We start from the raw sequence: 55,593 nt of genomic DNA, 5'->3' as shown, positions 1-55,593 counted from the left end.
GCGGGCGGTACGGGCGTGCACCCGGGCCTCCTGGACGGCATGGACGACGCCACCTGGGCCGCCGGCGTCGACCTCAACCTCGCCGGACCGGCGCGCTGCGTCCGGGCCGCGGCGCCCCACCTGCCGCGCGGAGGATCGGTCGTGCTGGTCGGTTCCGTCAACGGCCTGCAGGCCTTCGGGGACGAGGACTACTCGGCCGCGAAGGCGGGGCTCGTGTCCCTCGCGCAGAACCTCGCCGTGCGGCTCGGGAGCAGGGGAGTGCGGATCAACGTCGTCGCGCCCGGGACCGTCCGCACCCGGTCGTGGGACCAGCGGTCCGACCCCGACCGGCTCGCGACGCTGTACCCCCTGGGCCGGATCGGCGAGCCCGAGGACGTCGCGGCCGCCATCGCGTTCCTCGGCTCCGACGACGCCGCCTGGATCACCGGCGTCACGCTGCCCGTCGACGGCGGCGTCCTCGCCGGCCCGCTCGCACGCTTCGAGTCCCTCGGGGGCGGGGGAGAGCGCTGAGTCGAGCGGGCTGAGACGCGCCCGCCGGTCCCCTCTGCAGGAGGCGACCGGCGGGCGCTCCTCACCTCAGCGTCCCGGCTTGCCCGACCCCGGTAGGTGCGGCCACCCCGGGTACCGGTGTCCGAACCGGAGCGGCAGCAGCACCTCGTCCCCGTCCGCCGTCGGCACCGCCACCGGGAGCTTGCCCAGCGTGTTGATGTCGCCCGCGATCGCGCGCACGACCGCGGCGTAATTGACCACCCCGTACCCGTAGCTGTTCAGCACCGCGTCGGCCGTCGGGAAGACGTTGACGTCGTACGGGTTGCGCGCCGCGACCACGACCACCGGCGTGCCCGTCGCCGCCAGCGCGTCCACCATCGCCTGCTGCGCCGCGTTGCCGCTCGCGTTGTACGACGTGAACACGACCGCGTCGGCGCCCGCTGCGGCCGCCACGGCCCGCGCCCGATAGGCGGCGGACGGCGAGGTGCCGTTCTCGAGCTCCGTCGTGACGTCGAACCCGCGGTCGGCGAGCAACGGCGCGAGCCGCTCCGGCCATGCCGCACCGGCGCCCACCACCAGCAGCGAGTCCTCGCCCGGCCGGAGCGGCAGCGGGCGGTCCTCGTTACGCACCATGGTGATGGACCGGTCCGCGATGGTCGCGGCCGTCGCCAGGTGGTCCGCGGACCCCACGACCGTCCCGACCTCGGCCGGGTCGGCGTACGCGTCGGCGAGGATGCCGCGCTCCGCCTTCCACTCGAGGATGCGGGTGACGGACTCGTCGAGCCGCGCCTCCGTGATGGTGCCGTCCGCGACGGCCTGCCTCACCCCGGCGATCGACGCGTCGACGTCGGGGGAGTTGAGGAGGATGTCGGAGCCGGCCTGGATCGCCATGACCGACATCTCCTCCTGGGACCAGTTGTCGGTCATCGCCTCCATGTCGAGCGCGTCGGTCGTGATGATGCCGTCGAAGCCCATCTCCTCCCGCAGCAGGCCGGTGAGGACCTTGGGGGAGAGGGTGCCGGGCAGGTCGGGGTCGATCGCGTCGACGACGATGTGCGCCGTCATGATCATGTCGACCCCCGCGTCGATCGCGGCCTGGAACGGCTGCAGGTGCTTCTCCAGGGTGGCGCGGTCGTAGGTGACCTCGGGCAGGCCGTAGTGCGAGTCCGTCTCGGTGTCGCCGTGGCCGGGGAAATGCTTCGCGGTGGCCGCGATGTGTTGCTGGATCCCCTCGATCTGCGCGACGCCGAGCTCGCTCACGGCGTCGGGGCGCGCGCCCATCGAGCGGATCCCGATGACCGGGTTGTCCGGGTTGGTGTTGAGGTCGAGCACCGGCGCGAAGTCGACGTTGACGCCCATGGCCTTCAGCTCGGACCCGAGGACGTCGCCCTGCGCCCGGGCGAGCCCGGCGTCGAAGGTTGCCCCGAGGGCCATGTTGCCGGGCAGCGCCGTGGCCGGCGGCCCGACACGGGCCACGAGGCCGCCCTCCTGGTCGATCGTGACGGCGAGCGGTATGCCGGGTCCGCCGTCGTCCAGCGCGGCCTCCTGGAGCCCGTTCGACAGGCCGTTGACCTGCTGGGGGTTGGCCGTGTTGCCCGACCAGGCGAAGTAGAGCACGCCGCCGAGGTCGTACTTCTGGACGACCTGCGCCGGGGTGTCCACGCCGTAGCGGGCCCGGTTGCTCGCCGCCATCGAGGTGTCCTCGGCGGACGAGCCGTAGACGTGGGTCCACGTCATCTGGCCGATCTTCTGGTCGAGCGTCATCGCGTCGACCATCGCGCCGACGTCGACGCTCGACGTGCCTGCCGGTGTGTCGGTCGTGTCCGCCTGGGCGGGGGCCATGACGGCGAGCAGCAGGCCCGCGCCCGCGACCGCCGCCGTGGCGCGCACCAGGCGCCGTTCTTCTGGATCCTTCACGAGGTCCTCCTCGGTTCGGACGGCGCGACGGTGCGGGACCGCTGGACGTCGTTGTCCAGGTGCGCCTGTGCTGGACGCTAGGACCGGCCCCGGGCTGCGTCAAGAGTTGCCCCGTCCTGCTCTGCGCGGTGAAGGAACTTTCATCCGACACGACTGGTCTGCGGACGGAGCCGACGACCGCCCGGCAGGGGAGAGGCGCTGCGACGACGGCTCGTGGGGAGTGCGTTCTGGGGGACCGACGCAGCCGTCGCACGCAGGGGGCGATGAGAGCCGCGCACCAGGCGCTGACGAGGGTCGTGGCCGCCCTGGCGATCGGCGGCCTGTCTGCGTGCGCCCCGGGGACGGCGGACGAGACGTTCTCCGCCGGATCCTGTGCAGGCCACAGGTGATCCCCACGTCGGACCCGGTGGTGCCTGGCGACGAGCTCGAGATCGCCGGCCAGGACGTCGGGACCTCAGGTGCCGAAGAAACACAAGGCCGGGTGCGCGGGCGACGGCCGGCCCCACGTCGTGCAGCGCACGGCACGGGGCCCGCCGTCAGCGCCGACGAGCCACGCGTCGTCGTGACGCCGGCGACGTGCGTCCGACGCGACGGCGACACCCGACGACGACATCGCGGCCGGGGCCCCAGTCCGGGCCGGTTTCTGGGAATCGAGCGGGGTCCGCAAGGCGTGGAGCGATCAACCGATAATGCACATTATGTCATTACGCGAAGAGAAGCCGCCCTGGAGCCCCTCCCTCGCGACGGCGGGACGAGGCTCGCTCGGCACTACTGGTCATCGCAGGTCCGCGAGCGCTCCACCGCCGCGGCACCAACCGCCGCGGCACCAACCGCCGCGGCACCAGGAGCTCAGGTCACCAGGAGCTCAGGTCACCAGGCGCACCCAGGGTGCTCGGCGACGACCGCGATGACCGACATCGCCGCGATGCGCGACGCAGGTCCGGCGCCTCGCCGGCATGGACGACGTCGGCGGCTCGTGCAGTTCGCCCTGACGCATTCGTCCGGATCGTTCGTCCAGAATCGTTCGTCGGCCGGTGCGGCGCGTCCCGGTGCGCACCGGACGTCGCCGCACGAGATCCCTCGTCCTCGAAGCGCTCTCCGATCCCCCGGACGGGCGACGCGGCGCACCGCCTCGACGCCGCGGTGCGCCGAACCCGTGCGCCCGTCGCGGTGGCCGGACGGCGGAGCTCTCGCCATCCACCGTGGTGCGCGGTAGGATGATTCGGACATACACCTCAAACCATTGTGTATGACACAACACAGTGGTCTCGCGCAGATCGCGACATCCGCTGCCCTCGGCCCCACGCGGTCGCCTCCCGCTCCCGCCGGCCTCGTGTCGGACGGCGTGACTACGGTGAGCATCATGGCCACTCCCCCCGACGGGCTCGCCTTCTGCGTCTTCCCCACCGCGATCGGGCACTGCGCCCTCGTGTGGCGCGCATCGGGCACCGTCGTGGGCACCGCACTCCCCCACGGCTCGGCGCAGAGCACCCGCGCCGCCGTCGCGCAGTGGTACCCGGCCGCCCGCGAGACCGACCCGGACCCCGCGATCGCCGGCGTCGTGGCCGAGGTTGCCGACCTGCTCGGGACGGGGACCGGCGACCTGTCCGGGATCGACCTCGACCTCGCCGCCGTCCCGGACTTCGACCGCCGCGTGTACGAGGTGGTGCGCACCATCCCGGCAGGCGACACCCTCACCTACGGCGAGGTGGCAGCGCGGCTCGGCGCCCCCGGCGCGGCGCAGGCGGTGGGCCAAGCCCTCGGGCGCAACCCGTTCCCGCCGATCGTGCCGTGCCACCGCGTGCTCGCCGCGGGCCGCCAGGTCGGCGGGTTCTCCGCGCGCGGCGGCCGGCGCACCAAGCTGCGCATGCTCGAGGCCGAGGGCGTGCACCTCGAGCACCCCACGCTCTTCGACGTCTGAGCCCGCCGCTCCCCCACGACGCTCAGGAGAGCCGTCCCATGCGGCTGGTGGGGACGACACCGGGCGCCAGGTCGTCCCCGAACGCCTCCTGGCAGAACGAGGCCAGCTCGCGGAGCCTGGCGGTGGGCCGGCCGCCCTTGGGCACCGCGAGCACCAGGGCGTTGGCGGGCAGGTCGTCCGCGATCGGCCGGTACACCACCGGCATCCCCTCGTACGTCAGGTCGCCGTACGGCCGGCCCATGATGATCGTGTAGCCGAGCCCCCGTGCGACCAGCGACCGGATCGTCTCGACGTTGGTGCTGCGCCAGCGGACCCGCGGCGTCATGCCCGCGACGCGCAGGATCTCCTCGACGTGGTCGCTCGCGGGGCGCATCGCCAGGAGCACCGCGTCCTCGTCGCGCAGGGCCGCGAGCGGGACGGCGTCGTACGCCGCGAGCGGGTGGGAGGCCGCGAGCGCCAGCTGCAGACGGACGGCGGCGAGGCGGTGGGTCTCCAGGGGCGTGCTGACGTGGTTCTCGTAGAGCAGGGCCGCGTCGAGGCGCCCCTCGGCGAGCTGGTCCTGCAGGTCTGCCGAGCCGCCCTCGACGAGCTGGAGGTCGACGTCGGGGAACGAGCGGTCGAAGTGCTCGGCGAGGGGCGGGAAGAGCCACGGGGAGAGCGTGGTGAACAGGCCGAGGCGCAGCGCGCCGGCGAGGCCGCCCCGGGTGGCGGCCGCGACCCGCCGGATCTCCTGCAGGCTCTCGGCGATCTCTCGTGCGTGCTCGTACACCTCTCGTCCGGCGGAGGTGACCTGGACGCCCCGGCCCCGGGTGCGGATCGCGACCTGGACGCCGAGCTCGGCCTCGAGCTGCGTGATCGCGAGCGAGATCGCGCCGGGCGACACGATGAGCTGTCGGGCGGCCTCGGTGATCGAGCCGTGCTCGACGACGGCGCTGAACATCTCGAGCTGACGGACGGACACGTCGACGGCCATGTGAGTGATCTTAAACAATCTCGTCAATTACTTGTCATTGCATGGAGAGCCGCCGGACGGGCAGGCTCGTCCGCGTCCGCCACCGCCGGCGGGCACGGATCGCGACGCCCGCGGTCCGCGAGTCCGCCCAGGGAGTTCAAGGATGAGCGCCACCACCTCTCGACAGCCCACGGGGCCCGTCGTCCCGAGCGAGTCGCTCCGCACCCCGCAGATGCGACGCATCCTCGCGTCGAGCTTCCTCGGGAGCGCGATCGAGTTCTACGACTTCATGCTCTACGCGAGCGCGTCGGCGATCGTCTTCAGCAAGGTGTTCTTCGCCGGCCTGGACCCGGCCCTGGCGACCGTCGCGTCGTTCGGGACGCTGGCCGCGGGCTACGTCGCGCGGCCGCTCGGGGGGATCGTCTTCGGCCACTTCGGCGACCGTATCGGCCGCAAGGGAGTCCTGGTCACGACGATGCTCATGATGGGCACCGCGACCGCTCTCATCGGGGTGCTCCCCGGGTACGCGCAGGTCGGCGTCGCGGCGCCACTCCTGCTCGTGGCGCTGCGCCTGGTACAGGGCTTCGCGGTGGGTGGCGAGTGGGGCGGGGCGATGCTCATCGCCCTCGAGCACGCGCCGGGCGGCAAGCGGGGGTTCGCGGCCTCGTTCGCGAACCTCGGCGCGCCCGCGGGGTCGATCCTCTCGGCGGGGATGCTCGGCCTGTTCACCCTCCTGCCCGAGGACCAGTTCCTCGCGTGGGGGTGGCGCGTGCCCTTCCTGCTGAGCATCGTCCTCGTGCTCGTCGGCCTGTTCGTGCGCCTCAAGGTGGTGGAGAGCCCGCTGTTCCTCCGCTTCGACCAGGAGGCGGAGGACCGTCGGGTGCCGCTGGTGCAGGTGCTGACGCGGTCGCCGTGGGTGCTGGTCCTGGGCACGCTCGTCGCGATGTCGCAGCTGACGATCTCGGGGATGGCCAGCGTCTGGGGGCTGAGCTACGCCACGGCGCACGGGGCCGACCAGACCTTCGCCCTCAACGCCAAGGTGCTGTCCGCGGTGGCGCTCTTCGTCTGCACGATCCTCTCGGCGCGCCTCAGCGACCGGTTCGGGAGGCGACCCGTGATCGCGGTCGGCATCGTCGCCGCGGCGCTGTTCGCGTACCCGCTCGTGATGCTGGTCGCGACGGGTGACAACGTCAGCTTTGCGGTCGCCGTCGTGGGCGGCCAGGCGATCCAGGGCGTCATCCTCGGCCCGCTCGCGGCGTTCCTGGCCGAGCTGTTCCCGACGTCGGTGCGCTTCACCGGGTCGTCCCTGGCGTTCCAGGGCGCGTCCGCGATCGGCGCCGGCTTCACCCCGATCGTCGCCGGGGCGCTCGCGTCGTCCGCCGGTGGGCTCCCGCTGCTGGCGGGCGTCTGGATCGCGGTGCTGGCCGTCTGCGCCGCCGCCCTGCTGCTCGCCCCTGAAGGAAGCAAGCGCGACCTGTCGGCGATCGACGCGACCACAGACCCGACGACCGGCCCCGTCGCCGGAAAGTGAGGACGAGGATGACCCGCTCCCCCGAGCTGCACGTGCCGTACGACGCCGACGTGGTCGTGGTCGGCGGCGGGCCCGTCGGCCTGCTGGTCGCCGCCGACCTCGACGCCCGCGGCGTCACCACGGTCGTCGTCGAGGACCGCCCCTTCCTGGAGCCGCCGAACGTGAAGTGCAACCACGTCTCGGCCCGCACGATGGAGGCGTTCCGCCGTCTCGGGCTCGCCGACGCCGTCCGGGACGCGGGCCTTCCCGCCGACCACCCCCAGGACGTGGCGTTCCGCACCAGCGCGACGGGGATCGAGTTCGGCCGGATCCCGATCCCGTCGGCGGCCGCACGCCGCCGCGGCGACGGGACGGGCCCCGACACGACGTGGGAGACGCCGGAGCCCCCGCACCGCGTGAACCAGCGCTACCTGGAGCCGATCCTGGAGCGTCACGTGGCGGCGCTGCCCCACGTGGACCTGCGCAACGACACCCGGTGCACCGCGGTCGTCCAGGACGACGAGGGCGTGACGGCCACGCTCCGGGGCGCCGGGGACGACGCCGAGGTCACCGTGCGCGCGCGCTACCTCGTCGGTGCCGACGGCGGCCGGTCGCTCGTGCGCAAGAGCATCGGTGCCCGCCTGCACGGGGACCCCGTGCTCCAGCACGTCCAGTCGACCTGCGTCCGTGTCCCCGGGCTGGCGGACCGGGTCGACGCAGACCCCGCGTGGGGGGTGTACGTCTTCAACCCCCGGCGGCAGGGGCACGTCTACGCGATCGACGGACGGGACGTCGTCCTCGTGCACACCTACCTGACCCCCGAGGAGGCCGCGGACGGCTCCGTCGATCGCGACCGCGCCGTCCGCGACATCCTCGGGGTGGCCGACGACGTCGAGTACGAGGTGCTCTCCGAGGAGGACTGGGTCGCCCGCCGCCTCGTCGCGGACACCTTCCGCGACCGTCGCGTGTTCCTCGCCGGGGACGCCGCGCACCTGTGGGTCCCCTACGGCGGGTACGGCATGAACGCCGGGATCGCCGACGGGCTCAACCTGGCGTGGCTCCTCGGCGCCGTCGTGACCGGGTGGGCCGACGAGTCCGTCCTCGACGCCTACGCGGCGGAACGACAGCCGATCACCGACCAGGTGTCACACCTCGCCATGGGGCACCTGCGCAAGATCGACGCCACCGACCTCCCGGACCACCTCGAGTCGGCCGACGCCGCGGGCGAGGCCGCGCGCCGGGAGCTCGGCGACCTGGCCTACCACCTCAACGTGCAGCAGTTCGCCGCCGCCGGCCTGAACTTCGGGTACTCCTACACCGGGTCGCCGATCATCGCGCACGACGGGGACGCACCCGACTACACGATGGGCACGTACACCCCGTCGACCGTCCCCGGCGCCCGGCTGCCGCACGTCTGGCTGGGCGACGGGGTCTCCCTCTACGACCGGCTGGGCCCGTGGTACACCCTCGTCGTGGCCGGGCGCTCCGGTCAGCCCGACGCCAGGTGGGAGGACTGGGTGACCGCCGCCCGGTCCGCCGGGCTGCCGATCGAGCCGGTGGTCGTCCCCGACGACCTCGTGCCCGCCTCCTACGCCACCCGGTACGTCATCGCGCGCCAGGACCAGCACGTCGCCTGGCGCGGCGACGTGCTGCCCGACGACCCCTCGGCGCTCGCGGCCCTGCTCGGCGCCGTGCGGGCGCGCGCGGCGGCCGCCGCCTGACGGTCGTGTCGGTGCGCCCGCCTAGCCTGGTCCCGTGGTCGCCCCTCCCCGTCTGAACCGCCTCACGGTGGCCGCGGCCGCCGACCGTTATCTCGCGTCGGTGCAGGTGGAGAGCGTGCGCGGGGTCCTCTCCCCCGCCACGGCGCGCAGCTACGAGCGGGACGTGCGCGAGTTCGCCACCCTGGTCGGCGACGACCGCGTGCTCGACGACGTGACCGGCGAGGACGTCGACGACGCGCTCGTGCGCTACCAGGCCAGCCCGGACGGCCGGTACAGCGACCCAGGGCGCAAGGGCGCCCCCGGGCGTTCGGTCGCCACGGTCAACCGGTTCCGGCAGTCGGTGAGCCGCTTCTTCACGCACGCGGCCCGGCAGTGCTGGGTCCAGGCGGACCCGATGCAGTGGGCGGCGCCGCCCGCCCGCTCCCGCGACCGCCTGCGGGTGGAACGGACGGCGCTGTCGGCGTCGGCGGCGGGCGCCCTGCTGCAGGCGTCGGCGGTGCCCGACCGGCTCGCGACCGCGGCAGGGGCCCGGACGCGCGCCGCGCGGTCGGACCAGGCGCTGGCGCTGCGCGACCGCCTGGTCGTCGCGCTGCTCCTGGTGCTCGGCCCGCGGGTGTCGGAGCTGGCCCGCGCGGACGTCGCGGACTTCACGCGCGAGCCCGAGGAGACGCGGTGGCGGATCGTCGGCAAGGGCGGGTCGATCCGGACGGTCGCGCTCTCCGCGCCCCTGGCCGCGGCGCTCGAGGAGTACCTGCACGAGCTGCGGCCCCGGCTCGCGACCCGGCGGGCCGACGACCCGGACGCGCAGCGCGCCCTGCTGCTGACCTGGCGCGGCCGTCGCGTGGACACGCAGACGGTGCGGGCCCTGCTCGCGCGCGCCGTCGAGCGGATGCCCGCCCCCTACCGCCGTCCGGCGACGCCGCACGCGCTGCGGCACACCACCGCCACGCTCCTGGTGGCCGAGGGCTGGGACGTCAAGGTCGTCGCGGAGCTGCTCGGGCACCGGTCCATCGCCACCACCGGCGTGTACCTCGACCGGATCGAGGGCGAGCTCGCCGCGGCCATCCGGTCGCACCCGCTCTCCGCCGGCCTCTCCGCACCCGCGTCGACCGCGGCGGAGGCCCCGACAGACCCGGCGGCGGGTGACATCACCGACGTACCCGACAGTTCGGCGCGCGGTGCCGACGCCCCGTGACTACGGTGAGCCTCGTGCCGCCTCGCTTCCCCCGCCTCCGTAGGCCCGTCCGCGTCCAGATCGACTGGCCCGCCCTGCGCCGGTACGCGACCCGCGGCGCGGTGCTCGCCGCGGCGGTCCCGGTGGCGGCCGCGGCCACGGTGATGGGGCTCGAGCGGTTCCGCCGCCACCAGTACCCGCTCGACGAGCCGTTCCCCACGGCCCCGCCGTCGTCGACCGAGATCGAGGGCACCAGCGCGACGCTCTACACGTACGGGGCGGACCTCTACGACGCGATGCTCGAGGCGATCCGGGGCGCGCAGCGGGAGATCTTCCTGGAGACGTACATCTGGAAGGACGACGAGGTCGGCCGCCGGTTCAAGCAGGCGCTCGTGGAGGCGGGCGCCCGCGGCGTCGCGGTCTACGTCGTCTACGACGGCTTCGCGAACCTCGTGATCTCCCGGCGCTTCTACGACCTGCCCGGCGTGCACGTGCTCCGCTTCCCCGCGATGCGGCCCGGGCTGCTGATGCTCGACGTGCGGCGCTCGGGCCGCGACCACCGCAAGATCCTCGTCGTCGACGACGAGACCGCGTTCGTCGGCGGGTACAACATCGGCTCCCTCTACGCGACGCAGTGGCGCGACACGCACCTGCGCCTCACGGGCCCGTCGGCGTGGGAGCTGCGGAACGCGTTCGTCGACTTCTGGAACCGGTGGCGCGGGCCGCGCCTGCCGGTCCTGCAGGACGTCGGATCCTCGCTGTGGCTGCCCGAGCTGCGGGCGGCGCGCAACGCGCCCTCGGAGCTGGTCTTCCCCATCCGGGGCATCTACCTCGACGCGATCGACCGCGCCTGCTCGCACGTGTACATCACCCAGGCGTACTTCATCCCCGACGAGGACATCCAGGCGGGGCTGCTCGCGGCCGCGGCGCGCGGCGTCGACGTGCGCGTGCTCGTGCCGGAACGGTCGAACCACGTGGTGGCCGACTGGCTCGCCCGGGGCCACTACTCGACGCTGCTGCGCGGCGGCGTGCGGATCCTCCTCTACCAGGGGGCGATGATCCACGCGAAGACCGCGACCATCGACGGGCGCTGGACCACGGTCGGCACCGCGAACATCGACCGGCTGAGCCTCACGGGAAACTACGAGATCAACCTCGAGGTCGTGGACGACGGTCTCGCCGGGCAGCTCGAGGACGCGTTCCGCATGGACCAGTCGAACTCGCGCGAGCTGACCCTCGCCGAGTGGCAGCGCCGGCACCCGCTCTCGAAGGTCGCCGAGCGGCTCATGTCACCGCTGCGCCCCCTCCTCTGATTCCTCTGAGGGGCGCTACCGCACGCTGTCAGCCCGCGGTGCGGGCGCGGCGCCGGGCGGCGAGCTCGTCGCCCTCGTGCGCGGCGGGCTCCTCGTCCTCGAGGGACTCGGTCGGCATCTCGGACAGGGTGCCCTCGATGTCGCGCCACACGCGGCCGACGGCGATGCCGAACACGCCCTGGCCGCCCTGGACGAGGTCCACGACCTCGTCGGGCGACGTGCACTCGTAGACGGACGCGCCGTCGCTCATGAGCGTGATCTGCGCCAGGTCCTCCACGCCGCGCTCGCGCAGGTGCGTGACGGCGCTGCGGATCTGGTGCAGCGAGACCCCGGTGTCGAGGAGCCGCTTGACCACCTTGAGCACGAGGATGTCGCGGAAGCTGTACAGGCGGTGGGTCCCGGAGCCGGTCGCGGGCCGGATGGACGGCTCCACGAGCCCGGTGCGGGCCCAGTAGTCGAGCTGGCGGTAGGTGATCCCCGCGACCCGGCACGCCGTGGTGCCGCGGTACCCGGTGGCGGCGTCCTGCTCCGTGAGGTCCTCGCCGAAGAGAAGCCCCTGGGCGCCCTGCGGCACCGAAGCACCCGTGGGGACGCTTGCCTCACCGCTGCTGTTCACTGTGCCTCCTGGTGTTCGACTCCACGCTAGGACGCCCCTGGGGGGTCGTCAACGACGTCGGCGCCGAGCGGGACCGCGTGTCGCGCTGCCGTGCCCCCACGTCAGGGCCTGCGCCCGTCCCTCAACTGTCGATCACGACTTGAGGGTTCGGCTCCTACGGTAACCGAGTCTGACCGTCAACCGGAGGTCGAGGGTCCGCCCGGGCGTGGCGACGTCAGGGGGGCGCGTCGTCAGGCCGTTCCCCACCGCTCGGCGGCGTGCCCGGCTCGTGCGGTCCCCCGGGGGCCGTGAAGTCCGCCGCGGTCGCGTGGTCCAGGAAGTCGCGGAACTTCTCCACCTCGCGCTGCTGCTCGACGTCGACCACCTCGACGCCGGCGACGGCGACCACCTCGGCGGAGCACAGCACCGGGCTCCCCGTCCGCACCGCCAGGGCGATCGCGTCCGACGCACGCGAGTCGAGCCGGGTGCCGTTCGACAGGACGAGCTCGGCGAAGAACACCCCGCCGTCGAGCGCGACGATCTCGACCCGCTCGAGCTCCACGCCCACCGCGCCGAGGAGGTCCCGCAGCAGGTCGTGCGTCATCGGGCGCGGGGTCACGAGCCCGGCCTGCGCCATCGCGATGGCCGACGCCTCGCGCGCACCGATGACGATGGGGACGGCGAGGTTCGCGGCGGCGTCCAGGAGCAGCACGACGATCTCCTGGTCGTGCTGCTGCTGCCGCACCCCGAGGACCTCCACCGGGACCATCGGGGCGTCGCTCGCGTCGTCGGGTTCCACCGATCCACGGTACGTCCGCACGGTGCCGCACGTCGCCCGGGGGCGAGCCGGATCGCGACGGCGCAGCCCGCGACCGCGACGGGCAGGTCAGACGAGGTCGCTCGACCCCTGACGCACCCACGTCGAGTGCAGGCGGGCGAGCAGCTCGCCCACCTCGGCCGCCAGCTCCGCACCCTGGGCGCGTGCGGACGGGGTCTGCTGGCTCCGGTAGGGCGCCACCAGCTGGTCGACCAGACCCACGTGCCGGTCGGCCGACGCCCGCAACGACCGCAGGTGCCGCGGCTCGATGCCGTGCTCCGCGAGCCGGACCGCGATCCGCACCACGTCGGGGGCGCCGTCGTCCAGCCGGCTGCCGGCCCGGACCTGCAGCACGCCCGCGGACACCAGCTCCTGCACGAAACGGGGCGTCGTGCCGGTCGCCTCGGCGACGGTCTCCACCGTCCACCGCCGCCGGGTCACCTCGGTCGCGGCACCCGCGTCGGCGAGCCGCGGGGCGGGGCCGGGCGCGGGCTCCCCCGCGTCCATCTCGGCGAGGCGCTCCTTGATGACCTTCAGCGGGAGGTACGAGTCCCGCTGCTCCGTCAGCACGAACCGCAGGCGCTCGACGTCGGCGGGGCTGTACTGCCGGTATCCCGACGGGGTGCGCACCGGGTCGATCAGGCCCTGGTCCTCGAGGAAACGCAGCTTGGAGTGCGAGACGGACGGGAACTCCGGGCCCAGCTGGGCGAGCACGTCGGAGATCCGCATCGTCGCCTGGCGCGAGATCCCCCGCGGCCAGGGTTCCGGCGCGCCGGCGGGCTGCTCGCCCTGCGCGGCCTGCGCCGCCGTCACGACGCGGGCGCCTGCGGGTCCCGCGGCGCCTGCGGGCTGGCGTGGAACGACATGCGGAACTTGCCGATCTGCACCTCGTCGCCCGTCGTCAGCGGCGCCGCGTCGATGCGCTCCCGGTTGACGTACGTGCCGTTGAGCGAGCCGATGTCCCGGACGACGAAGCGGTCGCCCTCGCGGGCGAACTCCGCGTGCTTGCGCGACACCGTCACGTCGTCGAGGAAGATGTCGGCCTGCTCGCTGCGGCCGGCGACCGCGCGGTCGGAGTCCAGCAGGAAACGCTCCCCGACCGCTCCGGAGCCGTACTGCACCACCAGGAGCGCCGAGTGCCGCGGCAGCGCCGCGACGGCGGCGGCCTCCTCGGCGGTGAGCGGGATCCGGAACGCCTGCTCCTCCGTGGGCGCGCCCACGCGGCCCAGGTGCGCGGTGGTGTCCGCGGCCGCCTGGTGCGGCGGAAGAGAGCGGGGGTCCGTCATCAGTCCTCCTGTGAGGTCGGGCCGGTGGGTCGGGCGACGCTGCCGGCCGGGCCCGGAGACCGGTGCCCCCGGAAGGCCGACTGTGCGTCCGACGTGCGCCGTCGTCCGACAAACCTACCCCGACCAGGGCACGGGCGGGAAGCCCGCCCACCGCCGGAGGACACGGCCGACCGCACGTCGGACCGGTCCGGACGCACCCGCAGGGCTCGTCAGCCGCGCTCGCGCTCCGGCTGGGCGTACTCGGGCTCCTGCGGCGGCGCGACCGCCGTGATCTTCACCGCGTCCTCACGGGCGGTCGACGCCTCGGCGCCCGCCGTGCGCACCGTCGCGAGCGCGCCGCCGGGGATCTCCAGCGCCCGGTCCATCGTCTCGGGGTCTCCGATGACGGTCCACTCGTACGGGGAGGACAGGGACGTCCCGTCGACGACGATCGCGTTCCCCTCGTCCTCGAACCAGGTGGACGTGACGAGGCGCACCCCGTTGAGCTCGACGACCTCCGCGCCCGCGTTGCGCAGCTCCTCCAGCACGTTGAACATCTGCGACGCCTTCAGCGCGCCGCCGGGGTCCTGGATCGTGACCCGCACGCCCGGGCCCTGCGCCGGCAGCCGCCCCGACAGGATGCCCTCGGACTCCGCCCGCTGCTCCGCCAGCTCGAGGGCCGACCGCGCCTGCCCGGAGCCGGACTCCAGCTCGTCGCGCGTCGCCTCCAGCCCCGAGACCTCGTCACCGAGCTGCTGCGCCCGGTCCGTGACCTCGTCGAGCAGGCGCACCAGATCCTCCTGCCGGGCCGACGACAGCTGGTCCGACGCCGACTGCTGCACCTGCACGACCAGCGCGAACCCCAGCGCGGCGCACAGCACGCCCGCCAGCACCTGAGACCGGCTCGCCCGGGGGCGCAGCGCCGCCCCGAGCCGGCGCCAGCCGCTCGCTGCGGGGCCTGCGGTCCCGTCGGTCCTGGGCCCCGTCGCCGGCTCGCTCGTCGGAGTCCCGGTCAGGGGCGCCGCGTCGGCCGGCCCCTCGGTGCCCCCGGCCGGGCTCTCGTCGGCAGGGTTCGCGCTCTCCGGCTCATGGTGCCCCGGGGTGACGTCCGAGGGCGCGGCCTGTGTCTCGACCGGAGTCTCGATCGGGTGCGGCGCCGCCGGGTCGGTCTCGTCGTCCGTGCCGTCGCCCGCAGGCGCCGCAAACGTGTCGACGTGCGGCGCGGCGCGCGTCACCGGTTCCTCGTCGTCCGCAGGCTCGTCACCGAGGGCAGCGCCCTCCGCAGAGGTGTCGGCCTGCGTGGAGGGGGCGTCGACCGGCGCCTCGTGGGAAGGAACGACCGAAGGCGCGTCCTCCTCCGGGAGATCCGGTCCCCCCGCGACGTCGGGCTGCTCGTCCGCCGCGTCGGGGGCCTCGCGGCCCTCGGAGGACCCGGCGGTCACGTCGTCGTCCGTGCCGGTGACGTCGGGGGTGCCAGGGGTGTCGGGGCGGTCGCCCTTCGGGTCGCTCATCCGCCGCTCACGCCTTGAACAGGTGGCGGCGGATCGCCGCCGCGTTCGAGAAGATCCGGATGCCCAGCACCACCACGACCGCGGTCGACAGCTGCGCGCCCACGCCCAGCTGGTCGCCCAGGAACACGATGAACGCCGCGACGACCACGTTCGACAGGAACGACACCAGGAACACCTTGTCGTCGAACAGCCCGTCGAGCTTGGCGCGGAGGCCCCCGAACAAGGCGTCGAGCGCAGCCACGACCGCGATCGGAAGATAGGGCTGCAAGGCCACCGGCACCGTCGGCTGCAGCACCAGACCGGCGATGACGCCGATCACGAGCCCGATCGCGGCGATCATGAGCGTTCCTCCTCGGTGTCCGACGACGACGTCCTCTGCGACGTCCCCGGCGATGTGCTCTCAGGTGTGCTCTGCGGTGCTCCCTGGGCGTCGCCGCCCGGCTGCGAGGACTCCCCCGCACCCGACGGCGACGCGTACCGCAGGGTCTGGTTCCCCACGCCCGGCAGCGACAGGTCGCTCTGCGGGGTCACGCTCGACTGGATCCCGTAGCGCGACCCCAGCAGCTGCAGGTAGGCCGGGGCGCCGGAGCGAGCGTACGCGGTCTGCATGTCGTCAGGGTCACCGATCGCCCGGATCGTGTAGGTCGGCCCCGGGAGCGGCACGAGGTCCACCAGGATGGCGTCGCCCGCGTTGCGGATCGCGGACAGCGACGTCAGCCGTTGGTCGTCCACCGAGATCGCCTCCGCGCCCGCAGCCCACAGGGCGTTCACCACGGTCTGCACGTCCGCGTCGCGCACCCGGGCGCTCGCGTCGGGGTCGGACTCGGACTGCGCGGCGTCACCGTCGGACAGGGAGACCACCAGGCCCGGACCGCTGACCGCCGCCGACCCGCTCACCACGCCGTCGCGCTGCAGCGTCTGCAGGAGGCCCGGGTCCTCGCTGGCGAGAGCGGTGTGCTGCAACGCCTCGATCTCGTCGCTCAGCGCCACCGACCGGGCCTGCAGCACGTCCACCTCGTCGCGCCGGTCCACGATCTGCGTCTCCAGCACCTCGCGCGCCGCCGCCACCTCGGCCTGGGGCGCTCGCAGCTGGCGCGCCGCGGACACGGTCAGCAGGCCCAGCAGCGCGGCCAGCAGCAGCAGGAGCACGACGGAGAGCCCCCGGCGTCCCGTCGGGCGCCCGGCCCGCGCCGCCTCCGCGCGCCGCTCGGCCTCCTCCGCGTACCCCGGGTCGAGAGGCTTCTCCATCACCTCGACCAGCAGGGTCATCGACTCGTCCGGGCGACGGCGCCCCGGCGCGCGCACCGGCGCCGTCACGCCTCGCCTCCCGAGCCCTCGACGTCGGGCCCGGCGCTCGCGGCCACCAGCAGCTCGCGCGCCTGCCGCAGGTACTGCACGCCCGCCACCCAGTACAGGCCGACGCCCCACCACGTGAACGCCCAGCCCACGACGTGCGCCGCCGCACCGACCCCACCCGGCATCGTCGCCAGGAGGAGCAGCGGGAACGCGTACAGGAGCGCGAACGTCCCGGCCTTGCCCACGAAGCTCACCGGCAGCGGCCCGTACCCGTGCCGCGCCAGCGGCGGCAGCAGGCACGCGAGCATCACGTCCCGGGCCACGATCACCACGAGGATCCACAGCGGGATCACGTCGCGCCAGGTCAGGCCGATCAGGGTGACGAAGATGAAGAGGCGGTCCGCCGCCGGGTCGAGCATCTGCCCCAGCCGCGTCACCTGGTGCAGCCGCCGCGCCAGCACGCCGTCCAGCCAGTCCGTGAAGCCTGAGAAGGCCAGGACGGCGAGGGCCCACACGTCCTCGCCCACCACGATCAGCACCGCGAACACGGGCACCAGGGCCAGACGCAGCAAGCTCACCAGGTTTGGGATCGTGAAGACCCGGCTGCTGATCTCCTGGCCCTCCTGCACGGGGCACATCCTACGCACGCCCCCTGCGCCCAGTGGCCGAACTCACCGGCACCCGCCGGACCACTTCCGGCCCTGGCCGGTAGACTGTGACCACCTTCGGAGTTCGTCGTGCCTCCCGCGTGTTCGTTGTGCCCCGCTCAGAGCGGGGCTTGGTGTGTGTCCGGGACCGAGCGACCGTGCCGCCTCCTCGGCGGTGCAGGACTCCTCCCCCACCACCCACAGAACGGTGACCCCCTCTTGAGCACCCCTGACTCCACCCTGCCCAGCGAGCCCACCTCCGGGCAGACCACCGGGCCGGAGCCCACGTTCGCCGACCTCGGCCTCCCCGCGCCGCTGCAGGCCGCCGTCGACGACCTCGGGTTCACGACGCCGTCGCCCATCCAGGCGCGCGCCATCCCCGAGCTCCTCGCCGGCCGCGACATCACCGGCGTCGCCCAGACCGGCACCGGCAAGACCGCCGCCTTCGGCATCCCGCTGCTCGCGGCCCTCGACCCGCAGGCCTCCGTCGCCGGCGGGCACGTGCAGGCCCTCGTCCTCGCCCCCACCCGCGAGCTCGCGCTCCAGGTCGCCGAGGCCGTCGAGTCGTTCGCCACCCACCTGCCCGGGGTGCGCGTCACCTCCGTGTACGGCGGCTCCCCCTACCAGCCGCAGCAGCGCGCCCTGCGCGACGGCGTGCACGTCGTCGTCGGCACCCCCGGCCGCGTGATGGACCACCTCGAGCGGGGCACCCTCTCCCTCGACGGCGTCAAGTTCCTGGTCCTCGACGAGGCCGACGAGATGCTCCGCATGGGCTTCGCCGAGGACGTCGAGACGATCTTCGGCCAGGCGCCCGCGAAGCGACAGGTCGCCCTGTTCTCCGCGACCATGCCGCCCGCCATCCGCGCCGTCGCCGAGACCCACCTCACCGACCCCGTCGCGATCGCCGTCTCCCGTCAGTCCTCCACCGTGTCGACCGTCGAGCAGACCTACGCCGTCGTGCCCTTCCGGCACAAGATCGGCTCTCTCGTCCGGGTGCTCGCCACCTCCGACGCCGACGCCACCATCGTCTTCACCCGCACCCGGAAGGACGCCGAGGAGGTCGGCGCCGCCCTCGTGGAGCGCGGCACCTCCGCCGCCACCATCTCCGGCGACGTCGCCCAGAAGGAGCGCGAGAAGATCGTCGAGCGCCTCAAGTCCGGCGCCCTCGACGTGCTCGTCGCCACGGACGTCGCCGCCCGCGGTCTCGACGTCGACCGCATCGGCCTCGTCGTCAACTTCGACATCCCCCGCGAGCCGGAGGCCTACGTGCACCGCATCGGGCGCACCGGCCGCGCCGGGCGTACCGGCCGTGCCCTGTCGTTCGTCACGCCCCACGAGCGCGGCAAGCTCAAGCACATCGAGCGGACCATCCGCACGACGCTCGCCGAGGTCGAGATCCCCTCGCCCCGCGACGTCTCGGAGCACCGCGCCCGTCGCCTCCTCGACGCCGTCGGCACGCGCATCGAGGCCGGCCGCCTCGACCTGTACACCCGGATGCTCCAGGAGCGCGCGGCCTCCGCGTCGGACGCCGCGGAGGCCGACGGCACGCCGGCCCCCGCCGAGGGTGGCGACGACGCCCTCCAGATCGCGGCCGCCCTCCTGGCGCTCGCCGTCGGGGACGACGGCCCCCAGCAGCGCGCGGCCCAGGAGGAGCACGAGCGCGAGCGGGCCGAGGCCAAGGGCGGGCGCACCCGTGAGACGCACCGCGCCGAGCGGACCGAGCGCGATGGCGACCGCACCGGCCGCCACCCCCGCTCGGACCGCGACGACCGCGGCCGCGGCATCCGCCGTCCCGCCGCCGGCACGCGCTACCGCATCTCCGTCGGGCACACGCACGGCGCGCAGCCGCGCGGCATCGTCGGGGCGCTCACGCACGAGGGCGGCCTGTCGGGCAGCGACATCGGCAAGATCGACATCTTCGGCAACTTCTCGCTGGTCGACATCACGCGGCCGCTCGACGACGCCGACATGAACCGGATCGGCCGCGCCCACGTGGCCGGCAAGGCGCTCCGCATCTCCGTCGACAAGGGCGCGCCGGAGCGACGCGCCCCGCGCACGGAGCGGCCCCGCACCGACCGTCGTCCGGCCCGCACGGCCTGACGCACCGGGCCGCCTGCCCGAGACACCACGAAGCCCCGCGAGCCGCACGGCTCGCGGGGCTTCGTCGTCGCGGCGGTGGCGCAGGCGGTCAGGTGCGGTCCGGCGCCTCGCCGAGGCTCACGACGAGGGACCTCAGCCGCCGCGCCTCCGCCATCCCCCGCTCGCCGTCTGCGCGCTGGATGCCCATGACGGCGATCGTGCCGCCGTCGGCGAGGTCGAGCCGCACCCACGGGTCGTCGGGGCCGAGCCGCACCTCGACGATCTCCGCCCAGGCGAGCGTCCGGGAGCGGATGAGGTTGCGGACCCGCAGGCCCTCGTCCGACGGGACGGCGTGCACGCCGCCGAGCCGCCACAGCAGCCAGCTGACGCCGAGCGCGAAGACGATGAAGGAGACCTTGTTCACCGCGGCCGCGCCCATCGGCCCGTTCGAGCCGAGGCCGACCACGACGCTCCCGACCGCGGCGACCACCCACACGAACCAGGCCGAGACCTGGCCCCACAGCGGGCGGAACGTGCGGAAGCGTGACGGGCTCATGCCGACCACGCTGCCACCCCGCGCGCGTGCTCGACAGGCCGGCGGGCGCCGACCTGCGGGGTCACAGGCGGCTGGCGTGGATGGAGGTCACGATGATGCCGCGCGCCCCCACCTCGTACAGCGCGTCCATCACGCGGTTCGTCTCCGAGCGCTTCACCATCGACCGCACCGCCGCCGACTCGCCGTTGTGCAAGGGCGACACGGTGGGCGACTCGAAGCCGGGGGTCACCGCCACGGCGGCGTCCACGAGCTCCATCGGCACGTCGTAGTCCATGAGCACGTACTCGTGCGCGGTGATGACGCCCTGCAGGCGCCGGGTGAGGACGTCCAGCCCGGCCGGCTCCGCCACGTCGCTGCGGCGGATGAGCAGCGCCTCGGAGCGCAGGATCGGCTCGCCGAACACCTCCAGGCCCGCCGCGCGCAACGTGGTGCCCGTCTCGACGACGTCGGCGATGACGTCCGCGACGCCCAGGCGCACGGAGCTCTCCACCGCGCCGTCGAGGTGCACCACCGCCGACGGCTCGATCCCCCGCTCGCGCAGGTAGGACCGGACCAGGGTGTCGTACGACGACGCCACCCGGCGCCCCGCGATCTGGTCGACGTCGGTGATGGTGCCCGCCGGTGCGGCGAAACGGAACGTCGACGCGGCGAAGCCCAGCGGCAGGTGCTCGACGGCGTCCGCGCCCGAGTCGAGCAGCAGGTCGCGGCCGGTGATACCGACGTCGACGGTGCCGGACCCCACGTACACCGCGACGTCGCGCGGGCGCAGGAAGAAGAACTCGGCGCCGTTGTCCGGGTCGGCGAGCACGAGCTCGCGGGTGTCGCGGCGTTGGCGGTAGCCCGCCTCGCGCAGCATGTCGGAGGCCGGGACGGAGAGGGACCCCTTGTTGGGGACGGCGATACGGAGCACTGCGTTACCTCGATCTGATCAGGGCGGGACGTGTCGGGCGGCTGGGCGCGCGCGACGGACGTCGGGGTCGCACCGTGACGGTGCGACCCCGGTCCGGGCGCTCACAGATGCGCGTACACGTCCTCGAGCGTCAGTCCCTTGGCCAGCATGAGCACCTGCAGGTGGTACAGCAGCTGCGAGATCTCCTCCGCGGCGGCCTCGTCGGTCTCGTGCTCGGCGGCCATCCAGACCTCGGCCGCCTCCTCCACGATCTTCTTCCCGATCGCATGCACGCCGGCGTCCAGCTCGGCCACGGTCCCCGACCCGGCGGGGCGGGTCGTGGCCTTCTCGGTCAGCTCGGCGAACAAGGAGTCGAACGTCTTCACCCGCTCAGCCTAGACGCCGGGACCCCGGGCTCCGGGCCGGGTTCCGGCCCTCGGGACGGTGAGGTGCGTTCGTTTAGGGTGCTTGGCACACTATTTTTATGAGCGAAGGGCGGATCCGGGACCCGTCACCCCGAGGATCAGTGGGCGTGCGCCGACGCCAGCCCCCGCAGGGCCTCGATCTCCGCCGGTACGTCGTCCGCCCCGTAGACGGCGGAGCCCGCGACGAAGACGTTCGCCCCCGCGTCCGCCGCGCGCTCGATCGTGTCGCGCGACACTCCCCCGTCGACCTGGATCCACACGTCCAGCCCCGACTCCCCCACCGCCTGCCGGGCGCGCCGGATCTTCGGCAGCGTGCCGTCGATGAACGACTGACCGCCGAAGCCGGGCTCCACGGTCATCACGAGGATCATGTCGATCTCCGGCAGGAGATCGAGGAACGGCTCCACCGGCGTGGCCGGCCGGAGCGCGACGCCCGCCCTCGCCCCCAGGCGCCGCAGCTCCCGCGCGAGGCGGACCGGGGCCGTGGCGGCCTCCGCGTGGAACGTCACCGAGGCGGCCCCCGCCTCCGCGTACGCGGGCGCCCAGCGGTCCGGGTCCTCGATCATCAGGTGCGCGTCGAGCGGCACCGGCGAGACCTGCGCGAGCCGCTCGAAGACCGGCAGGCCCAGCGTGAGGTTCGGCACGAAGTGGTTGTCCATGACGTCCACGTGGGCGTAGTCGGCGGTGGCGATGGCACCCAGGTCGCGCTCGAGGTTCGCGAAGTCGGCCGACAGGATGCTCGGGTTGATCAGCGCAGGCATGCGCCCAGCGTAGGCGGCGCAGCCACTACGCTCGCCCCGTGCCACCGCTCCCCTCCCCCACCGAGCCGTCGCCGACGACGGCCGTCGCGCCCCCGGTCGTGCGTGCCGCCGTCGCCGACGACCTGCCCACCGTCGCCGCCATCCTCGAGCCGTACGTCACCGGCACGGCCGTGACGTTCGACGAGCAGGCCCCCGACGTCGCCGCGTGGCGCCAGCGCCTCGTGGACCTGGACGCCCGCGGCCTGCCGTTCCTCGTGGCCGAGATCGACGGGGCCGTCGTCGGCTACGCGTACGCGTCCCCCTGGCGTCCCAAGGCCGCCTACCGGTACACGGTGGAGGACACGATCTACCTCGCCCCCACGGCCCAGGGACGCGGCGTCGGCTCGCTGCTCATGACGGCGTTGCTCGAGGCATGCTCGCGCGCCGGCGTGCGGCAGGTCGTGGCCGTCGTGGCCGACGACCCCGCGGCGGCCGGCTCGCTCCCCCTGCACCGCCGGTTCGGCTTCGAGGTCGCCGGCGTGCTGCGCGACGTCGGGGTCAAGCACGGCCGCACCGTGAGCACCACGCTGCTGCAGCTCACCCTCGTCTGACGCGCCCTGCGCGCCTCAGGAGGGCAGGCCGGCACGCAGCGCGTCGGTGCGGTCCTCCACGGTCCGCCACGCCTCGGGCCCCACGCCCGGGTGGGCGTCGCGGTCGATCTCCTCGAGCCCGGTGCGCAGGCCGTCGAGCGTGGCCGCCACGGCGCGCAGGGCACGGCGGCGAGGCAGGCCCCACGACTCCCCCTCCGCGAGGAGGTGCGCGGCCGTGATGCGGTCCATGTCGCGCTCCCCGGACACGTCCATCGCGAAGACCCGCGACGCGTGCGCGTGGTGCAGGTGCATGGACACGTCGTAGGCGGGCGCGAGCGCGACGGTGCCGTCCGCGCGCCGGAGCACCGAGACGTTCTTCGCGTGCGCGTCGGTGTTCCCGACCGCCAGGTTCAGGGTCGTGAGGGCGAGCAGGCCGTCGGGCCGGGCGCCGTCGTCGCGCAGCGTGCGGGCGATCCGGGCCAGGGAGGGCAGCGTGCGCCCGTGCTGGAACTTGCGCTCGGGGTCGCGGGTGTTGATGCCGAGCGCCTGCGCCGCGTCCTCCTGGTGCACCCGCCGCACCCCGGGCTCGCCGGGTGCCACGGCCCGGTCGTACCGGGAGACGACGATCGCACGCTCGCCGTCGAAGGTCTGCACGTGCGCGTCGATCGTCGTGAGCCCCACGCGGCGCGCCAGGTCGAGGGCCGCGGCCTCCGTGTCGACGAGGTCGGCGGTCGGCGAGCCCGCCTCGCGGGCGACCTTGAGGATGTGCGTGGTCGGCTGGTCCGCGCCGGCCCGCCGCCATCCCGCCCCGTCGCGCACGAGGCCGATCTTCGGCTCCATGCCCGGCAGGGAGCTGGTGAGCCGCTGCGCGCGGCCCTGACCGCCCGCGCGGGCCACGCTCGCACGCAGCATGGCGCCGACGCCGGCGTCGTCGAGCGGCGTGCCTGGCCGGCGGTCGGGCTCCGGCTCCGCGCCGGGCGCCACGAAGACGAGCGCGCCCACGGTGTCGCCCCCGTAGGCGCGGAAGAACGCCACCGGGTTCTCCGGGTCCACCCCCGCGTCGATCGCCATGTGCTCGCGGATCCGCCCCTCCGGCATGAGCCCGTCCAGCCACGCCGACACCCGGGCGGGCGGCGGCGGCGCGTCGGGGTCGACCGGGAGCAGGTGCGAGAGCACGCGGGAGCCGTGGCCCCACCGCCGCGCCGCTCCGGCGTCCCACTCCAGCTCGACCCGCGGCGTGGCGCGCCCCAGGTCGCGGGCACGGAACCTCGCCACCCGCGACCCGTAGAGCCAGGCGTCGAGCTCGGTCATGCGTCACCCCGCTCCGCGAGCCGGACCTCGACACCGAGCTCGTCGAAGATCTCGAAGAGCCTGGTGATGTAGAGGTTCTCGACGCCCGACTCCACCTCCGAGACGTACTGCCGCGTCACGCCGAGCTCGTCCGCGAGGGCGGCCTGGCTGAGCCCGCGACGCCGGCGCACCTGGCGGGCGAACGCGCCGAGGTCGCGGGCGCTGTGCGCCGTCGTCCATCGTCCCGTGCCGGTCATCTCGCCTCCCTGCCTGTCAGGATTTCCTGACCGTTCCGACCGTCAGGTTATTCCGACACGCACGGGAGTGCAAGAGAAATCTGGCAATGCAGCCACTACCCCCGGCGCCGCAGCAGCGTGAGGTGCATCGCGTCGGTGCCGTGCACGTGCGGCCACAGCTGCACGTCCAGCCCGTGCGCGCCGCCGTCCGAGGCACCGAGATCGATGTCCGCACCGGGCACCAGCGCGTCGCGCACCGCCGACCGCGCGTCGATGCGCTCCGCGTCGTCCCGGCGGCGCAGCACGTCGTCGACCACGAGCCGCGTCTCCGCCAGGTGCGGGGAGCAGGTGACGTACGCGACGACGCCGCCGGGACGCACCGCGTCGAGGGCGGAGGCGAGCAGCTCGCGCTGCAGCACCGTCAGCGTGCCCAGGTCGGCCGGGGTGCGGCGCCAGCGCGACTCGGGGCGACGACGCAGGGCGCCGAGCCCGGTGCAGGGGGCGTCGACCAGGACGCGGTCGTAGGCGGCGGGCTCCTCGGTGCCGACCTCCCGACCGTCGCCGGTGCGCACGCGCTCGACGACGCCGTCCGGCACGGCGCGCAGGGCCCGCTCGACGAGGCGGGCGCGGTGCGGCTGCACCTCGTTGGCGACGAGGGTGGCGCCCCGCTCCCCCCCGAGCGCCGCGAGGAGCGCGGCCTTCCCGCCCGGACCGGCACAGAGGTCGAGCCAGCGCGCGTCGGTGCCGTCGAGCGGGGCGCCTGCGAGTGCGAGGGTGACGAGCTGCGAGCCCTCGTCCTGGACGCCGGCGCGGGCGTCCGCGACGGCCGGCAGCGCGGCGGGGTCGCTGCCGCCGGCGAGGACGAGCGCGGTGGGCGCCCAGCGGCCCGGCTCGAGCCGCACGTCGGCGCCGTGGGCCTGCTCCTGGAGCACGTCGGGCGCCGCGAGGCCGGGGCGCGCGACGAGGGTCACGCGGGGCGCGGCGTTGTCCGCCTCGAGCAGGTCGGCGATCTCGTCGGGGCCGCGTCCGTGGCCCGCGAGCGCCTCCCGCAGGGCCCTGGCGATCCAGACGGGGTGCGAACCGACCGTGGCGAGCCCGGTGACGGTGTCGGGCGCCTCCTCGGTGAGGCGGGCGAGCCAGTCCTCGAGGGGCGTGCGTCCGACGGCGCGCAGGACGGCGTTGACCATCTGGGCAGGTCCGGCGCCCACGCGGTCGCGGGCGAGCGCGACGGTCTCGGAGACGGCCGCGTGGGACGGGACGCGCATCCCCAGGAGCTGGTGCGTGCCGAGGCGGAGGACGTCGAGCACCTCGGGGTCGAGCTGGTCGAGGGGGCGGGTCACGCAGCGGGCGAGGATCGCGTCGTAGCGTCCGCGCAGGCGCAGGGTGCCGTACGCGAGCTCGGTGGCGAACGCGGCGTCGCGGCCGGCGATCCTGCGTTCGCGGAGCAGGGGCGGGAGCACGAGGTTGGCGTACGCGTCGGAGCCGTCCACCTGGCGCAGGACGTCGTACGCCGCGGTGCGGGCGGGGTCGGTGCGGCGGCGCCGCTCGCCGGGCGCCTGGGCGCTGCGGTGCGTCTCGCCGCGGGTGCGGGCGGCGCTGCGCTGACGGCCCTTGCTGTCGCGCTGTCCCTGGCGCTGGTCGTCCCGCCCGTTCCCCCTGGTGCCCCCGTGGCCCGTGCCCCGGCGGTCGGCGCTCATCGGGCGTCCTGCCCGAGGCGCAGGGCGGCGTCGCCGGCGTGGCCGGTGAAGAGGCCGCGCGCGCCGCGCGCCCAGTCCGCGGCGGGCATCGGCTTCTTGCCGACGGGCTGCACGTGCCCGAGCGCGACGGCGTGCGTGGCGGTCCCGACGAGGACCTCCTTCTTGCCGGGGCGCACCTCGCCCGGGGCGAGGTCGGTGACGTCGGGTCGCGGCGTGACCGGGCCGAGGCCGAGGCGGGCGCCCGGGGCGGCGTCGAGCCCGCCGGTGGGCGGCAGGGTGGTCCACGCCCCGGGGGCGGGCGTGACGGCGCGGATCCGGCGGTCGACGGCGAGGGCGGGGTCGTCCCAGCGGACGCGGGCGTCGTCGGTCGTCACCTTGGGCGCGAGGGAGGCGCCGTCGGCCGGCTGCGGCTGGGGGGCGAGGCTGCCGTCCTCGAGGGCGTCGAGGGTCGCGACGAGCAGGTCGGCGCCGCTCGTGGCGAGCCGGCCGAGCAGGTCGCCGGAGGTGTCGCGGGGGCGGATCGTCTCCGTGGCGGTGCCGAGCACCGGGCCGGTGTCCATGCCCTCGTCGAGGAGGAACGTCGTGGCGCCGGTGACCTCGTCCCCGGCGAGCACGGCGTGCTGCACGGGGGCGGCCCCGCGCCACGCGGGCAGGACGGAGAAGTGCAGGTTGACCCAGCCGAGGCGCGGGACGGCGAGCACGTCGGCGCGCAGGAGGTGCCCGTACGCGACGACGGGCGCGGCGTCGACGTCGAGCTCGCGCAGCGTCGCGAGGAACTCCTCCCCGCGGGGGCGCTCGGTGAGGACCGGGATCCCGGCCTCCTCGGCCGCGAGGCGCACCGGGCTGGGCACGAGCCGGCGGCCGCGTCCGGCGGGCGCGTCCGCCCGGGTCAGGACGGCGACGACCTCGTGACGCGACGCCAGCAGGGCGCGCAGGGACGGGACGGCAGGGTCGGGGGTTCCGGCGAAGAGCAGGCGCACCACCCGATCGTAGTCGGGCGAGCAGGTCCCGGTCCGCGAGCGCCGGGGCGTCGTCGAGCGGCACGGCAGCGGGGTGGCCCGGCCGAGGGCGCGAGGGGGCGCGGGCCCTCGGCCGGCGCCGTGGCCGTCCGGTCGACGTCCTCCCTCGTGCTCGTGCCGCCTACCTGCCGACAGGGAGGCCCCGGTCGCGCAGGGCGGCGCGCAGCGCCGTGGTGTCGGTGAAACGGACGGCGTGGAAGCCCAGCTCGCGGGCGACCGCGACGTTGGCGGGGCTGTCGTCGACGAAGACGGCGCGCGCGGGGTCGACGTCGTGCGTGTCCGTCAGGTGCCGGAAGATCGCCGGGTCGGGCTTCGCGAGCCCCACCTGCCCGGACACCACCACGTGCTCCATGCGCGTCGTCGCCGGGGCCGCCCCGGCGGCGTGCCCGAACAGCTCGGCCGACCAGTTGGTGAGCCCGAGGAGGCGCACTCCGGCGGCCGACAGCTCGTCGACGAGCTCCTCCGAGCCCGGGACGGGTCCGGTCAGGGTGCCGGGGAAGCCCGCCACGTACTCGTCGAGCAGGGGCTGCAGGTGGGGCCGGTCGGCCAGGCCCGCGCGGGCCTCGGACCAGCTGCGCCCGGCGTCCTGGGCGAGGTTGAGGGCCGGGAAGTCGACGTCCGCCATCCAGGCGTCCACCTCGGCACGCGTGCGCCCCGGGAACGCCCCGTAGGGGTCCCAGCCGACGAGCACGTTGCCGAAGTCGAGCACCACCGTGTCGACGAGGGCCTCGGCGGGGGCAGGAGCCATCAGAGCATCTCCTTCGGGTCGACCTGGACGCGGACGGCGCCGCCCTCCCGGCGGGCGGACCGGACGGCGAGGGAGGCGCGCAGCTGGGCGGCGAGCTCGCCGCCCTGGGCGAGGGGGACGCGCAGCACGGTGCGCACCTGGGGCTCGAGCGTGGCGCCGCGCCGCGGGTCGGCGTCGGGCTGCTCGACGGGCCCCAGGACCGTGTCGGGGCCCGCGAGCGCCACCCGGCCGACGACGGCGTCCACGGCGCCCCGGTCCCCGGTGACGGACGCGACACGGACCGCGGGCGGCAGCGCGAGCTCGCGACGCTCGGCGAGCTCCCGGTCGGCCAGGCCACCGGGGTCGTAGCGCACGAGCGCCCCGGTCGGGGCGGGGGCCGCGTCGCCGACGAGGAGCACCTGTCCACCGGCGCGGGACGGGTGCACGAGGGCCGCGGCAGCGAGCCACCGGTGCAGCGCCTCCGTCGCCGTGGCGAGGCCCGTGCCCGCGGTGGCCACGGCGGCGTCGAGCAGGAGCGCGACGGCGTACCCCCCGTCGGCGACGGGCTCGGCGCCCGGGGTCGCGACGACCAGGGCCGGTTCGGGCCCGACCCGGTCGAGCACCCCGGCGGGCGCCGAGGACGCGGACACGCGCACGGGAGTGCCCGCGAACGCCCGGCCGAGCTCCTCGGCGGTGCGGTCCGACCCGACGCGGACGGCGCGCAGGTGGGTGTCGCCGCACTCCTCGCAGCGCCAGCCGCCGGCGAGCCGGCCGCACCAGGAGCACTGGGGCGCGCTGCCGGTGCGGGTCATGCCGAGCGGGCCGTGGCAGGCGGCGCAGCGGGCGGCGGTGCGGCACCGCGCGCACGCGACGACGGGCAGGTAGCCGGTGCGCGGCACCTGGACGAGGACGGGCCCGCGGGTCAGCCCGTCGCGGGCGGCCCGCCAGGCGGCGGTCGGCAGCCGGGCGGCGGCTCCCGGGCCCTCGGCGGCGAGCTCGACCGACGTGAGGGCGCGTACGCGGGGGGCGCGGGCGCGCAGCACGTCCCGGGGCGCGACGATCTCGCGCGCCCACCCGGACGCCAGGAGGGCCTGCGCCTGCACGGTCCGCCCCGGCGACGCCAGCAGGTAGGCGGCGTCCTCCAGGTCGCTGCGCAGGGCGAGCACGTCGCGGGCGTGCGGGTAGGGGGCGTGCGGCTCCGCGAGCGTGTCCTCGCCGTCCCCCCACAGCACCACGAGCCCGAGGTCCGGCACCGAGGCGAACATGGCGGCCCGCGTCCCGACGACGACGTCGGCCAGCCCGTGCCGGGCGCGGAGGAAGGCGCGGTAGCGCGGGGCGGGTCCGTCGTCGGCGAGGAGCCGCACGACGTCGTCGAGCCCGGCCCCGCCGAGGGCGGCCACGACGCGCTCGACGTCGCGGGCGTCCGGCGCGACGACGAGGACGCGCCGGCCCCCGGCGACCGTGGCGCGGGCCGCCTGCGCGACGGCCGCCGCCCAGTGCGGCACGCGCGCCGGACCGTCGTCGGTCGGCGGCGCCAGGCCGGGCAGGGGCGTCCACACGGCGCGCGGCGCCTGCCCGGCCAGCAGGTGGCGGCAGAACGCCTCGCCGCCCAGGTACGACGACCAGGCCGACGTGGATCCCGCCGCCACGCGACGGACGGCCCGCGGCGCCCCCCGATCCCCCGCCGGCGTCCCCGAGGCGCTCTGAGCGCCCTCAGAGGCGTCCTGGGAGCGGTCCTGGGCATCGTCGGCGCCGGCGCTCTCGTCGCCCCGTGCCGGTTCCTCGTCGGGCTCCACCAGAGAGGCGAGCACCTCCTTCTCGACACGCGCGTGCCGCGGCGGCACCGCGAGGCGCAGCACGTCGGCGAGCGTGCCCGCGTACCGGTCCGCGACGGCGCGAGCCAGCCGCAGCACCGGGTCCGACAGGACCGGGTCGGGCGAGACGACGCGCTTGAGCGGCACGAGCCGCCCGTCGTGGTCGGACGTCTCGCGACGCTCCACGACGTACCCCGCCACCTCCTGCGGCCCGAACCGGGCGCGCACCCGCACCCCCGGCCGGGCGTCGTCGGCCATGGGGGCGGGCACCAGGTAGTCGTACGGGCGGTCCAGGTGCGCGGGCTGCAGGTCGAGCGCGACCCGCGCGACGGGCAGGTCGTCGGCCACCGGCGTCGCCCCCAGGGCCACCTTGCCGGCCTTGCGGCGCCCCTTCGCCCCGGCTCCGCGCGGGGCCGGGACGTCGTCGAGCCCGAGCAGCGCAGGCTGCTCGGGCTCGGAGGTCTCAGTCACGGGGCCATCCCATCACGCCTCGCCGACGCCGTGGTCTCGACGGGTCGATCGACGAATCCGTCGGACGAAGGGAGAGCGTGGTGGCGAGGTTCCTGCGCGCGGACGTATCCCTCCCGAAGTGGAGGGCGCCCAGGCGCCCGTGAACGCGTCCGCGCGCAGGAACCTTGCCACCACGCGGCCGCCGCCGAAGTGACGGCACCCACGAGCGATCAGACCGCAGCCCGCAGCGCGTCGACGCGGTCCGTGCGCTCCCAGGTGAACCCGGGCAGGTCGCGGCCGAAGTGTCCGTAGGCGGCCGTCTGGGCGTACACGGGGCGCAGCAGGTCCAGGTCGCGGATGATCGCCGCCGGGCGCAGGTCGAAGACGCTCTCGATGGCCGCGGCGATCCGCTCGGTGGCCACCGTCTCCGTCCCGAACGTCTCGACGTACAGCCCCACCGGGTGCGCCTTGCCGATCGCGTACGCGACCTGCACCTCGCACCGGCGCGCCAGCCCGGCCGCGACGACGTTCTTCGCGACCCAGCGCATCGCGTACGCGGCGGACCGGTCGACCTTCGACGGGTCCTTGCCGGAGAAGGCGCCGCCCCCGTGCCGCGCCATGCCGCCGTATGTGTCGACGATGATCTTGCGCCCGGTGAGGCCGGCGTCGCCCTGCGGCCCGCCCACGACGAACTTGCCGGTGGGGTTGACGATGAGGCGCGCGTCCGTCGTCCCGACGCCGGTCTCCTGGGCCACCTGGGCCAGCACCGGCGCGATGACGACGTCCGCGACCTCGCGCTGCAGCTTCTCCTGCACGATGTCGGCGTCGTGCTGCGTGGACAGCACGACGGTGTCGACGCGCACCGGTCGGTCGCCGTCGTACGCGACCGTCACCTGGGTCTTGCCGTCGGGGCGCAGCCCGGGCAGCTCGCCCGAGCGCCGCACGGCCGAGAGCCGCTCCGCGAGCCGGTGCGACGTCCAGATGGGCAGCGGCATCAGGGACGGCGTCTCGTCGGTGGCGTACCCGAACATCAGGCCCTGGTCGCCCGCGCCCTGCGCGTCGAGCGGGTCGCGGTCGAGGCCCGGGCCGGAGGCGTCGTCGCGCTCCTCGAGGCTCTTGTCGACGCCCTGCGCGATGTCGGGCGACTGCTGCCCGATCGACACGGAGACGCCGCAGGAGTCGCCGTCGAACCCGATCGCGGAGGACGTGTACCCGATGCGGCGGACCACCTCGCGGACGATCTGCGGGATCTCGACGTACGCGTCGGTCGTGACCTCGCCCGCCACGTGCACGAGGCCCGTGGTCACCATCGTCTCCACCGCCACGCGCGAGCGCGGGTCCTGCGCGAGCAGCGCGTCGAGGATCGCGTCGGAGATCTGGTCGCAGACCTTGTCCGGGTGGCCCTCGGTCACGGACTCTGACGTGAAGAGGCGCAGCGCATCGGTCATGGCGGACAGCCTACGGGGAACAGTCCGCCCCGTCGGGCCCTCGAGACGGGAAATGTCTCACATGCTGGGGTGAATCTCAGATGCCGGGCAGCGTCTTCGTCACGGCGTCCCAGATGGCGTCCGCGACCTCGCGCTTCGACCCTGCGGCCTCGGTCACGACCTCGCCGCGGCCGTCGAGCACCGTGACGGCGTTGGTGGGGGCGCCGAAGCCGCGCCCGCCGCCCACGGCGTTCACCGCGAGGAGGTCCGCGCCCTTGCGCAGCGCCTTGCGGCGCCCGTGCTCGAGCACGGAGCCCGCCGCGTCGCCGGTCTCGGCCGCGAAGCCCACGACGAGCTGGCCGGGGCGCAGCCGGTCGTGCGCGAGCTCGGCGAGCACGTCCGGGTTCTCGACGAGCGTGATGGGTGCCGGGCCCTCGCCCGGCACCTTCTTGATCTTGGCGTCCGGCACGTCGGCCGGGCGGAAGTCGGCCACCGCCGCCGCCATCACGACGACGTCGGCGCCCGACGCGCCCGCACGCACGGCGTCGCGCAGCTCGGCCGTGGTCTCCACGGGCACGACGACGACGCCGGCCCCGCGCGCGGCCTCGCACACGGCGTCGTCCAGGTTGGCGGCCACGAGCGTGACCGCGGCGCCTCGGGCGCGGGCCGCCTCGGCCAGCGCGGCACCCTGGCGCCCGCTGGACCTGTTGCCGATGAAGCGCACCGGGTCGATCGGCTCGCGGGTGCCCCCCGCGGAGACGACCACGGTGCGACCGGACAGGTCGCCGGGAGGCCCGTCCCCGGTCGTCGAGGAGGCGGCGGACGCCGCGGCCGCGAGGGCTGCACGCGCGATCTCCTCCGGCTCGGGCAGGCGCCCCGGGCCGGTGTCCGCGCCGGTGAGACGGCCGCTCTCCGGCTCGATCACCGTGACGCCCCGCTCGCGCAGCGTCGCCACGTTGGCGCGGGTGGCGGGGTGCTCCCACATCTCGGTGTGCATGGCGGGGGCCATCACGACCGGGCAGCGTGCGGTGAGGAGGGTCGAGGTGAGGAGGTCGTCGGCCCGGCCGGTCGCCGCCCGGGCGAGCAGGTCCGCCGTCGCGGGCGCCACGACGACGAGGTCGGCGCCCTGTCCGAGCGCCACGTGGGGGACGTGCGCGACGTCCTCGAAGACCTCGTCCGTGACCGGCTCGCCGGACAGCGCCTCGAACGTCGGCGCGCCCACGAAACGCAGGGCGGACGCGGTCGGGATCACCCGGACCGCGTGGCCGTCCTCGCGCAGGAGCCGCAGCAGCAGCACGGCCTTGTACGCGGCGATGCCGCCGCTGACGCCGAGCAGGATCCTCATCGCGCGCTACCTCGTCGCCGCAGGGTGGCGCCGGTCGCCGACCGGCGCCGTGCCGTCAGAAGGTGATCTCGTCGCCGGGCTCGGCGACCGGCTCCGCGGCGGCCTCGGGCTTCTCCTCGACCGGGGTCGAGGTGAGCAGGCCCTCGTTGATCTCGCGCATGGCGATGGAGAGCGGCTTCTCCTGGTTGCGGGTCTCGACCAGCGGGCCCACGTTCTCGAGCAGGCCCTCGTTGAGCTGCGAGTAGTAGGCGTTGATCTGGCGGGCGCGCTGGGATGCGTACAGCACGAGGCCGTACTTCGAGTCGGTGCGCTCGAGCAGCTCGTCGATGGGCGGGTCGGTGATGCCGATGGGCTGGGCCACGGTTCCGGCCATGGGTCACACTCCAGACAAAGTTCGGTGACGGGTTCGCTGACGGCCGCGGTGACGCGATGTCAGGGGGTCAGCGGTCCATCCTACCTGCGGTCGGGCGCGGACCCCCAGCCGGTGCCCTACAGGGCGACCCGGGGTGCGGCGGACGTCACACCCATCACCCTCGCGAGCCGGTCCGTGGCGTGGGTGACGTCGTCGTTGACGATCGTCACGTCGAACTCGGCCTCGGCGGCGAGCTCGGTCCGCGCCGTGGTCAGGCGTCGCTCACGTTCCTCCGCGTCCTCCGTGCCGCGCCCGACCAGGCGCCGCACGAGCTCGTCGAAGCTCGGCGGGGCGAGGAAGACGAACTGCGCGGCGAGCCCTCTCGCCGTGACCGCCTCGCGCACCTGGCGCGCCCCCTGCAGGTCGATCTCCAGCAGGGTGGGCACGCCGGCAGCGAGATGCTCCTCGACCGGCCCCCGGGGGGTGCCGTACCGGTGCCGGCCGTGCACCACCGCCCACTCGAGCATCTCCCCCTCGGCGACCATCCGGTCAAACTCCTCGGGCGAGACGAACAGGTAGTGCACGCCGTGCACCTCGCCGGGGCGCGGCGGCCGGGTCGTCGCCGACACCGACAGCCACACCTGCGGGTAGCGGGCGCGCACGTCGGCCGAGACCGTGCCCTTGCCGACGGCCGTCGGCCCGGCCAGCACGGTCAGGCGCGCCGACGGCGCTCCCGCGTCCGCCGTGACAGGGGCCTGCTGCGGTGCCGGACTGCCGGCGGGTGGTGCGGAAATGTCAGCCAAACCTCTCGATGAGCGCCGAAGCCTGGTGCGGCCCGAGGCCGCGGACCCGGCGGGTCTCGGCGATCCCGATCTCCTCCATGATCGCCCGGGCCTTCACCTTACCGACCCCGGGGAGCGACTCGAGCAGCGAGACGACCTTGAGCTTGCCCACGACGTCGTCCTTCTGCCCCTTCTCGATCACGTCCTTGAGGGAGCCCTGGGAGTACTTCAACCGGTTCTTGATCTCCGCGCGGACGCGCCGAGCCTCGGCCGCCTTCTCGAGGGCCGCAGCACGCTGTTCCGGGGTGAGAGGGGGGAGAGCCACGCAAGTCACCTACTCTGTCGGTCCGCCTGTGAGGGAACTGCTCCCTCGAAAGTAGCCACGACCTGCGGAGGCGGCAATCCGTAGCGCCGCACCGATCGCCGTCCGACCGGGAGGAAAGCGGCATTCGGGTCACGACATCGTCGCAGGTCGCACGCCTGCACGGAAAAGACTCCTGCGGCTCGTGCGCCGCGGCCTACGGTCGGTGCATGCCGACTGACCCTAGGACGACCCCGGACGCCATCCCGGACGCCATCCCGGACGCCATCGAGGACGGGTGGTTCCCCGAGAGCGTCGCCTCCTCCTACGACTCCTCGACCGACGACGAGTTCGACCCGGCGGTCGTCGGACGCACGGTCGACCTGCTCGCCGGCCTCGCGGGCGACGGCGCCGCCCTCGAGCTCGCCGTCGGCACCGGCCGCGTCGCCGCACCTCTCGCGCGCCGCGGCGTGCCCGTGCACGGCATCGAGCTGTCCCGGGCCATGGCGGCGCGCGTCGCGGACAAGCCCGGCGGCGAGCGCGTCGAGGTGACGATCGGCGACATGACGAGCACCCGCGTGCCGGGCGAGTTCGCCGTCGCGTACCTCGTCTTCAACACCATCGGCAACGTCACGACGCAGGACGGCCAGGTGGACTGCTTCCGGACCGCGGCGGCGCACCTGCGCCCCGGCGGGCACTTCGTGGTCGAGGTCGGGGTGCCGCCCCTGCGGCGCATGCCGCCCGGGCAGGACACCGTGCCGTTCACGGTCGCGCCCGACGACGCCGGCGGCGGGTACGTGGGCTTCGACCGGATCGACGTGGTCACCCAGCGGTTCACGTCGAACCACGTGACCGTCGGCCGGGACGGCTCGGGCCGGTTCCGGTGGCTGCCGTTCCGGTACGTCTGGCCGGCCGAGCTGGACCTCATGGCGCGGATCGCCGGGATGCGCCTGGTGCACCGCTGGGAGGACTGGGACCGCACGCCCTTCACCGCCGACAGCGAGCGGCACGTGTCCGTCTGGCAGGTCACCGGGACCTGACGCCGGCGCCTGACGTCAGCACCCGGAGCCAGCACCGCGGAGACGACGACGGGCCCGACCCCGTGAGGGGCGGGCCCGTCGTCCGGACGACCGGCGTCAGGGACGCAGCGCGGCCCGCGCGTCCGCCACCGCGGACGCGGCGGCCGCCCGCAGCCCCTCGGCGTCGGGCCCCGCCGCGAGGACGCCGCGGGACGACGAGGCGAGCACCTGTCGCCGCGCGTCCCCGAAGGCCGAGGCGAGCTCCCGCTCCCCCGCGCCCTGGGCACCCACGCCGGGCGCGAGCAGCGGCCCGTGCACGGCCACGAGGTCCGTGCCGGTCTCGCGGGCGGCGTCGCCGACCGTGGCGCCGACGACGAGCCCGACCGAGCCCATCGGCAGCCCCTCGGCGACGGCCCCCGCGTTCAGCACGGCCGCCTGGGCGGCGACCGACGCCGCGACGCTCACGCCGTCGGGCCCGACGGCGTGCTGCACCTCGTGCCCCTCCTTGTTGGAGGTGAGGCACAGCACGAAGATGCCGCGCCCGGTGCGGGCGGCCAGCTCGGCGGCCGGGGCCAGCGAGCCGAAGCCCAGGTACGGCGACACCGTCACGGCGTCGCCGGCGAGGGGCGAGCCGTCCGCGAGGAACGCGTCGGCGTAGGCGCCCATCGTCGAGCCGATGTCGCCGCGCTTGGCGTCGACGATCGTCAGCGTGCCGACGGCCCGGGACGCGGCGATCACGTCCTCCAGCGCGGCGACCCCGGCCGAGCCGTGCCGCTCGAAGAACGCGGCCTGCGGCTTGAAGGCCGCGACCCGCCCGCCGAGCGCGTCCACGACCCGCAGGCCGAACTCGCGGACCCCGGCGGCGTCGTCGCCCAGCCCCCAGGCCGCGAGCAGCGACGCGTGCGGGTCGATGCCCACGCACAGCGGCCCGTGGGCGTCCATCGCCGCGGCGAGCCGCGCGCCGAAGGGCGCCGAGGAGGCACGGGGCATGGGCGCGGCGCTCATGCCGACGCCCCCGCCGTCACCGCGGCGCCGAGCCGCTCCCGCGTCGCCGTCGTGTGCTCCTGGAGGCTCGCGACGTCGAACGGGCCGCCGCGGACCGCCTCGATGCCCTGCACCGCCGCGGCGAGCTGGTCCACCGTGGTGATCATCGGCTTGTCCGCCGCCGTCGTCGCGGCGCGGATCTCGTAGCCGTCGGCGCGCGCGCCCTGGCCGGACGGCGAGTTGACCACGAGGTCGACGCTGCCGTCGCTGATGAGGTCGACGATCGTCGGCTCGCCGTCGGCACCGCGGCCCTCGGAGAACTTGCGCACCACCGTGCTGCCGATGCCGTTGCGCCGCAGCACCTGCGCCGTGCCGGAGGTGGCGAGCACCTCGAAGCCCAGCTCCGCGAGCCGCTTCACCGGGAAGATGATCGAGCGCTTGTCGCGGTCGGCGACCGACACGAACACGCGGCCCGTGGTGGGCAGCCCGCCGAACGCGGCGGCCTGCGACTTCGCGAAGGCGTGCGGGAAGTCCTTGTCGAAGCCCATGACCTCGCCGGTGGAGCGCATCTCCGGACCGAGCACCGTGTCGACGACCTGGCCCTCGGCGGTCCGGAACCGCTTGAACGGCAGCACGGCCTCCTTGACCGCCAGCGGCGCCCCGAGGTCGAGCGTGCCGCCGTCGCCCTCGGCGGGCAGGACGCCGGCCGCGCGCAGCTCGGCGATCGACTCGCCGACCATCACCCGGGCCGCCGCCTTGGACATCGAGGTGCCCGTCGCCTTGGACACGAAGGGGACGGTGCGCGACGCGCGCGGGTTCGCCTCGAGCACGTACAGGACGTCCGAGACGAGCGCGTACTGCACGTTGAGCAGGCCGCGCACGCCGACCCCCTTGGCGATCGCCTCGGTGGAGCGGCGGATCCGCTCGATCTCGGCCGTCGACAGCGAGACCGGCGGCAGCACGCACGCGGAGTCGCCGGAGTGGATGCCGGCCTCCTCGATGTGCTCCATGACGCCGCCGAGGAACATCTCCTCGCCGTCGTACAGGGCGTCGACGTCGATCTCCATCGCGTCGTCGAGGAAGCGGTCGATGAGCAGCGGCGCGGGCAGCAGGCCGCCGGCCGTGCGCTCGTCCGCGGCGGCGGCCGTGAGCGCCCGCTCGACGTACTCCGTGAGCTGCTCGGCGGAGTACACGATCTCCATGCCGCGGCCGCCGAGCACGTACGACGGGCGCACCAGCACCGGGTAGCCGATCGTCTCGGCCACGTCGCGGGCCTGGCCCAGCGAGCGGGCCGTGCCGAACGCGGGCGCGGGCAGGCCGGCGTCGAGCAGCACCTGGCCGAAGATGCCGCGGTCCTCGGCGGCGTCGATGGCCTCGGGCGAGGTGCCGAGGATCGGGACGCCGGCGTCCGCCAGGCGCTGCGCGAGCGCGAGCGGCGTCTGCCCGCCGAGCTGCACGATCACGCCCTTGACCGGCCCGGCGGCGAGCTCGGCCTCGTAGACCTCGAGGACGTCCTCGAACGTGAGCGGCTCGAAGTACAGGCGGTCGGAGGTGTCGTAGTCCGTCGAGACGGTCTCCGGGTTGCAGTTGACCATGACGGTCTCGTACCGCTCGGACAGGGTCAGGGCGGCGTGCACGCACGAGTAGTCGAACTCGATGCCCTGGCCGATCCGGTTCGGGCCGGAGCCCAGGATGATGACGGCCTCGCGCTCGCGGGGCGCCACCTCGGTCTCCTCGTCGTAGGACGAGTAGTGGTACGGCGTGCGGGCCGCGAACTCGGCGGCGCAGGTGTCGACCGTCTTGTAGACCGGCCGGACGCCGAGCGCGCGCCGCACCTCGCGGACGGTGGCCTCGCCCGCCGGGCCCATGCCGCGCAGCCGTGCGACCTGCACGTCGGACAGGCCGTGCCGCTTGGCGCGGCGCAGCACGTCCTCGGTGAGGGTCGGGCCCGCGGCCACCTCGGCGGCGACCTCGTTCATCAGCAGGATCTGGTCGAGGAACCAGGGGTCGATCTTCGTCGCGTCGAAGACGGCCTCGAGCGTCGTGTGCCCGGCGACGACCGCCCGCAGGGCCTGCTGCACGCCGACCATGCGGTGCTCGGTGGGTCGCACGATCTCGGCGAGCAGCTGGTCGAGCTCCGCCCCGGACGGCGCGTCGCCGTCCCAGTGGAACGAGACCCCGCCCTTGTCGATCGAGCGCAGGGCCTTGCCGAGCGCCTCGGTGAAGTTGCGGCCCAGCGCCATGGCCTCGCCCACCGACTTCATGGTCGTGGTGAGCGTCGGGTCGGCGGCCGGGAACTTCTCGAACGCGAAGCGGGGCACCTTGACGACGACGTAGTCGAGCGTGGGCTCGAAGCTCGCCGGCGTGACGCGCGTGATGTCGTTCGGGATCTCGTCGAGCGTGTAGCCGACGGCGAGCTTGGCCGCGATCTTCGCGATCGGGAAGCCGGTCGCCTTCGAGGCGAGGGCCGAGGAGCGCGACACGCGCGGGTTCATCTCGATGACGATGACGCGCCCGGTGTCGGGGTCGACGGCGAACTGGATGTTGCAGCCGCCGGTGTCGACGCCGACCTCGCGGATGACGGCGATGCCGATGTCGCGCAGCTTCTGGTACTCGCGGTCGGTGAGCGTCATCGCGGGGGCGACAGTGACGGAGTCGCCGGTGTGCACGCCGACGGGGTCGACGTTCTCGATCGAGCAGACGACCACGACGTTGTCGTCCTTGTCACGCATGAGCTCGAGCTCGTACTCCTTCCAGCCGAGGATCGACTCCTCCAGGAGCACCTCGGTGGTCGGCGAGTAGTGCAGGCCCTGGCCGACGATGCGGCGCAGCTCGCGCTCGTCGTACGCGAAGCCGGAGCCGAGGCCGCCCATCGTGAAGGACGGGCGCACGACCATCGGGTAGCCGAGGTCGGCGGCCGCCGCGACGGCCTCCTCCACGGTGTGCACGATGACGGAGCGGGCGGACTCGCCGCCGCACTTGGCGACGACGTCCTTGAACTGCTGGCGGTCCTCGCCCTTCTGGATGGCGGGGATGTTCGCGCCGATGAGCTCGACGTCGTACTGCTCGAGGACGCCGGCCTCGTCGAGGGCGATGGCGGCGTTGAGCGCCGTCTGTCCGCCCAGGGTGGGCAGGAGTGCGTCGGGGCGCTCCTTGGCGATGATCGAGGTGAGCACCTCGGTGGTGATCGGCTCGACGTAGGTGGCGTCGGCGAACTCCGGGTCGGTCATGATCGTGGCCGGGTTCGAGTTCACGAGGACGACCCGCAGGCCCTCCTCCTTGAGCACGCGGCAGGCCTGCGTGCCGGAGTAGTCGAACTCGCAGGCCTGGCCGATGACGATCGGGCCGGAGCCGATGACCAGGACGGAGGAGAGGTCGGAACGGCGGGGCATCAGTTCTCCTTCAGCGCGGCCAGCGTGGCGGCGGGGACGGTCACGGGCTCGCGGCTCGTCATGAGCTCGACGAAGCGGTCGAAGAGGTAGGCGCTGTCGTGCGGTCCGGCGGCGGCCTCGGGGTGGTACTGCACGGAGAAGGCCGGCACGTCGAGCGCGGTCAGCCCCTCGACCACCTGGTCGTTGAGGCCGACGTGGGACACGATGACGCGGCCGTAGGCGCGGCCGTCGCCGCGCTCGGCGTCGTGCGGTGCGGTGGACACGGCGTCGAGCGGCGCGTCGACGGCGAAGCCGTGGTTGTGCGCCGTGACCTCCACCTTGCCGGTGGTGCGGTCCATGACCGGCTGGTTGATGCCGCGGTGGCCGTACCCGAGCTTGTACGTGCCGTACCCCAGGGCGCGGCCCAGCAGCTGGTTGCCGAAGCAGATGCCGAAGAACGGGATGCCGCGGTCCAGCACGCCGCGCAGCAGCTCGATCTCGTGGGTGGCCGACGAGGGGTCGCCGGGGCCGTTCGAGAAGAACACGCCGGTGGGCGAGCCGTCGGTCGGCAGCAGGGCCTCGATGTCGGCGATCGTGGCCGACTGGGGCACGACGTGCACGCGCACGCCCCGCTGCGCGAGCCGCGCCGGGGTCATGGCCTTGATGCCCAGGTCGACGGCGACGACGGTCGCCAGCGGCTCCCGCCCGGCGAAGTCGCCCGAGGGCTCGACGACGTACGCCTGGTCGGTCGTGACCTCCGGGGAGAGGTTGGCGCCCGCCATCTGCGGGGACGCCTGCACCTCGGCGACCAGCTCGGGCACCGACCGCTCGACGAGCGTGCCGCCGGCGACCTCGCGCACCAGGGCGTCGCCGGAGAAGATCCCGGCGCGCATGACGCCCAGCTCGCGCAGGTGGCGCGTGAGCTTGCGGGTGTCGACGTCGCTGATGCCCACGACGCCCTGGGCCGCGAGCTCCTCCTCGAGGGAGCGGTCCGCACGCCAGGAGGACATGCGGCGGGCGGGGTCGCGCAGCACGTAGCCGGCGACCCAGATCTTGCCGGACTCCGGGTCCTCGTCGTTGATGCCGGTGTTCCCGACGTGCGGGGCCGTCATCACGACGATCTGCCGGTGGTAGGAGGGGTCGGTGAGGGTCTCCTGGTAGCCGGTCATGCCGGTGGAGAAGACGATCTCGCCGAAGGTGGCGCCGCGGGCGCCGTACGCGCGGCCGCGGGCCACGGTGCCGTCCTCGAGCACGAGGAGGGCCGCGTGCGGCACGGGCGCGCGGCTCGGCACGGGGCCGCTCGACGCGGAGCTGGTCAGGGAGCTGGAGGTCACTGCTCGTCCTTCGGTGCGGGGGCGGAGGTCATGAGGTGGCGCACGGCGTCGACCAGGCGGGAGCGGTCGGGCGCGAGGCGGGTGCGCAGGCCGGTGTCGAGGGCGACCGCCGGCACGCCGTCGCGCTCCGGGTCCTCCCAGGTCACGACGACCAGGCCGTCGGCGCCGACGTACTTGCCGGCCATGCCGGGGGCCAGCCCGACGCCGCGCAGGGCGGCCACGGGCGCGAACACGTCGGGGGCACCGTCGCGCTCGACCAGGACGCCGGCGTCGTGCACGGACACGTGGGCGGTGGAGCGGTCACCGAGGTGGTGGGCGCCGACCCGCGCCAGCCAGTCCCCCGCCAGGGTCGAGGAGACGTACGTGGCGTCGAGCGGGCCGAGGCGCAGCGCGCCGAGGTCCTCGGGGACGGCGGGAGGCACGGGGACGGTGTCCCGGGTGCGGGCGGCGAGCCGGCGCCGGCCGGTGAGGATCACGAGCAGGAGCAGGACGCCGATGACGACCCAGATCCCGACCGCGACGGGCATGGGGAGGTTCATCGCGCCCCTCCCCGCTGGACCGCCGGCGCAGCGGCGGGCTCGACGGGCGCGCCGTCGAGCACGGTGGCGCGGCCGCGCAGGAACGTCGCCACCACGCGGCCGGGCAGCTCGCGGCCGGCGAAGGGCGTGTTGCCGCTCGCGGTGGCCTGGGCGGCTCCGTCGACCGTCCGCGAGGCGGCCGGGTCGACCAGCGTGAGGTTGGCGGGCTCGCCGGCCTCGACCGGCCGGCCGTGGTCCGCGACCCGGCCGATCCGGGCGGGGTTGGTCGACAGGACGCGCGCGACGTCGGCCCAGCCGAGCCGGCCGGTGTCGACCATGGTCTGCTGCACGACCGACAGGGCCGTCTCCAGCCCGGTCATGCCGAACGCGGCGGCGCCCCACTCGCAGTCCTTGTCCTCGCGGGTGTGCGGGGCGTGGTCCGTGGCGACGATGTCGATCGTGCCGTCGGCCAGGCCCTGGCGCACGGCCTCGACGTCCTCGGCGGTGCGCAGCGGCGGGTTCACCTTGTACGTGGGGTCGTAGGTGCGGGCGAGCTCGTCCGTGAGGATCAGGTGGTGCGGCGTCACCTCGGCGGTGACGTCGATGCCGCGGCCCTTGGCCCAGCGGACGATCTCGACCGAGCCGGCGGTCGACAGGTGGCAGACGTGGAGGCGCGAGCCGACGTGCTCGGCGAGCAGCACGTCGCGGGCGATGATCGCCTCCTCGGCGACCGCCGGCCAGCCGGCCAGGCCGATCTCGGCCGAGACGACGCCCTCGTTCATCTGGGCGCCCTCGGTGAGGCGCGGCTCCTGCGCGTGCTGCGCGACGACGCCGTCGAACGCCTTGACGTACTCCAGCGCGCGGCGCATGAGGATCGGGTCGTGCACGCACTTGCCGTCGTCGGAGAAGACCCGGACGCGGGCCGCGGAGTCGGCCATCGCACCGAGCTCGGCGAGGCGCTCGCCCCCCAGGCCCACGGTGACGGCCCCGACCGGGTGCACGTCGACCCAGCCGGCCTCCTGGCCCAGGCGCCACACCTGCTCGACCACGCCGGCGGTGTCGGCGACGGGCGACGTGTTGGCCATGGCGTGCACGGCGGTGAAGCCGCCCGCCGCGGCCGCGCGGGTGCCGGACGCGACCGTCTCGGCGTCCTCGCGGCCCGGCTCGCGCAGGTGGGTGTGCAGGTCGACCAGCCCCGGCAGGAGCACGTGCCCGTCGGCCGCGATCTCGACGACGTCGTCGCCGGCGGGCACGTCCGCGGCACCCGGGGCGGCGACCTGGGTGATCACGCCGTCCGCGAGGACGACGTCGGCGGGCTCGCCGCCGAGGGGACGGGCCCCGCGCAGCACATAGGTCGTGGTCACAGGGCGGTCCCTTCGGTGGTGCTCGAGACAGGGGCGGGCGGAGCGGCGGGCACCGAGGCGGGCGCGGGGGCCGACGATTCGGTGCCGGACAGCAGCAGGTAGAGCGAGGCCATGCGCACGGCGACGCCGTTGGCTACCTGCTCCACGATGACGGCGCGGTCCGAGTCGGCCGCCTCGGCGGAGATCTCCAGCCCGCGGTTCATCGGGCCGGGGTGCATGACGATCGAGTGCGCGGGCAGCAGCGCCAGGCGGCGGCCGTCGAGGCCGAAGTAGCGGGTGTACTCCAGCGGGCTCGGGAAGAACGCCCCCGCTCCCCCGGACATCCGCTCGCGCTGCACGCGGAGCATCATCACGGCGTCGGGCTGCCAGTCGGCGAGCGTGGCGTCCAGGTCGTAGGACGTGCGGCACGGCCAGGTCTCGACGCCGACCGGGAGGAGCGTCGGCGGCGACACGAGCGTCACCTCGGCGCCCAGCGTGCGCAGCAGCCACACGTTGGCCCGGGCGACGCGCGAGTGCAGGACGTCGCCCACGATCGCGACCTTCACGCCCGCGAGGTCGGCGCCGACGCCGTCGTCCCCGCCGCGGCGCAGGCCGCCGCCGTGGCCGCCGAGGTGCCGGCGGATCGTGTAGGCGTCGAGCAGCGCCTGCGTGGGGTGCATGTGCGTGCCGTCGCCGGCGTTGAGCACGGCCGCGTCGAGCCAGCCCGCGTGCGCGAGCTGGTACGGGGCGCCCGAGGCCCAGTGGCGGACCACCACGGCGTCGGCGCCCATCGCGTGCAGGGTGAGCGCGGTGTCCTTGAGCGACTCGCCCTTGGACACGCTCGACCCCTTGGCCGAGAAGTTGATGACGTCCGCGGACAGCCGCTTGGCGGCCGTCTCGAACGAGATCCGGGTGCGGGTGGAGTCCTCGAAGAAGAGGTTCACCACGGTGCGGCCGCGCAGCGTCGGCAGCTTCTTGATCTCGCGGGACTGCGTCGCGGCCATCTGCGCGGCGGTGTCGAGGAGCTCGATCGCCTCGTCCTTGGCCAGGTCGGCGGTGGAGAGCAGGTGCCTCATCGCTGGTCCCCCTCGCCCGGGGCGCCGGCGCCGGGCTCGCGCCCGCTGATCACCACGGCGTCGGAGCCGTCCACCTCCGCGAGCAGCACGCGCACCCGCTCCGTCTGGGCGGTCGGGAGGTTCTTGCCCACGAAGTCGGGACGGATCGGCAGCTCGCGGTGCCCGCGGTCCACCAGGCAGGCGAGGCGCACGGCCTGCGGACGGCCGAGGTCGCCGATGGCGTCGAGCGCGGCGCGGATCGTGCGGCCGGAGAAGAGGACGTCGTCGACGAGGACGACGGTCTTGCCCTCGATCCCCGCGGCGGGCAGCCGCGTGACGCCGACCGCGCGGGTGGGCTGGCGGCGCAGGTCGTCGCGGTACATCGTGACGTCCAGCTCGCCGAGGTCGCGCTCCGGGTCGAAGCCGGGGTCGATGCTCGCGAGCCGCTGCGCGAGGCGGGCGGCGAGGGTGACCCCGCGGGTCGGGATGCCGAGCAGGACGACGTCCTGGGCTCCCTTGGCGCGCTCGACGATCTCGTGCGCGATGCGGGTGAGGGCGCGGGCGACGTCGCTCGCGCCGAGCACGACGGTCCCTTCGGGGACGTCGCGCGGATCGGGTGTTCCGGGCATGCCGGTGCCAGCAGTCACTGGCGACCTCCTTCTCCGCCTCACGGGACGGGCTTAAAGGGTGTCGTTCTGACGGCCTCCACCCTATCCCGTCGCCCCGCCGCCACCCGTGAGCGTGCCCACCATGCGGGCGCGGCGTGCGTCACACGACCACCCTCGCCCCCGCCCCGGAACGCCGAACAGGCGGTTGCTCCCGCCGTCACGGCCGCAAGGGCCGTGGGTCCGGGAGCAACCGCCTGTTCGGCACGGAACGGCGTCGCGAGCGACGTCAGATCAGCAGCGTCGGCTTGATGTCGACGAGCCGGCCCAGCAGGCCGTTGACGAACGACGGCGAGTCGTCCGTCGAGAGCTGCCCGGCGAGGTCGACCGCCTCGTCCACCGCGACGGCGTCGGGGACGTCGTCGTTGTACAGCAGCTCCCAGGTGCCGATCCGCAGCAGCGCGCGGTCGACCGCGGGCATCCGCTCCACCGTCCACCCCTGGGAGTAGGTGGCCAGCAGCTCGTCGATGCGCTCGCGGTGAGCGACGACGCCCTCGACGAGGTCGACGGTGTACTGCGGCACGGCGGCCTCGGTGTGCGGCTCGATCACCCGGTCCGCGACGAGCACCTGCGGGTCGATCCCGCGCTGCTCCGCCTCGAAGAGGATGTCGACGGCGCGCTTGCGCGCCTTGGTGCGTGCACCCATGTCAGCAGGCGCCCGTCAGTCGTTCACGCGGCCCAGGTACGACCCGTCACGCGTGTCGACCTTGACCTTGGTGCCCTGCTCGAGGAACAGCGGGACCTGGATCTCCGCGCCCGTCTCGAGCGTGGCCGGCTTGGTGCCGCCGGTGGAGCGGTCGCCCTGCAGACCCGGCTCCGTGTAGGTGATCTCCAGGACCACGGACGACGGGAGCTCGACGTACAGCGGCGTGCCGTCGTTGGACGCGACCATGATGTTCATGCCCTCGAGCATGTAGTTGCTCGCGTCGCCGACGGTGGCGCCGGGCACGGTGATCTGGTCGTACGTGTCGGTGTCCATGAACACGTAGTCGGCGCCGTCCATGTACAGGTACTGGAAGTCGCGGCGGTCCACGTTCGCGGTCTCGATCTTGGTGCCCGCGTTGAAGGTCTTGTCGACCGTCTTGCCCGACACGACGTTCTTCATCTTGGTGCGGACGAACGCGCCACCCTTGCCCGGCTTGACGTGCTGGAACTCGATGATCGTCCAGAGCTGACCGTCGATGCGGAGCACGGTGCCGTTCTTGATGTCGTTGGAGGTAGCCACGTTTCTTGTTCGTCCTCGGGGTCGGGTGCTGAGCGGATGTCGTGCGAATGTCGACGTGCCGGGCCGCAGAGGGCCCGGAACATTCTACAGCGCGGCCAGCAGCGCGTGCCCCGCGACACCGAGCGCGGCCGACCAGGCGAGCGACGCCAGCGTGCCGACGACGAACCGCTCGCTCGCGACCGGGTGCTCGCGCAGCTCGGGGAACCGGCCGAGCCCCTTGACCGCGACGACCACGGCCACGCCCTCCGGGTAGCCGGCGAGCAGCGAGCCCGTGACGCACAGCCGCTCGAGCAGGCCGATCCACGTGCCGCCGCGCAGCACCGCGACCGCCTCCGCCGCCGCCTGGGGCTCGCGCTCGGCGTGCCGGAGCACCCAGGGCACGAGCCAGGCCCCGCCGCCCACGCTCGCGGCCAGGCCCACGACCCACACCGCGACGTCCGCCGCGACCGCTCCGAAGCTCACTGCGCGCGCCCCTCCCCTGCCTCGTCGTCCGGTGCGTCGTCCGGTGCGTCGTCCGGGCCGTCGTCCGATTCCTCGTCGGGGACATCGTCGCGGTCGGCGCCCGCCGCGCGCAGCAGGCGCGCCGCCAGCGGCCGGGCGGCGGCGTCCTCGGCCCACAGCGCGGCACGCAGCCGCTGGCTCACGGCCTGCTCGCTGACCCCCAGCGCAGCCGCCGAGGCCCGCTGCGGCGCCGCGCCCCGCTGCCCGACGAGCGTGTCGACGGCCTCCCACCCCGCCGCGGAACGGCGCGTGACGACGGCCCCGAGCAGGCGCAGGAGCGCCTGCGCGTCCGCGGCGACGGTCGCGCGCGGTTCCTCGTCCGGCCCCACCACGGCCAAGGGCACGCTGCCGCGCCCGCGCCGCTTCGCCCGGTCGACGGCAGCCCGTGCCCGCACGAACGCCGGCCCGGACGCCTCCCGCGACGCCGCGGGCAGCGGCCGGTCGACGGCGCCCAGGCCGATCCCCACGGACCAGCCGCCGTCGCGCACGAGGTCGAGGACCAGGTCGACGGCCAGAGCGGCGCCGTCGTCGTCCGCCGCCAGCACGCCCTGCAGCTCGTCCCCGACCGTCCGGTCGAACGGCAGCACGAGGCCCACCCTCCCGGCCACCCGCGCGCCCACGAGTGCCAGGGCCTCGGGCACACGGTCGGGGCCTCGGGTGCTCCCCCGCTGGTCCGCCGTCACGACGATCATCGCTCAAGGCTAGGCGCTTGTGCGCTCACTCTCAAGCATTTGGGCTTGATTTTGCTCAAGTCCAATCGCTGGAGCTGACGGACTTCAGGGCTGAAGCTTGTGCGCCACCGCGCTCAGGGCGAGCCGGTAGGAGTCGAAGCCGAAGCCCGCGACCGTCCCGGTCGCGATGCCGGCTACCACCGAGTAATGCCGGAACGACTCGCGCGACGCGGGGTTGGACAGGTGCACCTCGACGAGCAGGAGCCCGGAGGTCGTCACCTGGGCCGCGGCGTCGCGCAGCGCGTAGCTGTAGTGCGTGAACGCGGCGGGGTTGAGCACCACGTGCGCGCGGGTGTCCACGGCCTCGTGCAGCCATCCGACCAGCTCCGACTCGTCGTCGGTCTGACGCACCTCGACCGTGACGCCCAGCTCGCTCCCCCAGACCGCGGCCTCCCGCTCGAGGTCGGCCATGGACGCGTGGCCGTAGATCTCGGGCTCGCGCACGCCGAGCCGACCGAGGTTGGGACCGTTGAGGACGAGGACGTGAGTCATGGCCCGAGGGTACGGCGGCACCACGGCAGCCGTCCCGACCGTCCGTGCTCGCGGCGTCGAGGGTGCGGCATGTGCCCTCAAGCCCCGGCTGTCACACCGGGCGGATCACACCGGGCGGATCACTCCGCGTCGTCGACGAGCAGCCGGCGCGGGCCCGGCCCGTCGTCCCCGAGCGCGTCGTGCGGGTTGGCCAGCACGCACCGGCTCAGGGACAGGCACCCGCACCCGATGCAGTCGGTGAGGTCGTCGCGCAGGCGCTCGAGCTGCGCGATCCGCGCGTCGAGGTCGGTGCGCCAAGCCTTGGACAGGCGCTCCCAGTCGCGGACGTTCGGCGCGCGGTCGGCGGGCAGGGTCTCGAGCGCCGCGGCGATGCGCGCCAACGGGATACCGACCCGCTGGGAGACCCGGATGAACGAGACCCGCCGCAGGACGTCACGCCGGTAGCGCCGCTGGTTGCCCGACGTGCGACGGCTGGCGATCAGCCCGCGCCTCTCGTAGAAGTGCAGCGCGGAGACGGCGACGCCGCTGCGCGCCGCCACCTCCCCGACGGTCAGCTCGACGTGGTCCCACGGAACCCTCTCGGTCGCGTGCTCCGGCACGATCCGTGTCCCTCCCCGCGCGGCGGCCTCCCGACCCTTGACCTCAACCATAGTTCAGGTCACAGCATGACGACATGGACGCCATCCGCCATCACACCTACGGCCCGCCCGAGACCCTCGTCCTCGAGCAGGTCCCCGACCCCGTGCCCGGCCCCGGCCAGGTGCTCGTCGCCGCCCGCGTGCACGGCGTGCACCTGCTGGACACCACCCTCCGCCGCGGCGAGGCCACCGGTCCCCTGCCCGCGCCGCGCCTCCCCGCGATCCCCGGGCGCGAGGTCGCCGGCGCGGTGGTCGCCGTCGGCCCGGACGTCGGGGACGACTGGCTCGGGGCACGTGTCGCCGCCCACCTGGGCGCCACGCCCGACGGCGGCGGGTACGCCCGTCTCGCCGTCGCGCCGGTCGACTCCCTGCACCGCCCCCCCGACCGTCTCGACCTCGCCGACGCCGTCGCGATGATCGGCACCGGCCGGATGGCGCTCATGGCGCTGGAGGTCGCGCGGCCCGGACCGGACGACGTCGTGGTGATCACCGCCGCGGCCGGCGGGCTCGGCTCGCTGTTCGTGCAGTCGGCGCTCGCCGCGGGCGCCCGGGTGCTCGCGCTGGCCGGGGGCCCGCGCAAGGTCCGGGCCGTGCGCGGCCTCGCGCCCGACGCCGGGCCGTCGCTCGCCGTCGTCGACGTCGCGGCGCCGTCCTGGCCGCAGGACGCGCGTGCCGCGCTCGGGCGCCTCCGGGCGCCCGCGGCGACGCTGCTGATCGACGGCGTCGGCGGGGACCTCGGCGCCGACGCCGCCGCGCTGCTCGGTCCGGGCGGACGGCTCGTCGTGCAGGGCTGGGCCTCCGGGAGCCCGAACCCCGTGGCCGCGAGCGCCGTCACGCCGCACGGCCAGCCGGTCGAGGTCCGCGCCGTCGTCGGGCCGGGCGCGCCCGCGTTCGGCGACCTGCGCGACTACCAGCGGCGGGCCCTGGAGCGGGCCGCGTCGGGCGAGTGGCGCGTGCTCACCCACCGCGTGGCGTTCGCGGAGGCCGCGCGGGCCCACCGGGAGCTCGAGGAGCGCCGCACGGTCGGCAAGGTGGTGCTCGGGTGACCGGCGCGACCGCCGAGGGTGCGGCCGACGGGTCGCATGACGGGCTGCTGGGCGCGCGGGCGCAGCGCACGGTGCTGATCGGCATGGTGGCGTACGTCGCGCTGGGGGCGTTCGAGTCCCTGGCGGTCTCGACGGCGATGCCGACGGTGGCCGCCGAGCTGGACGGCCTGCGCCTGTACACGCTCGCGTTCGCGACGGGATCGGCCGCGGGGGTGGTGGGGATGCTCGTCGCGGGCCGGTGGACGGACCGTCGGGGGCCGACGCCGCCGCTGCTTGCCGGGATCTCGCTGTTCCTCGCGGGGCTGCTCGTCGCAGGGCTGGCGCCGAGCATGCCGGTGCTCCTGGCGGGCCGCACCGTGCAGGGCGCGGGCAGCGGCATCGAGGGGGTGGCGATCTTCGTGCTGGTGGCGCGCGTGTTCCCCGAGGCGCGACGGCCGAAGGTCTTCGCGTGGTTCGCCGCCGCGTGGGTGGTGCCCGGGGTGGTGGGGCCGCTGCTCGCGGGGGCGATGACGCAGTACCTCGGGTGGCGGTGGGTGTTCCTCGCCGTGCCCGTGCTGGCCGTGCCCGCCCTGCTGGCCCTGCGGCCGGCGCTCGCGGCCGGCCGCACCGGCCCACGCCGACCGGTCGCCGACGGCGGGGTCGCCGCGCCGTGGCGCGACGTCGCGGGACAGGTGCTGCGCGGTGCACGGGGCCTGGGCACCGTCGTGCTGGTGCGGGCGTTCGTGGCTGCCGCCTTCGTCGGGGCGCAGGTGCTGCTGCCGCTCGCGCTCACCCGTGAGCGGGGTCTCGCGCCGGCGTTCGCCGGGGCCGTCCTCACGCTGCACGTGCTCGGGTGGTCGGCAGGGTCGTGGGCGCGTGGGCGCGGGCTCGGCGGCCTGTCGCACGCGGGTTTCCTCCGCGTCGGCTGCGCGTCCCTCGTGCTGGGGACCGCGGGCGTCGCCCTGCTGGTCGTCCCGGGCGTGCCCCTGGTCGCCGCGGCCGCGCCGTGGGTGCTGAGCGGGCTCGGGATGGGGTTGGTGTTCCCCACCCTCAACCTGCTCGTCCTCGAGCTCGCGCCGCCCTCGGCGCAGGGCGTGTCGATGTCGGTGCTCCAGGTGGCCGACGCGGCGGCGTCCGCCGTCGCGCTCACGGGTACCGGCGCGCTGCTGTGGGCCCTGCACGACCGGGTCGGCCCGGCCGCCTACGCCGTGTGCCTCGGCCTCGCGGCGGCGCTCGCGCTCGCCGCGACGTTCCTGGTGGGCCGCACGCGGCCCACCGCCGGCGCGCGCTCCGTCACGAATTCCGTCGACTTCCCGTCGGGTGTACGGGATGCTGCCGATGAGGATGCGCTCCCCGCCCGGTCCTCCTGAGTGCACCGTCCTGGGCGAGCGTCCGCGCGCCCTTCCGCTCGTCCGCACGGACCGGGCCGGCACCTCGGCCCGCTCCCCGCACCGTCGTCCCGACGAGGAGTCACGATGTCCCAGCCGTCGAATCCCCCCACGTCCCCCGCCGTCCCCGTCGGCGCGCTGCGCGCCGCCCTCGGCGACGGTTCGCCCGTCGTCGCCCCTGACGACGACGGCTACGGCGCCGCCCGGGCCATCGAGCCCGGCGGTGTCGGGCAGCGCCCGGTGGCGGTGGTCCGGCCCGCCGACGCCGACGCCGTGGCCCGGGCCGTGCGCTTCGCGCGCGACGCGGGCGCCGAGGTCTCCGTCCGGTCCGGCGGGCACTCCGTGTTCGGGCTGGGCGCCGCGGACGGCGCCGTCACCCTGGACCTCCGTGGCCTCGACGCCGTCGAGATCGACGTCGACGGCCACTCCGCCTGGGCCGGCGGCGGCGTCACCGCGGGCGCGTACTCGCGTGCCGCCGGGGAGCACGGCCTCGCGACCCCGTTCGGCGACACCGGCACGGTCGGCGTCGGCGGCATCACGCTGGGCGGCGGCGTCGGGCTGCTGTCGCGCTCGCTCGGCATGACCGTCGACAGCCTCCTCGGCGCGGAGGTCGTGACCGCCGACGGCGAGGTCGTGCGCACCGACGCCGACCACGAGCCCGACCTGTTCTGGGCGCTGCGCGGCGGCGGGGGGAACTTCGGCGTCGTGACGCGGTTCCGGTTCGCCCTGCACGACGTGTCGCAGGTGGTCGGCGGGGTGCTCCTCATGCCGGCGACGCCCGAGAGCGTGGCCGGGGTGGTCGCGGCCGCCGACGCCGCGCCGCCGGAGCTGACGATGATCGTCATGGTGATGCCGGCGCCCCCGATGCCGATGATCCCCGCGGAGTGGCACGGGCGCCTCGTGGTCATGGCCAACGCCTGCTGGTCCGGCCCGCTCGACCGGGCGGACGCGGCCCTGGCGCCCCTGCGCGACGTCGCGGACCGCGCCGGCGGCGCCCTGCTGGACGGCCTGCGCACCGCGCCGTACCCCAGCCTGCTGGAGGGCGGCCCGGCGGGCGGGCCGCTCGTCGCGACCGGGCGCACCTTCTTCGCCGACGGGCTGGACGAGGCCGCCGCGGCCCACCTCCTGGAGCAGCTGGAGGGCTCCGACGCGCTGATGCGCGCCGCCCAGCTGCGCGTGCTCGGCGGCGCGGTGGCCGAGGTCCCCGCCGACGCGACGGCCTACGCCCACCGGGGAGCGCGCCTGGTGGGCAACGTCGCCGCGGTCGCACGCGACGCGGCGGGCGCCGCCCGGTACGCGCCCTGGGTGGACGCGCTGGCCGCCCGGCTGCGCGGCGCGGACGGCGCGTACGTGAACTTCAGCCTCGACGGCGGGATCGACGTCGCGCGGGCCGCCTACCCCGGCGCCACCTGGGACCGGCTGCGCGACGTGAAGCGCCGGTACGACCCGCAGAACCTGTTCCGCGGGAACGTCAACGTGCCGCCGGCGTAGGGGGGCGACGGGATCGGTCAGCGGGCGCGCGCGTCGATCTCGTCGCGCCGCGCGAGCACCAGCCGGTCGACGACGTCGTCCGGCAGCGGCGCGTCGGGCTGGAACGAGACCGAGCCCTTGGTGGTGCGGAACCCGTCCAGGTCGCCCGCGAGCGCCGCGACGACGTCCGGGCTGAACGGGTAGAGGCCCACGTGCGTGCGCGTCACCATGGCGCTGACCAGGGGGCTGCCGCGGTAGCGCAGCGCGGGCATGCCGTAGCTGCGGCCCTCCTCGACGTCGGGCACCAGGGCCCGCGCCCGCTCGTAGACGCGCGCGACGGCGGCGCGCTCCGCCCCGGACAGGGTGGTCAGGTAGTCCTCGACGTCTCCCACGGGTCCATCGTGCGGCCCGCTGTCACGTCGCGCCACGCCACGTCGTCGGCAGTGCGGGGCGGATCGCCCGCCCCGCGGAAGGATGGGCAGCATGCCACGCACCGACACCCCCGCCCGACGACGCGCCGGGCGCGCACCCGACGGTGCCGTCGACCTCGAGGACCTGCGCCGGGTGGCGTTCGGCGCCGCGTACCGGATGCTCGGCAGCGTCACCGAGGCGGAGGACGTCGCCCAGGAGGCCATGCTGCGCGTGGCCCCCGTCGGGATGGTGGACCCGGCGGTGGTGAACCCGCCCGCCTACACCACGACGGTCGCGACGCGGATCGCGCTGGACGTGCTGCGCTCGGCGCGGGTGCGGCGCGAGTCGTACGTCGGCCAGTGGGTGCCCGAGCCGCTGGTCGGGGACGTCGTCGCCGCCGGTTCCGCGGGCCGTGAGGCCGCTGCGCACGCCGAGCTCGCCGACGACCTGTCCACGGCGTTCCTCGTGCTGCTGGAGACCCTCACCCCCGCCGAGCGGGCCGCGTTCCTGCTGCACGACGTCTTCGGCTACCCGCACCGCGAGTCGGCCCAGGTGATCGGCACGACGGAGCTGGCGGCGCGGCAGCTCGCGTCCCGGGCACGGCGGCGTGTGGCGGCGCGGCAGGACGCCGCGACGGACGCGCGTCCCGTCCGGTCCGGGTCGCCCGACCCGCACGCCGAGGAGCTGGTGCGGCGGTTCATCGCGGCGACCGAGGAGGGCGACGTCGACGCGCTGGTGGAGCTGCTGGCCGACGACGTCGCGCTCACCGGCGACAGCGGCGGCAACGTGCCCGCGGGGTTGGCGGTGTCGCGCCCGGTGTCGGGCAACGTCGCGGTGGCCAGGCTGCTGTCGGGCTTCGCCAGGCGGGGCGCGCCGGCGCGCATCGAGGCGACCGTGGTCAACGGCAGCCCGGGCATGATCGCGTACGCCGACGACTCCGTGGGCGGCGGCGTCATCGGCACGTACGCCCTGCAGTTCTCCGGCGGCCGCATCGCCCGGATCGACGGCGTCATCAACCCGGAGAAGCTGCAGCACCTGGCCCCGCTGGCCGACCTGGAGGCGGTCGCCGCCGAGATCAGGGCCGCGGGGCGGCGGCGTCGGGACGCGCAGGCTCCCGACGGCCCACCGTCACCTTGAGCATGAGCACGAGTCCCACGAGGATCACCGCGACGATGCCGAGGGTGCCCCAGATGGTGGCGCCGGTGAGCGCGATGAGCAGCGTCCACATCGAGGGGGCGAGGAACGACACCGCGCGTCCCGTCGTGGCGTAGAGGCCGAAGATCTCGGACTCGCGCCCGGCGGGCGCCACGCGGGCCAGCAGGGAGCGGGACGCGGCCTGCGCGGGGCCGACGAAGCAGGTCAGCGCCAGCCCCGCCACCCAGAACACCACGGACCCGAACGGGTGCAGGGCGACGACCAGCAGCCCGCACGCGACGAGCCCGGTGAGCGAGCCGATGATCACCGCCCGGGGCCCGAACCGGTCGTCCAGGCGCCCGGCGACGATCGTGCTGAGCCCGGCGAGCAGGTTGGCGGCGATGCCGAACGCGATCACCGCGTCGTCGCCGAACCGGAACGACACCGCGGCGATGACGGCGCCGAACGTGAACACGGCGGACAGCCCGTCGCGGTAGACGGCGCTCGCGAGCAGGAACCAGAAGGTGGGCCGCTCGTGCCGGTACAGGGCGACGACGTCGCGCACTAGGACGACGTAGCCGGCGAAGAACCCGACGCGTGGCCGGTCCTCGGCGGGCGGCGCCTCGGGCACGTACCGGAACAGCGGCCAGGCGAAGGCCACGGCCCACAGGGCGCAGCCGAGCGCGATGACCCGGTACGCCAGGCCGTCGTCGGTCGGCATGCCCCACCAGTCGAAGGTCTGCGCCACCACGACGAGGACGAGCGCGACGATCCCGCCCAGGTACCCCAGCCCCCAGCCGAGGCCGGACACCCGCCCCACGGTGGCGCGCGTGGACACCTGCACGAGCATCGCGTTGTAGTTCACGCCGGCGATCTCGCTCGCCACGCTGCCGAGGGACACCAGGGCGGCGCCGAGCACGAACCAGACCGGGTCGGCGCGCACCGCGAACAGGGCCGCCATCGCCAGGACCATGACCAGGGTCGCGCCGCCCACCCAGGCCTTGCGGCGCCCCTCGACGTCGGCGCGCCGCCCCAGCACGGGCGCCAGCAGCGCCACGAGCAGCCCGCCGATCGTGATCCAGAGGCCCAGCCCGCTGGTGAGGCCCGCCAGGGCGCGCTCGTGCACCGGGTCGGTCGCGGGCAGCGCGGCCACCTCCGGGGTCAGGAAGGCGTCGCTCGTGAGGTACAGCGCCGTGAAGACGAACGTGACGATCACGGTGTTGAACGGCTGCGTCGCCCAGTCCCACATCGCCCACGAGACGACCTGACGGCGCGGCACCGGCGCCTCCGCGACGCCCGACCTCGCCGCGCCGTCGTGCGACGGGCCGTGCGGTGAGCCGTGCGGTGAGCCGTGCGGCGACCCGTGCGAGGCGGAGGGCGCGGCGTCGGGTACGGGTTCCGGCACCGCCGGTCGGTCGCTCATGAGGCGCAGTCTGCCCGACGGGGGCGCCCGGCGGGAGGGGCACGTCGCGCCGCGGTCGACCGGCGCGCCGCGGCAGGCCCCCGCGGATACGATCGCGCCGTGCACGCTCCCGCCCCGCGACCACCCCGGCACCCCGGCGCCGCCGGGCGGTGGCGGCCCGACCGGCTCCTCGGCCCCGGCTTCGAGGAGCGGCCGCTGGGCCCCACGACCCTGGTGCGGGCCGTCGACCGACCGGAGCGCCCCCGCGCCGTCGTGCTGCACGTGCACGGGTACAACGACTACTTCTTCCAGGCGCACCTCGCCCGAGCGTTCGTCGACGCCGGCCTCGCGTTCCACGCCGTCGACCTGCGCCGCGCGGGGCGTTCCCTGCTCGAGAGCGACCCCGACAGCGGCCTCGCCGCCGCCCCGAGAGCGCGCGACCCGCTGCCCCCGCACTACGTCGCGAGCCTGCGCGAGGCGGGCGCCGACCTGTCCGCCGCGGCGCACGCCGTCCGGGAGCTCGAGCCCGGGCTGCCGCTCGTGGTGCACGCTCACTCGACGGGAGGCCTGAGCGCGGCGCTGTGGGGGCACGCCGTCCGGCACGACCCGGCGCACGGGCCCGACCTCCTGGTGCTGGACTCGCCCTTCTTCTCCCTCAGCGGCTCGCGGCTCGCGGACGCGGGCCGCTCCGCGGTGCTCGAGGTGCTGGGGCGGCGTCGCCCGCTCGCCGTCGTCAGCGCCAACCCGTCGGTGTACGCCGCGTCCCAGCACGCCTCCCGGGGCGGGCGGTGGGACTTCGACACGACGCTCAAGCGCCCCGAGGGGCTGCCGGCCCGCGCCGGCTGGCTCCGCACGGTCACGCGCGCGCAGGCCCGCCTGGCCCGCGGCCTCGCCGTCCCCGGACCGGTCCTGGTCGCGCGCAGCGACTCCTCCGGCCCCGACCGGGACGACAACCCGCGCCTCGACGCGCAGGACACCGTGCTCGACGTCGGGCGGATCGCGGCCCTGACGCCCCGGGTCGGGCCCGACACGACGCCGCT

General features: G+C 74.9%; 54 protein-coding genes (2 of these 54 cut by a window edge). 14 read left to right on the top strand and 40 right to left on the bottom strand.

Annotated features, from left to right (window positions below; genetic code table 11):
• Nucleotides 1–510 carry the 3' portion of an SDR family NAD(P)-dependent oxidoreductase gene (locus tag ACFQ8T_RS05330; RefSeq protein ID WP_430545507.1) on the top strand. Its footprint begins 285 nt before the window's first position, so only the last 510 of its 795 coding nucleotides appear in the window; the start codon falls outside the window, past its left edge; its stop codon occupies nucleotides 508–510.
• Nucleotides 511–576: 66 nt separating this feature from the next.
• On the opposite strand, the gene ACFQ8T_RS05325 is transcribed toward ACFQ8T_RS05330, so the two are convergent.
• Nucleotides 577–2,406 carry a glycoside hydrolase family 3 protein gene (locus ACFQ8T_RS05325; protein ID WP_430545506.1) on the bottom strand — a complete coding sequence of 610 codons (1,830 nt, stop codon included), beginning with the start codon at nucleotides 2,404–2,406 and terminating at the stop codon, nucleotides 577–579.
• Nucleotides 2,407–3,769: 1,363 nt separating this feature from the next.
• On the opposite strand from ACFQ8T_RS05325, the gene ACFQ8T_RS05320 reads away from it, so the two are divergent.
• Entirely contained in the window at nucleotides 3,770–4,327 is a 558-nt protein-coding gene (locus ACFQ8T_RS05320; RefSeq protein WP_430545505.1) for a methylated-DNA--[protein]-cysteine S-methyltransferase, read from the top strand.
• A 22-nt stretch (nucleotides 4,328–4,349) separates the two neighbouring features.
• Here ACFQ8T_RS05320 and ACFQ8T_RS05315 read toward each other — a convergent pair whose 3' ends face one another.
• Nucleotides 4,350–5,300: a LysR family transcriptional regulator gene (locus ACFQ8T_RS05315; protein ID WP_430545504.1), complete on the bottom strand. Its 951-nt coding sequence runs from the start codon at nucleotides 5,298–5,300 to the stop codon at nucleotides 4,350–4,352.
• Between the two features lie 142 nt (nucleotides 5,301–5,442).
• On the opposite strand from ACFQ8T_RS05315, the gene ACFQ8T_RS05310 reads away from it, so the two are divergent.
• The 4 genes from ACFQ8T_RS05310 to ACFQ8T_RS05295 are packed head-to-tail and all read left to right on the top strand — an operon-like array spanning nucleotide 5,443 to nucleotide 10,997.
• On the top strand, nucleotides 5,443–6,810 hold the full coding sequence (locus ACFQ8T_RS05310) for an MFS transporter (protein WP_430545503.1): 1,368 nt from the start codon (nucleotides 5,443–5,445) through the stop codon (nucleotides 6,808–6,810).
• Between the two features lie 8 nt (nucleotides 6,811–6,818).
• On the top strand, nucleotides 6,819–8,510 hold the full coding sequence (locus tag ACFQ8T_RS05305) for an FAD-dependent monooxygenase (RefSeq protein ID WP_430545502.1): 1,692 nt from the start codon (nucleotides 6,819–6,821) through the stop codon (nucleotides 8,508–8,510).
• Between the two features lie 34 nt (nucleotides 8,511–8,544).
• On the top strand, nucleotides 8,545–9,705 hold the full coding sequence (locus ACFQ8T_RS05300) for a tyrosine-type recombinase/integrase (RefSeq protein WP_430545501.1): 1,161 nt from the start codon (nucleotides 8,545–8,547) through the stop codon (nucleotides 9,703–9,705).
• A 14-nt stretch (nucleotides 9,706–9,719) separates the two neighbouring features.
• Nucleotides 9,720–10,997 carry a phosphatidylserine/phosphatidylglycerophosphate/cardiolipin synthase family protein gene (locus ACFQ8T_RS05295; protein ID WP_430545500.1) on the top strand — a complete coding sequence of 426 codons (1,278 nt, stop codon included), beginning with the start codon at nucleotides 9,720–9,722 and terminating at the stop codon, nucleotides 10,995–10,997.
• Nucleotides 10,998–11,025: 28 nt separating this feature from the next.
• Here ACFQ8T_RS05295 and ACFQ8T_RS05290 read toward each other — a convergent pair whose 3' ends face one another.
• The 8 genes from ACFQ8T_RS05290 to ACFQ8T_RS05255 all read right to left on the bottom strand — a co-directional run bounded on the left by ACFQ8T_RS05290 (nucleotide 11,026) and on the right by ACFQ8T_RS05255 (nucleotide 17,110).
• Entirely contained in the window at nucleotides 11,026–11,613 is a 588-nt protein-coding gene (locus tag ACFQ8T_RS05290; RefSeq protein ID WP_430545499.1) for a MerR family transcriptional regulator, read from the bottom strand.
• 214 nt (nucleotides 11,614–11,827) lie between these two features.
• Complete coding sequence (locus ACFQ8T_RS05285; protein ID WP_430545614.1) at nucleotides 11,828–12,361, bottom strand: bifunctional nuclease family protein; 534 nt, start codon at nucleotides 12,359–12,361, stop codon at nucleotides 11,828–11,830.
• 117 nt (nucleotides 12,362–12,478) lie between these two features.
• Complete coding sequence (locus ACFQ8T_RS05280) at nucleotides 12,479–13,222, bottom strand: MerR family transcriptional regulator (protein ID WP_430545498.1); 744 nt, start codon at nucleotides 13,220–13,222, stop codon at nucleotides 12,479–12,481.
• Nucleotides 13,219–13,695: an FHA domain-containing protein gene (locus tag ACFQ8T_RS05275; RefSeq protein WP_430545497.1), complete on the bottom strand. Its 477-nt coding sequence runs from the start codon at nucleotides 13,693–13,695 to the stop codon at nucleotides 13,219–13,221. The genes ACFQ8T_RS05280 and ACFQ8T_RS05275 overlap by 4 nt, the downstream gene beginning before the upstream one ends.
• Before the next feature lie 209 nt (nucleotides 13,696–13,904).
• Nucleotides 13,905–15,185: a DUF881 domain-containing protein gene (locus ACFQ8T_RS05270; RefSeq protein ID WP_430545496.1), complete on the bottom strand. Its 1,281-nt coding sequence runs from the start codon at nucleotides 15,183–15,185 to the stop codon at nucleotides 13,905–13,907.
• 7 nt (nucleotides 15,186–15,192) lie between these two features.
• The gene (locus ACFQ8T_RS05265) at nucleotides 15,193–15,525 is read right to left on the bottom strand and encodes a small basic family protein (RefSeq protein WP_079575212.1); all 333 of its coding nucleotides are present in this window, start codon (nucleotides 15,523–15,525) and stop codon (nucleotides 15,193–15,195) included.
• Nucleotides 15,522–16,502, bottom strand: coding sequence for a DUF881 domain-containing protein (locus ACFQ8T_RS05260; protein WP_430545495.1), 981 nt, complete (start codon nucleotides 16,500–16,502; stop codon nucleotides 15,522–15,524). The genes ACFQ8T_RS05265 and ACFQ8T_RS05260 overlap by 4 nt, the downstream gene beginning before the upstream one ends.
• Entirely contained in the window at nucleotides 16,499–17,110 is a 612-nt protein-coding gene (locus ACFQ8T_RS05255; protein ID WP_430545494.1) for a CDP-alcohol phosphatidyltransferase family protein, read from the bottom strand. The genes ACFQ8T_RS05260 and ACFQ8T_RS05255 overlap by 4 nt, the downstream gene beginning before the upstream one ends.
• 237 nt (nucleotides 17,111–17,347) lie before the next feature.
• Between ACFQ8T_RS05255 and ACFQ8T_RS05250 the strand changes: the two genes are divergently transcribed.
• Entirely contained in the window at nucleotides 17,348–19,228 is a 1,881-nt protein-coding gene (locus tag ACFQ8T_RS05250; protein ID WP_430545493.1) for a DEAD/DEAH box helicase, read from the top strand.
• Between the two features lie 88 nt (nucleotides 19,229–19,316).
• Here the strand turns inward: ACFQ8T_RS05250 and ACFQ8T_RS05245 are convergent, their stop codons facing one another.
• From ACFQ8T_RS05245 to rpe, 4 genes are all read right to left on the bottom strand, one after another.
• Entirely contained in the window at nucleotides 19,317–19,763 is a 447-nt protein-coding gene (locus tag ACFQ8T_RS05245; protein ID WP_430545492.1) for a PH domain-containing protein, read from the bottom strand.
• Nucleotides 19,764–19,824: 61 nt separating this feature from the next.
• Nucleotides 19,825–20,673 (bottom strand): ATP phosphoribosyltransferase, encoded by an 849-nt coding sequence (gene hisG / locus ACFQ8T_RS05240; RefSeq protein WP_429763524.1) that lies wholly within the window; start codon nucleotides 20,671–20,673, stop codon nucleotides 19,825–19,827.
• 101 nt (nucleotides 20,674–20,774) lie between these two features.
• Complete coding sequence (locus tag ACFQ8T_RS05235) at nucleotides 20,775–21,038, bottom strand: phosphoribosyl-ATP diphosphatase (protein WP_079575216.1); 264 nt, start codon at nucleotides 21,036–21,038, stop codon at nucleotides 20,775–20,777.
• Nucleotides 21,039–21,175: 137 nt separating this feature from the next.
• On the bottom strand, nucleotides 21,176–21,838 hold the full coding sequence (gene rpe / locus ACFQ8T_RS05230) for a ribulose-phosphate 3-epimerase (RefSeq protein WP_430545491.1): 663 nt from the start codon (nucleotides 21,836–21,838) through the stop codon (nucleotides 21,176–21,178).
• A 38-nt stretch (nucleotides 21,839–21,876) separates the two neighbouring features.
• Between rpe and ACFQ8T_RS05225 the strand changes: the two genes are divergently transcribed.
• Complete coding sequence (locus ACFQ8T_RS05225) at nucleotides 21,877–22,428, top strand: GNAT family N-acetyltransferase (protein WP_430545490.1); 552 nt, start codon at nucleotides 21,877–21,879, stop codon at nucleotides 22,426–22,428.
• Nucleotides 22,429–22,443: 15 nt separating this feature from the next.
• Here the strand turns inward: ACFQ8T_RS05225 and ACFQ8T_RS05220 are convergent, their stop codons facing one another.
• From ACFQ8T_RS05220 to mihF, 11 genes are all read right to left on the bottom strand, one after another.
• Nucleotides 22,444–23,718, bottom strand: coding sequence for a HipA domain-containing protein (locus ACFQ8T_RS05220; RefSeq protein WP_430545489.1), 1,275 nt, complete (start codon nucleotides 23,716–23,718; stop codon nucleotides 22,444–22,446).
• Entirely contained in the window at nucleotides 23,715–23,954 is a 240-nt protein-coding gene (locus ACFQ8T_RS05215) for a helix-turn-helix transcriptional regulator (RefSeq protein WP_430545488.1), read from the bottom strand. The genes ACFQ8T_RS05220 and ACFQ8T_RS05215 overlap by 4 nt, the downstream gene beginning before the upstream one ends.
• 95 nt (nucleotides 23,955–24,049) lie before the next feature.
• Nucleotides 24,050–25,630, bottom strand: coding sequence for an RsmB/NOP family class I SAM-dependent RNA methyltransferase (locus ACFQ8T_RS05210; protein WP_430545487.1), 1,581 nt, complete (start codon nucleotides 25,628–25,630; stop codon nucleotides 24,050–24,052).
• Nucleotides 25,627–26,610 (bottom strand): methionyl-tRNA formyltransferase, encoded by a 984-nt coding sequence (fmt, locus tag ACFQ8T_RS05205; RefSeq protein ID WP_430545486.1) that lies wholly within the window; start codon nucleotides 26,608–26,610, stop codon nucleotides 25,627–25,629. Before fmt ends, ACFQ8T_RS05210 begins: the two co-directional genes overlap by 4 nt.
• Before the next feature lie 160 nt (nucleotides 26,611–26,770).
• Nucleotides 26,771–27,397: an HAD family hydrolase gene (locus ACFQ8T_RS05200; protein WP_430545485.1), complete on the bottom strand. Its 627-nt coding sequence runs from the start codon at nucleotides 27,395–27,397 to the stop codon at nucleotides 26,771–26,773.
• Entirely contained in the window at nucleotides 27,397–29,661 is a 2,265-nt protein-coding gene (locus tag ACFQ8T_RS05195) for a primosomal protein N' (RefSeq protein ID WP_430545484.1), read from the bottom strand. Before ACFQ8T_RS05195 ends, ACFQ8T_RS05200 begins: the two co-directional genes overlap by 1 nt.
• A gap of 209 nt (nucleotides 29,662–29,870) precedes the next feature.
• The gene (gene metK, locus ACFQ8T_RS05190) at nucleotides 29,871–31,088 is read right to left on the bottom strand and encodes a methionine adenosyltransferase (protein ID WP_430545483.1); all 1,218 of its coding nucleotides are present in this window, start codon (nucleotides 31,086–31,088) and stop codon (nucleotides 29,871–29,873) included.
• A 76-nt stretch (nucleotides 31,089–31,164) separates the two neighbouring features.
• On the bottom strand, nucleotides 31,165–32,412 hold the full coding sequence (coaBC, locus tag ACFQ8T_RS05185) for a bifunctional phosphopantothenoylcysteine decarboxylase/phosphopantothenate--cysteine ligase CoaBC (RefSeq protein WP_430545482.1): 1,248 nt from the start codon (nucleotides 32,410–32,412) through the stop codon (nucleotides 31,165–31,167).
• Nucleotides 32,413–32,467: 55 nt separating this feature from the next.
• A complete protein-coding gene (gene rpoZ, locus ACFQ8T_RS05180; protein ID WP_430545481.1) occupies nucleotides 32,468–32,785 on the bottom strand; it encodes a DNA-directed RNA polymerase subunit omega in 318 nt (105 codons plus the stop codon).
• A gap of 116 nt (nucleotides 32,786–32,901) precedes the next feature.
• Nucleotides 32,902–33,567 (bottom strand): guanylate kinase, encoded by a 666-nt coding sequence (gene gmk, locus ACFQ8T_RS05175; RefSeq protein ID WP_430545480.1) that lies wholly within the window; start codon nucleotides 33,565–33,567, stop codon nucleotides 32,902–32,904.
• Nucleotides 33,560–33,871, bottom strand: a complete 312-nt coding sequence (mihF, locus tag ACFQ8T_RS05170) for an integration host factor, actinobacterial type (RefSeq protein WP_079575226.1) — start codon at nucleotides 33,869–33,871, stop codon at nucleotides 33,560–33,562. Before mihF ends, gmk begins: the two co-directional genes overlap by 8 nt.
• Before the next feature lie 206 nt (nucleotides 33,872–34,077).
• Between mihF and ACFQ8T_RS05165 the strand changes: the two genes are divergently transcribed.
• Entirely contained in the window at nucleotides 34,078–34,887 is an 810-nt protein-coding gene (locus ACFQ8T_RS05165) for a class I SAM-dependent DNA methyltransferase (RefSeq protein ID WP_430545479.1), read from the top strand.
• A gap of 96 nt (nucleotides 34,888–34,983) precedes the next feature.
• Here ACFQ8T_RS05165 and pyrF read toward each other — a convergent pair whose 3' ends face one another.
• From pyrF to soxR, 13 genes are all read right to left on the bottom strand, one after another.
• Entirely contained in the window at nucleotides 34,984–35,871 is an 888-nt protein-coding gene (gene pyrF, locus ACFQ8T_RS05160) for an orotidine-5'-phosphate decarboxylase (protein WP_430545478.1), read from the bottom strand.
• Nucleotides 35,868–39,242, bottom strand: a complete 3,375-nt coding sequence (gene carB / locus ACFQ8T_RS05155) for a carbamoyl-phosphate synthase large subunit (RefSeq protein ID WP_430545477.1) — start codon at nucleotides 39,240–39,242, stop codon at nucleotides 35,868–35,870. The genes pyrF and carB overlap by 4 nt, the downstream gene beginning before the upstream one ends.
• A complete protein-coding gene (carA, locus tag ACFQ8T_RS05150; protein ID WP_430545613.1) occupies nucleotides 39,242–40,495 on the bottom strand; it encodes a glutamine-hydrolyzing carbamoyl-phosphate synthase small subunit in 1,254 nt (417 codons plus the stop codon). The genes carB and carA overlap by 1 nt, the downstream gene beginning before the upstream one ends.
• 56 nt (nucleotides 40,496–40,551) lie before the next feature.
• Nucleotides 40,552–41,094, bottom strand: a complete 543-nt coding sequence (locus ACFQ8T_RS05145; protein WP_430545476.1) for a hypothetical protein — start codon at nucleotides 41,092–41,094, stop codon at nucleotides 40,552–40,554.
• Entirely contained in the window at nucleotides 41,091–42,437 is a 1,347-nt protein-coding gene (locus ACFQ8T_RS05140; protein WP_430545475.1) for a dihydroorotase, read from the bottom strand. Before ACFQ8T_RS05140 ends, ACFQ8T_RS05145 begins: the two co-directional genes overlap by 4 nt.
• Complete coding sequence (locus ACFQ8T_RS05135) at nucleotides 42,434–43,492, bottom strand: aspartate carbamoyltransferase catalytic subunit (protein WP_430545474.1); 1,059 nt, start codon at nucleotides 43,490–43,492, stop codon at nucleotides 42,434–42,436. Before ACFQ8T_RS05135 ends, ACFQ8T_RS05140 begins: the two co-directional genes overlap by 4 nt.
• Nucleotides 43,489–44,118, bottom strand: coding sequence for a bifunctional pyr operon transcriptional regulator/uracil phosphoribosyltransferase PyrR (gene pyrR / locus ACFQ8T_RS05130; protein WP_430545473.1), 630 nt, complete (start codon nucleotides 44,116–44,118; stop codon nucleotides 43,489–43,491). The genes ACFQ8T_RS05135 and pyrR overlap by 4 nt, the downstream gene beginning before the upstream one ends.
• 247 nt (nucleotides 44,119–44,365) lie before the next feature.
• Nucleotides 44,366–44,782 carry a transcription antitermination factor NusB gene (gene nusB / locus ACFQ8T_RS05125; RefSeq protein WP_430545472.1) on the bottom strand — a complete coding sequence of 139 codons (417 nt, stop codon included), beginning with the start codon at nucleotides 44,780–44,782 and terminating at the stop codon, nucleotides 44,366–44,368.
• Nucleotides 44,783–44,797: 15 nt separating this feature from the next.
• Nucleotides 44,798–45,361, bottom strand: coding sequence for an elongation factor P (efp, locus tag ACFQ8T_RS05120; protein ID WP_429763563.1), 564 nt, complete (start codon nucleotides 45,359–45,361; stop codon nucleotides 44,798–44,800).
• Between the two features lie 84 nt (nucleotides 45,362–45,445).
• Nucleotides 45,446–45,823 carry a hypothetical protein gene (locus ACFQ8T_RS05115; RefSeq protein WP_430545471.1) on the bottom strand — a complete coding sequence of 126 codons (378 nt, stop codon included), beginning with the start codon at nucleotides 45,821–45,823 and terminating at the stop codon, nucleotides 45,446–45,448.
• Complete coding sequence (locus ACFQ8T_RS05110; RefSeq protein ID WP_430545470.1) at nucleotides 45,820–46,554, bottom strand: hypothetical protein; 735 nt, start codon at nucleotides 46,552–46,554, stop codon at nucleotides 45,820–45,822. The genes ACFQ8T_RS05115 and ACFQ8T_RS05110 overlap by 4 nt, the downstream gene beginning before the upstream one ends.
• A gap of 84 nt (nucleotides 46,555–46,638) precedes the next feature.
• Nucleotides 46,639–47,085, bottom strand: a complete 447-nt coding sequence (locus ACFQ8T_RS05105; protein ID WP_430545469.1) for a type II 3-dehydroquinate dehydratase — start codon at nucleotides 47,083–47,085, stop codon at nucleotides 46,639–46,641.
• A 119-nt stretch (nucleotides 47,086–47,204) separates the two neighbouring features.
• Nucleotides 47,205–47,684, bottom strand: a complete 480-nt coding sequence (gene soxR / locus ACFQ8T_RS05100; protein ID WP_430545468.1) for a redox-sensitive transcriptional activator SoxR — start codon at nucleotides 47,682–47,684, stop codon at nucleotides 47,205–47,207.
• A gap of 74 nt (nucleotides 47,685–47,758) precedes the next feature.
• Between soxR and ACFQ8T_RS05095 the strand changes: the two genes are divergently transcribed.
• The 3 genes from ACFQ8T_RS05095 (at nucleotide 47,759) to ACFQ8T_RS05085 (ending at nucleotide 51,627) form a co-directional block, all read left to right on the top strand.
• The gene (locus tag ACFQ8T_RS05095; protein ID WP_430545467.1) at nucleotides 47,759–48,769 is read left to right on the top strand and encodes an alcohol dehydrogenase catalytic domain-containing protein; all 1,011 of its coding nucleotides are present in this window, start codon (nucleotides 47,759–47,761) and stop codon (nucleotides 48,767–48,769) included.
• Nucleotides 48,766–50,118, top strand: a complete 1,353-nt coding sequence (locus tag ACFQ8T_RS05090; RefSeq protein WP_430545466.1) for an MFS transporter — start codon at nucleotides 48,766–48,768, stop codon at nucleotides 50,116–50,118. Before ACFQ8T_RS05095 ends, ACFQ8T_RS05090 begins: the two co-directional genes overlap by 4 nt.
• A gap of 105 nt (nucleotides 50,119–50,223) precedes the next feature.
• Nucleotides 50,224–51,627 (top strand): FAD-binding oxidoreductase, encoded by a 1,404-nt coding sequence (locus tag ACFQ8T_RS05085; protein ID WP_430545465.1) that lies wholly within the window; start codon nucleotides 50,224–50,226, stop codon nucleotides 51,625–51,627.
• A gap of 17 nt (nucleotides 51,628–51,644) precedes the next feature.
• Here the strand turns inward: ACFQ8T_RS05085 and ACFQ8T_RS05080 are convergent, their stop codons facing one another.
• On the bottom strand, nucleotides 51,645–51,998 hold the full coding sequence (locus ACFQ8T_RS05080) for an iron chaperone (RefSeq protein WP_430545464.1): 354 nt from the start codon (nucleotides 51,996–51,998) through the stop codon (nucleotides 51,645–51,647).
• A gap of 91 nt (nucleotides 51,999–52,089) precedes the next feature.
• Between ACFQ8T_RS05080 and sigJ the strand changes: the two genes are divergently transcribed.
• A complete protein-coding gene (gene sigJ / locus ACFQ8T_RS05075; protein ID WP_430545463.1) occupies nucleotides 52,090–53,154 on the top strand; it encodes an RNA polymerase sigma factor SigJ in 1,065 nt (354 codons plus the stop codon).
• Here sigJ and ACFQ8T_RS05070 read toward each other — a convergent pair.
• On the bottom strand, nucleotides 53,093–54,574 hold the full coding sequence (locus ACFQ8T_RS05070; protein ID WP_430545462.1) for an MFS transporter: 1,482 nt from the start codon (nucleotides 54,572–54,574) through the stop codon (nucleotides 53,093–53,095). The genes sigJ and ACFQ8T_RS05070 overlap by 62 nt on opposite strands.
• 99 nt (nucleotides 54,575–54,673) lie before the next feature.
• On the opposite strand from ACFQ8T_RS05070, the gene ACFQ8T_RS05065 reads away from it, so the two are divergent.
• Nucleotides 54,674–55,593, top strand: partial view of an alpha/beta hydrolase gene (locus tag ACFQ8T_RS05065; protein WP_430545461.1) — the 5' portion only. It continues 187 nt past the right edge of the window; the window shows 920 of its 1,107 coding nt (coding positions 1–920); it begins with the start codon at nucleotides 54,674–54,676; its stop codon lies off the right edge, out of view.

Source organism: Isoptericola sp. NPDC056618, from assembly GCF_042792715.1.
GTDB classification, from domain to species: domain Bacteria; phylum Actinomycetota; class Actinomycetes; order Actinomycetales; family Cellulomonadaceae; genus Isoptericola; species Isoptericola nanjingensis.
Note: the sequence above shows the minus strand (reverse complement) of the source record. Positions and strands in the feature narration are given on the sequence as shown.

Excerpts from the sequence above, each read along its gene's own strand:
- ACFQ8T_RS05320 (WP_430545505.1), top strand. The coding sequence starts at position 3,770 with ATGGCCACTCCCCCCGACGGGCTCGCCTTCTGCGTCTTCCCCACCGCG.
- ACFQ8T_RS05315 (WP_430545504.1), bottom strand. The coding sequence starts at position 5,300 with ATGGCCGTCGACGTGTCCGTCCGTCAGCTCGAGATGTTCAGCGCCGTC.
- ACFQ8T_RS05310 (WP_430545503.1), top strand. The coding sequence starts at position 5,443 with ATGAGCGCCACCACCTCTCGACAGCCCACGGGGCCCGTCGTCCCGAGC.
- ACFQ8T_RS05305 (WP_430545502.1), top strand. The coding sequence starts at position 6,819 with ATGACCCGCTCCCCCGAGCTGCACGTGCCGTACGACGCCGACGTGGTC.
- ACFQ8T_RS05285 (WP_430545614.1), bottom strand. The coding sequence starts at position 12,361 with ATGGTCCCGGTGGAGGTCCTCGGGGTGCGGCAGCAGCAGCACGACCAG.
- ACFQ8T_RS05275 (WP_430545497.1), bottom strand. The coding sequence starts at position 13,695 with ATGACGGACCCCCGCTCTCTTCCGCCGCACCAGGCGGCCGCGGACACC.
- ACFQ8T_RS05270 (WP_430545496.1), bottom strand. The coding sequence starts at position 15,185 with ATGAGCGACCCGAAGGGCGACCGCCCCGACACCCCTGGCACCCCCGAC.
- ACFQ8T_RS05265 (WP_079575212.1), bottom strand. The coding sequence starts at position 15,525 with ATGATCGCCGCGATCGGGCTCGTGATCGGCGTCATCGCCGGTCTGGTG.
- ACFQ8T_RS05245 (WP_430545492.1), bottom strand. The coding sequence starts at position 19,763 with ATGAGCCCGTCACGCTTCCGCACGTTCCGCCCGCTGTGGGGCCAGGTC.
- rpe (WP_430545491.1), bottom strand. The coding sequence starts at position 21,838 with ATGCCTGCGCTGATCAACCCGAGCATCCTGTCGGCCGACTTCGCGAAC.
- ACFQ8T_RS05220 (WP_430545489.1), bottom strand. The coding sequence starts at position 23,718 with ATGACCGAGCTCGACGCCTGGCTCTACGGGTCGCGGGTGGCGAGGTTC.
- ACFQ8T_RS05215 (WP_430545488.1), bottom strand. The coding sequence starts at position 23,954 with ATGACCGGCACGGGACGATGGACGACGGCGCACAGCGCCCGCGACCTC.
- ACFQ8T_RS05210 (WP_430545487.1), bottom strand. The coding sequence starts at position 25,630 with ATGAGCGCCGACCGCCGGGGCACGGGCCACGGGGGCACCAGGGGGAAC.
- ACFQ8T_RS05200 (WP_430545485.1), bottom strand. The coding sequence starts at position 27,397 with ATGGCTCCTGCCCCCGCCGAGGCCCTCGTCGACACGGTGGTGCTCGAC.
- metK (WP_430545483.1), bottom strand. The coding sequence starts at position 31,088 with ATGACCGATGCGCTGCGCCTCTTCACGTCAGAGTCCGTGACCGAGGGC.
- coaBC (WP_430545482.1), bottom strand. The coding sequence starts at position 32,412 with ATGAGGATCCTGCTCGGCGTCAGCGGCGGCATCGCCGCGTACAAGGCC.
- rpoZ (WP_430545481.1), bottom strand. The coding sequence starts at position 32,785 with ATGGCCGGAACCGTGGCCCAGCCCATCGGCATCACCGACCCGCCCATC.
- ACFQ8T_RS05165 (WP_430545479.1), top strand. The coding sequence starts at position 34,078 with ATGCCGACTGACCCTAGGACGACCCCGGACGCCATCCCGGACGCCATC.
- pyrF (WP_430545478.1), bottom strand. The coding sequence starts at position 35,871 with ATGAGCGCCGCGCCCATGCCCCGTGCCTCCTCGGCGCCCTTCGGCGCG.
- carB (WP_430545477.1), bottom strand. The coding sequence starts at position 39,242 with ATGCCCCGCCGTTCCGACCTCTCCTCCGTCCTGGTCATCGGCTCCGGC.
- ACFQ8T_RS05145 (WP_430545476.1), bottom strand. The coding sequence starts at position 41,094 with ATGAACCTCCCCATGCCCGTCGCGGTCGGGATCTGGGTCGTCATCGGC.
- ACFQ8T_RS05135 (WP_430545474.1), bottom strand. The coding sequence starts at position 43,492 with ATGAGGCACCTGCTCTCCACCGCCGACCTGGCCAAGGACGAGGCGATC.
- nusB (WP_430545472.1), bottom strand. The coding sequence starts at position 44,782 with ATGGGTGCACGCACCAAGGCGCGCAAGCGCGCCGTCGACATCCTCTTC.
- ACFQ8T_RS05110 (WP_430545470.1), bottom strand. The coding sequence starts at position 46,554 with ATGATCGTCGTGACGGCGGACCAGCGGGGGAGCACCCGAGGCCCCGAC.
- ACFQ8T_RS05105 (WP_430545469.1), bottom strand. The coding sequence starts at position 47,085 with ATGACTCACGTCCTCGTCCTCAACGGTCCCAACCTCGGTCGGCTCGGC.
- ACFQ8T_RS05095 (WP_430545467.1), top strand. The coding sequence starts at position 47,759 with ATGGACGCCATCCGCCATCACACCTACGGCCCGCCCGAGACCCTCGTC.
- ACFQ8T_RS05085 (WP_430545465.1), top strand. The coding sequence starts at position 50,224 with ATGTCCCAGCCGTCGAATCCCCCCACGTCCCCCGCCGTCCCCGTCGGC.
- sigJ (WP_430545463.1), top strand. The coding sequence starts at position 52,090 with ATGCCACGCACCGACACCCCCGCCCGACGACGCGCCGGGCGCGCACCC.
- ACFQ8T_RS05070 (WP_430545462.1), bottom strand. The coding sequence starts at position 54,574 with ATGAGCGACCGACCGGCGGTGCCGGAACCCGTACCCGACGCCGCGCCC.